Here is a 57,311-nt window from a genome sequence, read left to right as displayed (position 1 = left end):
ACGCTGCCCTCGCCGGAAGTGCGGCTCGCGATCCTGCGTCGCGTGGTCGAGCGTCTGACCGGTGCGGGATACGTGTACATCGGCATGGATCACTTCGCGCTGCCCTCCGATGAACTCGCACGCGCGCAGGCGCAGCGCACGCTGCATCGCAATTTCCAGGGCTACAGCACGCGGGCGGAATGCGATCTGATCGGCTTCGGCGCATCGTCGATCGGCAAGGTCGGCGATGTGTACGCGCAGAACGAAAAAGAACTGCCCGCATGGGCCGAAGCGATCGATGCGGATCGCCTCGCGATCACGCGAGGCGTGCGTCTGACGCACGACGACCGCCTGCGTCGCGATGTCATCACGCAATTGATGTGCAATCTCGAACTGCGTTTCGACGAATTCGACGCGACGTACGGCATCGGTTTCACCGAGACGTTCGCGCCGGAACTCGCCCACCTGCAATCGTTCGCGGACGACGGGCTCGTGTCGATCGGCGCGCGACGTCTGGATGTGCTGCCCGCGGGCCGGATGCTGGTGCGCAATATCGCAATGGTGTTCGACCGCTATCTCGGCCAGCAGACGCTGGAGCGGTTTTCGCGCACGCTTTGAGGGCCGTCGCGGCCGTGGCGGGCCGCCCGGCAACTTGCCCGGAGACGCGTTTTCAGCCATAATCCGCGTTTCCCGCAGCGCTGGGTTACTTCCGCGCGAGGAAATATCAAGGCAACATCGACGTATTACCCATAAGCACCCACAAGCCCAGGTGGTGAAACAGGTAGACGCAGGGGACTCAAAATCCCCCGCCGCAAGGCGTGCCGGTTCGAGTCCGGCCCTGGGCACCAGAACATCGCTTCATTCAGTAAAAAAAGCAGTAGCAAAAACCCGCGCCCATCATGACGATGCCGCGGGTTTTGTTTTTTACGCCTGAAAGTTCCGCCCGGCGTCACTGCTCAGCCCACGCGTGCATCGCCCGCCGCGCCCGCGTCCCACCGGCCGAAAAGCCCCGCCAGCCAGTCCACGAACACGCGCACCCGCGGCGACAGCTGCCGGTGATGCGGATACATCGCCGATACCGGCATCGTCGGCAGTGGACAGTTTTTCAGCACTTCGCGCACCGTGCCGTTCGCGATGGCCTGCATCGCGTGATATCGCGGCACCTGCACGAGCCCCATTCCCGCGACACAGCACGAGAAGTACGCATCCGCGTTCGATACCGAAATGCGCCCCTTCATCTCGATCTCGCGCCGCACGCCGTCGATCACAAATTCGAACGGCCACGCACGCCCCGTCGCGGCCAGCGTGTAATTCACCGCCCAGTGGTCTTTCAGGTCCTCAAGTGTTCGCGGTTCGCCGTGACGGTCGAGATAAGCGCTGCTCGCGCACGTCACCTGCGCCATGTCGGCAAGCCGGCGCGCCACCATCGTCGAATCCTTCGGCGTGCCGGCCCGCAGCACGCAGTCGAAGCCCTCGCGCACCATGTCGACGGTGCGATCGCCAAAGCCGATATCCAGATCCAGCTCCGGGTACCGTTCGCAGAACGCAGCCAGCTCGGGCAGCACGATCTCGTGAGCGAGCGTGGCCTGCATGTCGACCCGCAGCTTGCCCTTCGGCTTCAGCGAAGCCTCCGTGAATACCGACTCCGTCTCCTCCAGATCGGCCAGTAGCCGCACGCAGCGCCGGTAGTAGGCGTCGCCGTCGAGCGTCGCGCTGACACTGCGCGTCGTGCGCTGAAGCAGACGCACGCCAAGCCGCGCTTCGAGCTGCTTGATCGCGTGCGTGACAGTGGCGCGCGGCAGGTTCAGCGCATCGGCCGCAGCCGTGAAGCTGCCCAGCTCGACGATCCGCGTGAATACCTGCATCGAATGAAAGCGGTCCATACGATTGTTGATCCAGATTGCACAGTTATGGCAATCCTACCGTATTTATCCAATTCGATAGCGCGTGCAGAATGCATTCACAGCATCACTGAACCCCTTTCGAACCCATTCAAGGAGCAGCATCATGAGCAAGATCGCACTTGTTACCGGAGCATCCCGCGGCATCGGCGCCAGCATCGCGAAACGTCTGGCGCACGACGGCATGACCGTCGTCGTGAATTACTCGAATCGCGTCGAGGAAGCTGACGCAGTCGTTGCGGAAATCGCCGCGGCGGGCGGCAAGGCGTTCGCCATGAAGGCGGATGTGTCGAGCGCGAAGTCGGTGCGCGAGATGTTCGACGCGGTCGAAACGCAACTCGGCAAGATCGACGTTCTCGTGAACAACGCCGGCATCATGCCCGCTGTGAAACCGCTCGCCGAACACGACGACGACACGTTCGACCGCGTTTTCGCGATCAACCTGAAGGGCAGCTTCAACACGATGCGCGAGGCCGCAACGCGCCTGAACGACGGCGGCCGGATCGTCAACTTTTCGACCAGCGTCATCGGTCTCGCCTTTCCGGGCTACGCGGTCTATGCGGCCACGAAGTCCGCAATTGAAACGATGACGAACATCCTCGCCAAGGAAATGCGCGGTCGCAGCATCACCGTCAACGCGGTCGCGCCGGGACCGACGGCCACGGACCTATTCCTCACGGGCAAGTCGCAGGAAACGATCGACAAACTTGCCAAGGCCGCGCCGCTCGAACGCCTCGGCACGCCGGATGACATCGCTGCCGCCGTCGCCTTTCTCGTCGGTCCGGATGGCGCGTGGATCAACGGCCAGACGCTGCGCGCCAACGGCGGAATCGTCTGAAGCGAAAGCATGCGCGAACGGCGAGCGCACCACGTCTCGTGCGTCCGCCTGCGAATGCGCCGGCACGCCGATCGACAAATCTGCGGCGCAGCCGCACGCCCCACTCATACGCAAGAGAAGGAGCAGAAACATGAAACAGGTCATTCTCGTCACCGGCGCGTCGACCGGGATCGGCAACCTTACGGTTCGCGCGCTCGCCGTGCACGGTCATACGGTGTACGCCAGCATGCGCGACGTCGCCGGCCGCAACGCCAGCCGTGTGCGCGAACTTCGCGATTATGCGTTTGCCGGCGGCTTCGATATCCGTGCTTTAGAACTCGATGTGCTGTCGCAGGAATCGGCCGATAGTGCTGTCGCTGAAATCATGAAGGCCAGCGGCCGGCTCGACGTGATCGTGCATAACGCCGGTCACCTCGTGATCGGCCCGACCGAAGCGTTCTCGCCGGAAGAGATCGTCCGCGTGTTCGATACCAACGTGCTCGGCGCGCAACGCGTCAACCGTGCCGCGCTGCCGCATCTTCGGGCACAGCAGTCGGGTTTGCTGGTGTGGGTAAGCAGCACGACGACGCGCGGCGGCTACCCTCCGTTCATGGGCCCGTATGCCGCCGCGAAGGCCGCGATGGATTCGTTTGCCGTGACGATGTCGTATGAACTCGCGCGCTTCGGCGTGGAGACGTCGATCGTCGTGCCCGGCGCGTTCACGAGCGGCACCGCGCACTTTCCGAATGCCGGCAAACCGGCCGACACGGCAACCGCCGCCCAATACGCCCGCTACGACGGCCTGCTCGACCAGGTGGGCGCGCGACTCTCGGCGTTGTCGCCGGCAGATGCAGACCCCGTTGCGGTCGCAGAAGAAATTGCGCGCGTCGTCGACCTGCCGGCTGGCGCGCGGCCCGCGCGCACCGTGATCGACTTTATCGATGATGGCGCCGCCGATGTCATCGCGCCTGGTGAATCAAAGCGTATCGAATTCGCGGGCCGCATCGGCATCGCCGATCTGCTGACGCCGAGCGTGCGGACGTGAGCATCGCTGCTGCTGAACGCGACGTCACGGTCGAAGCGCTATCGCGCTTTCTTGCTGAACGGCTGTCCGGTCCAGCGTGGCAATGGCCGCGTTGAACCCGCGAGCCGTGACGTCATCGCACGATGGCACGCTTACGCGTTGCCGGCCCGTGCGAGCTTAGCCGCGGAGCGCCGCTTCGTGATATAACCCGCCCACATCAGGATCAGCCACACGGGCACGAGCAGCACTGAAACGGCGAGCCCGGGCGTCATGACGAGAATCACGAGGATCATCGCCATGAACGCGAGACAGATCCAGTTGCTGACCGGATACCAGAGCGACTTGAAGACGAGCGTTTCGCCTGCCTGCACCATCGCCCTGCGCGACTTCAGATGGGTCAGGCTGATCAGCGACCAGTTGATCACGAGTGCAGCGACGACGAGCGCCATCAGCACGCCGAGCGCCTCTGCCGGAATCAGATAGTTGATGATCACGCACGCGAACGTCGCGAGCGCGGAGAGCCCGATCGCCATATAGGGCACGCCGCGGCGGTCGACCTTCAGCAGCGCGCGCGGCGCGTTGCCCTGCTCCGCGAGGCCGTACAGCATGCGGCTGTTCGCATACACGCCGCTGTTGTACACCGACAGCGCCGCCGTCAGCACGACGATGTTGAGGATGTTCGCCGTCAGACCCGCGCCGATCTGCGAGAAGATCATCACGAACGGGCTGCCGCCGGACGCCACCTGGTTCCACGGATACAACGAAAGCAGCACCGCAAGCGAGCAGATGTAGAAAATCAGGATCCGGTAGATCACCTGATTCACGGCTTTGGGAATGCTCTTTTGCGGGTTGTCAGCTTCCGCGGCGGTGATACCGATCAACTCCAGCCCGCCGAACGAAAACATGATGACCGCGAGCATCATGAAGAGCCCATGAAAGCCATGCGGGAAAAAGCCGCCGTCGCGCCACAGGTTCGTGACCGACGCCTGCGGACCGCCATGACCGCTCACGAGCAGATAGCCGCCGAACAGGATCATACCGATCACCGCCACGACCTTGACGATCGCGAACCAGAACTCGGTCTCGCCGTACGCCTTCACGTTCGCCAGATTGATCGCGTTGATGACGACAAAGCACACGAGCGCCGAAACCCACGACGGCACACCGGGCCACCAGTAATGCACGTACGTGCCGACAGCCGTGAGCTCGGCCATGCTGACGAGCACATACAGCACCCAGTAATTCCAGCCTGACAGGAAGCCCGGAAAGTCGCCCCAGTATTTGCAGGCGAAGTGGCTGAACGATCCGGCGACCGGTTCCTGCGCGACCATTTCGCCGAGTTGGCGCATGATGAAAAACGCGATGATGCCGCCGATCGCGTAACCGAGAATCATCGACGGACCCGCCGCCTTCAATACGCTCGCCGAGCCGAGAAAGAGGCCGGTGCCGATCGCGCCGCCCAGCGCGATCAGCTGGATATGACGATTCTTCAGGCCGCGTTTCAGGCCGTCGTGATGCTGTGGATTCTTCAAAGTGTTGCGCCTTGCTGTCAGGAAACCGGATGCCGGGGCACTTCGCTACGCGGGCCTGGCTAAACCCGTGATTTTAACTCGCCCGCGTCTCACGTCTCGCTGGTGGCGCGAGCCGGCGCGTGCCTTCGCCGCGATTGAGCGTGTGGTTGAAGACGTCGCTTGCGCAGCCCCACTTCCGGTGGACAAGTAACGTGAGCCCGGCCTGAACGGCCCGCCGGGTAAAATGCACGCGATGCGACGGGCTGCAGTCCGTCACCCGGTGCACACGGATGCGCCCACTCACCCGTTCACTGCGCGCGACACCACCGCCACTCCGTCTTTCTGCTCCCCGATGAATCTTGAACGCGTGCTGTTTTCCCAGGGTTTCGGCTCACGACGCCAGTGCCGCGCACTCGTCACTGGCGGTCATGTATCGATCGACGGCGTGGTCTGCGCCGACGCAGATGCCGACTTCCCCACCGACACGCTGACGTTCGTCATCGACGAAATCGCGTGGCGTTATCACGAGCATGCGTACATCCTGCTGAACAAGCCCGCGGGTTATGAATGCTCGCGCGATCCGCAGCATCATCCGAGCGTGTTCAACCTGCTGCCGCCGCAGTTCGCGATGCGTGGCGTGCAATGCGTCGGACGCCTCGATCAGGACACGACGGGTCTGCTGCTGCTCTCCGACGACGGCCAGTTCGTTCACGCGCTCACGTCGCCCAAACGCAAGGTGCCGAAGGTTTATCTGGCCACCACCCGTCACCCGCTCGACGACGCGCAACTCGACGCATTGCGAGTCGGCGTGCTCCTGCATGGCGAGTCCGCGCCGGTCGCCGCGGTCGCAGCCAGCGCGCGCGACGGACACGCGCTCGAACTCACCGTGCTGGAAGGCAAATATCACCAGGTGAAGCGGATGGTCGCGGCGGCGGGCAACCGCGTGGAGGCGCTGCATCGGGAGCGCATCGGCGGCCTCGCGCTTCCCGCGGCGCTCGCCGAAGGTGAATGGCAATGGCTCGACGAAGCCAGTCTCGCCGCGCTTCGGGCGGGGTAAACACCGAAGGCCGCGACTTGAGGACTGCCGTCGCCGGACATCTGCGTTACCCATCTCACACTGCCGCGCAAAAAGGTATCCGTTGCGCTGCGCCGCAGCATGCCCTTCGTTACGTCCCGCCCTATACTCAATTAAACAACGATTAAAAAGTATTCAAGGAGGGGCGCCATGATCATCCACGATGGTTATGAAATTTCAACAATGACGATTGCGTTCGTGTGTTTCGGGATCGTTCTCATCGCCGGTGCGCTGGCGATGATGCGTCTGCGACACCGCTATCCTCCGAGCCTCATCGGTGCGCTGGTCGGCGCACTCCTGTGCTTCGTGCTGCTGGAAGCGCTACCCGCGATTACGTGAGTCGGGATCGCATCACGTAGGTGATGAGCGACGCCGCATCGCTTCGCGCCGAAGCGATGCGCGGTGATGTGCGCAGTGTGCGTGATGAAGAGCAGTGCCTTCTATTCGATGTACGAAGTTGGCTGCAACCACCTCGTGGCGCGTTATGCGCCCACGTTCGCCCGCAGAAAATCCTGCACCGCCGGATAGCGCAAACGCATCCGCAATTCGCGCTTCATCCTCGTGTTCAAAAGACGTCGCGATTCGCGCATGAACGACAGCAGCATCGGCTCGAGCTGAGTCTCGGCTTCCTCACGCGTGACGCGCGGAGGACGCGGCAAACCATACGCATCGGCAACCGTGTCGAACCAGGCCGCCATTTTCAGCGTCGAATCGTCCGAGGCGTGGACGACGCGCCCCGGTCTGCCATGCGTCGACATCCGTACGAGGATCGCCGCGAGATCGTCGGCGTGAATGTGACTCGTGTACACATCGTCGGCGTCGGTCAGTGCGGGCGTGCCCTTCTCCAGCCGCGCAAGCGGCAGCCTGTTGCCCGCATAAATGCCCGGAATCCGCGCGACCGTGGCGCTCACCGTCCCGCGCGCTGTCGCCCGGCGCAACTGCTGCTCCGCCGACACCCGGCGCTTCGCGCGGTCGCTGGCAGGCTGCACGCTACGTGTCTCGTCGATCAGCGCGCCCCCGCAGTCGCCATAGACACCCGTCGTGCTCGCGTAGACGACGCGCAGCGGCGCGGCTGACCGGGCGAGCCGGGCACCCCGCTCGGGTACAATATTGGCTGTTTCGCGATCCATCCATGCGAGGCGCGAACGCCGCATCCGCGCGACTGGCGTGAACGCGGTGCGCGCCGGCTGCATGCGGCGCGAAGTGAGCGCGGCGAGCAGCGCACGTGTACGGCGATCGTCGTCGCCGGTCTTCTGCGGCGGGGCAAGATGCAGCACCACGGGCGCGAGGCCCGCAAGGCGCTTCAGGCTGCGACGCACGTCCAGGTCGCCGACCAGCGGCGAGGTGCCAGCCGCGCGCAGTTCGGCGCGGCGCGCTTCGTGGCTCGTCAGGGCAAAGACGTGGGCGCGCGGATGCAGCAGTTCGACGCAGCGCATGCCGACATCGCCGCAACCGACGATCAGCAGGCGCGGCCGGCGCAAGGTTCGTGTCGCTTTCATGGTGGACGCATTGTAGCCGTCAGGCACGGCAGGCACCGATTCCCGACTTTTCGTTTTCGATCGATATATGGCATTTAACGTAACGCTCCGGCAAAGCGGCCGGCAGTTTCAGGTAGAACCCGACGAACCCGTGCTGATCGCGGCCCTGCGCCAGGGCGTGGGCCTGCCTTATGGCTGCAAGAACGGCGCATGTGGCTCGTGCAAGGGCACGGTCCTCGCCGGCGAAGTCGAGCAGCGTCCGCATTCGTCGTCGGCGCTGTCGAACGATGAAAAGACCCGTGGCATGGCACTGCTGTGCTGCGCGACCGCGTGCTCGGATCTCGAAGTCGATATCCGCGAAGTGGCGGGTGTCGGCGACGTGCAGGTCAAGAAGCTGCCGTGCCGCGTCAACGCGGTCGAGCGCAAGGCCGACGACGTCGTCGTGCTGAAGCTTCAGCTGCCGGCCAACGAACGCCTGCAGTATCTCGCCGGCCAGTACCTCGAATTCATCCTGAAGGACGGCAAGCGCCGCAGCTATTCGATGGCGAGTGCGCCGCATGCCGAAGGCCCGATCGAGCTGCACATCCGTCACATGCCCGGTGGCGTCTTCACGGATCACGTGTTCAACACGCTGAAGGAGCGCGACATCCTGCGCTTCGAGGCGCCGCTCGGCACGTTCTTCCTGCGCGAGGATTCGGACAAGCCGATTGTGCTGCTCGCATCGGGCACGGGCTTCGCGCCGCTCAAGGCAATCGTCGAACACGCGATTTTCAAGAACATCGACCGGCCGATGACACTGTACTGGGGTGCGCGCCGCAAGAAGGATCTGTATCTGCTCGAACAGGCGGAGCAATGGGCGAAGGACGTGCCGAACTTCCGCTTCGTGCCGGTGCTCTCCGAGCCCGACGCGAACGATGCATGGACGGGTCGAACAGGCTTCGTTCACCGTGCGGTGATCGAAGATCTGCCGGATCTGTCGGGTTATCAGGTGTACGCGTGTGGCGCGCCGGTGATGGTCGAATCGGCGCAGCGCGATTTCACCGCGCACCACAAGCTGCCGGAAGATGAGTTTTATGCGGATTCGTTCACTAGCGCCGCGGATCTCGCCAATCCGGTTTGATCCGCTGGCAGGCCGCCGATACGGTCATGGCATCAGTCGCGCGGACAAAAAATCGCTCGTCCGCGCGATTGGCGGTTTACACCGCCCGCCTCGTTGTCGTATTCTTTCGCGCATGAACCGCATCCAGTCCGAACTTCGACGTCGCCGCTCGCCGCTCCCTTAGGGGCGCCGCTGGCTTCGTCACGGATTCGCGCCTTTACAGGGCGCACGCTGTTCGAATCATGAAAGCCACGGACCTCCGTGGCTTTTTTGTTTTTCCGGTCCCTTCTTCAACCCCCTGCTTCGGATGGAGCCCCGCCGTCATGAAATTCACTGAGTATCCGATCGAGTCGCTGATGTACATCACCAACCGGCCCGAAATCGTTTTCACGCACGGCAAGGGTTCGTGGATCTACGACAACGAAGGCAAGCGTTACCTCGATTTCATCCAGGGCTGGGCGGTCAACAGTCTCGGTCACTGCAACGAGGGCATGATCGAGGCGCTCGAAAAGCAGGCGCGCACGCTGATCAATCCGTCGCCGGCGTTCTACAACGAGCCGATGGCGAAGCTCGCGGGCCTGCTCACGCAGCACAGCTGCTTCGACAAGGTCTTCTTCGCGAACAGCGGCGCCGAAGCGAACGAAGGCGCGATCAAGCTCGCGCGCAAGTGGGGCAGGAAACACAAGGACGGCGCGTACGAAATCATCACGTTCGACCACAGCTTCCACGGCCGCACGCTCGCGACGATGTCCGCGAGCGGCAAGCCGGGCTGGGACACGATCTACGCGCCGCAGGTGCCGGGTTTTCCGAAGGCCGATCTGAACGACATCGCTTCGGTGGAGAGGCTGATCACGAAGAAGACCGTCGCCGTGATGCTCGAGCCAGTCCAGGGCGAAGGCGGCGTGATTCCGGCCACGCGTGAATTCATGCAGCAACTGCGCGCGCTCACGAAGCAGCACAACCTGCTCCTGATCGTCGATGAAGTACAGAGCGGCTGCGGCCGTGCCGGGACGCTCTTCGCGTACGAGCTGTCGGGCATCGAGCCGGACGTGATGACGCTCGGCAAGGGCATCGGCGGCGGCGTGCCGCTCGCGGCGCTCCTCGCGAAAGCCGACGTGCAGGTGTTCGAGGCCGGCGATCAGGGTGGCACGTACAACGGCAACCCGCTGATGACGGCCGTCGGTTATTCGGTGATCTCGCAACTGACGGCGCCGGGCTTTCTCGAAGGCGTGCGGGCACGTGGCGAGTATCTGCGCGCGCAGCTGCTGGCGCTGTCGGAAGAGCGCGGCTTTCTCGGCGAACGCGGCGAAGGCCTGCTGCGCGCGCTGCTGCTCGGCAAGGACGTCGGCAACCAGATCGTCGAGAAGGCGCGTCAGATGCAGCCCGACGGCCTGCTGCTGAACGCGGCACGCCCGAACCTGCTGCGCTTCATGCCGGCGCTCAACGTCACGAACGAAGAGATCGACCAGATGATGTCGATGCTGCGTTCGATTCTCGACTCGCTGTGAGCGTCGACACGCGCCGTCACATGACATCACACACCATGCCGTCGACCCGCTGCTTCGATGCAGCCGATACCGATGCCGTCGTCACGCTGTGGCAGGACGCGTTCCCTGAGTATCGGGACGTGACCCGGCTGCACCGCAATCCTCATCTGTCGATCGCGAACAAGCTCACGATGCAGCCGGAGCTATTCTTCGTCGCGGAAATGGACGGGCGTATCGTCGGCACGATCATGGCCGGCTACGACGGACATCGCGGATGGCTCTACTCGCTCGCCGTCGATACGTCGCTGCGACGGCGCGGCATCGGCAAGCAACTCGTCGTGCACGCGGAACACGCGCTGACCGCGCTCGGCTGTCCGAAGGTGAACCTGCAGGTGCTATCTGCAAAAGCCGGGGTGCGCGGCTTCTACGAAGCGCTGGGCTATCGGGCGGACGAAGTGGTCAGTCTCGGCAAGCGTCTGGGTGAAACCGCGGAAACGGCGGTGAACCATACCGCCGCGTAATAAAAAAGCCGCATGCGTTCATCTCACGCATGCGGCTTCTTCAGCTTCACATCAAATGACGCAGCCGGCTTACTCGCCGAGATAAGCTGCGCGCACCTTCGGATCGTCCAGCATCTGCTTCGCGTCACCCGACATCGTGACGAGACCGGAGTCCATCACGTAGCCGCGGTTCGCGGCCTGCAACGCCAGACGTGCGTTCTGCTCGACCAGCATCACCGTGATGCCTTCCTTCGAGATTTCGCGCACCACTTCGAAGATCTTCTCGACCATGATCGGCGACAGACCCATCGAAGGTTCGTCCAGCAACAGCAGCTTCGGCTTGCTGATGATCGCGCGTGCCATCGCCAGCATCTGCTGCTCGCCGCCCGAGAGCGTGCCCGCATACTGCGTCGCGCGTTCCTTCAGGCGCGGGAAGAAGCCGAACATGCGCTCGACGTCCTTCTTGATGCCTTCGGTGTCGTCGCGCAGATACGCGCCCATCTGCATGTTCTCGATAATCGACATGCGCGCGAAGATGCCACGGCCTTCCGGCACCATTGCCAGACCGCGCTTGAGCAATTCGTGCGCCGGCAGCCCCTTGATCGACTGGCCCATGTACTCGATGTCGCCGGACGAATACGACTTCAGGCCCGTGATCGCCTTCATCGTCGTCGTCTTGCCCGCGCCGTTCGCGCCGATCAGCGTGACCAGTTCGCCCTGCGCGATTTCGAGATCGATGCCCTTGACCGCCTGGATGCCGCCGTAATTGACCTGCAGGCCCTTGATTTTCAACATTGCCGTAGCCATCAGTGGACCCCCGCGCCCAGGTAAGCCTCGATCACTTTCGGATCCTTCTGCACGTCGTGCGGCAGACCCTCAGCAATCACCTTGCCGTAATCGAGCACTGTCATGCGGTTGCACAGGCCCATCACCAGCTTCACATCGTGTTCGATCAGCAGAATCGTCTTGCCGTCCGCGCGGATCTTGTCGAGCAGCCTCGTCAGCTCGACCTTTTCCGTCGCGTTCATGCCGGCGGCCGGTTCGTCCAGCGCGAGCAGCTTCGGATCCGTTGCCAGCGCGCGGGCGATTTCCAGACGCCGCTGGTGACCGTACGACAGGTTGCGCGACGTGTAGTCCGCGTACTGCAACACGCCGACGTATTCCAGCAGTTCCAGCGCGCGCTCCTTGATCTCGCGCTCTTCCTTGCGCTCGGCGGGCGTTTGCAGCACCGCGCCGATCAGGCCGTGCTTCGTGCGCACGTGCCGGCCGACCATCACGTTTTCCAGCGCGGTCATGCCGCCGAACAGACGGATGTTCTGGAACGTACGTGCAATGCCCGCCTTCGCAACCTGATACACGGCGGTCGGCGTGTAGTTCGTGCCGTCGAGCTTGAAGTCGCCCGAATCCGGCGTGTACAGACCCGTGATCACGTTGAAGAACGTCGTCTTGCCGGCGCCATTCGGGCCGATCAGGCCGTAGATCGTGCCTTCCTCGATCTGCAGACCGACGTCGGAGAGGGCCTGCAGGCCGCCAAAGCGCTTGTTCACGCCCTGGACGGACAAACGGATTTTTTTATCGCTCATATGATTTCTCCGGCAGGGCCTCAGGCGCGCACCGGCTTCTTGCCGTTACGCTTCGCCAGTTTCGCAATCTTGTCCTCATGTTTCGGCGACGGCCACAGGCCTTCCGAGCGGTACAGCATGATGAGCACCATCGCGAGACCGTACAGCAACTGACGGATCACTTCCGTGTCGACGATTTCGTGACCGAAGATCCAGTTCTGCAGCGGACCCATCGTCGAGCGCAGGAATTCCGGGAACACGGCGAGCAGCACCGCGCCGAGAATCACGCCGGGAATGTGGCCCATACCGCCCAGCACCACGCACGCCAGCACCACCACCGATTCCCAGAACGTGAACGATTCCGGCGACACGAAGCCCTGGAACGAGCCGAACATCGCGCCCGACAGGCCGCCGAACGACGCACCCATCGCGAATGCCAGCAGCTTCACGTTACGGGTGTTGATGCCCATTGCCTTGGCAGCGATTTCGTCTTCGCGGATCGCGGCCCATGCGCGGCCGATGCGCGAGTGCTGCAGACGCGTACACACCCAGATCACCAGCAGCGAACACAGCACGAACAGGTAGTAATACATGTACACGCTCGGGAACGAAAACCCGAGGAACGTGTGGGTCTGCGCGAGACTGAAGCCGGCGACGTTGACCGGATCGATGCCGGTAATCCCCTTCGGACCGTTGGTGATATTCACCGGACGGTCGAGGTTGTTCATGAAAATCCGCACGATTTCCCCGAAGCCCAACGTCACGATCGCGAGATAGTCGCCTCGCAGACGCAGCGTCGGGGCACCGAGCAGAATCCCGAAGATCGCCGCCAGCGCCATTGCCACCGGCGCAATAATCCAGATCGGGGTATGCAGGCCGTTCGGGAACAGATGCGCGATCCATGCGAACTGGGAGGTCAGGTGCGGCGAGCTCAGCAGCGCCGCGGTGTACGCGCCGATCGCGTAGAACGCGATGTAGCCCAGGTCGAGCAGGCCGGCAAAGCCGACCACCACGTTAAGGCCAAGCGCCAGCATCACGTACAGCATCGCGAAGTCGAGCACGCGGACCCAGTAGTTGCCGCCTGCCGCGCCGATGACCATCGGCGCCGCGATCACGAAGATCGCGGTGATGATGCCGACGGTCAGCGTCTTCGTCAGATTCTTCTCGGGAATGAGCGTCGTGGACGGCTCGATCGGTTGAATTGAGGTCATGTTCTTCTACTCCTTATGCTCGATCCGCGACACGTTCGCCCAGGAGGCCCGACGGACGGAACACCAGCACGATGATCAGCACAATGAATGCGAACACGTCCTGGTAGTTACTGCCGAACACACCACCGGTCAGGTTGCCGATGTAGCCCGCGCCGAGCTGTTCGATCAGCCCGAGCAGCACGCCGCCGACCATCGCGCCACCGAGATTCCCGATACCGCCCAGCACCGCCGCGGTAAAGGCCTTGAGACCCGGGATGAAGCCCATGTAGAAGTGCGCGTTGCCGTATTCCGACGCGATCATCACGCCGGCGAGCGCAGCAAGCGCCGAGCCGATCATGAACGTCGCCGAGATCACGAAGTTCGGATTCACGCCCATCAGCGACGCATTGCCGGGATTCTCGGCAATGGCCCGCATCGCGCGGCCGAGCTTCGTCTTGTGCACGAGCAGCAGCAGGGCCGCCATCACGACGAACGCCACCACGATGATCACGATTTCAGTCACCGATATCACGGCGCCCGGCGTCGTGTCCGTGGCCCTGATCACATTGATCGGATCGGTCGGCAGCAGTTGCGGGAACGGCAGCGGATTGCGCGACCAGATCATCATTGCGAGCGTCTCCAGCAGGATCGATACGCCGATCGCGGTGATGAGCGGTGCAAGACGAGGCGCTTTGCGCAACGGCCGGTACGCGACCCGCTCGATCGCATAGCCGACGACCGCGCAGACAACCGCGGCGATGACCAGCGCGATACAAAGCGTGGCCACGTTGCCGAGGCCAGGAAAGTGGTTCTGCAGCACGCCTATGGCTGAGAGCGCAACCATCGCGCCCACCATCAACACATCGCCGTGGGCGAAGTTGATGATGCCCAGAATGCCGTAAACCATCGTATAGCCCAGTGCGATGATGGCGTAGACGCTGCCAAGCACCAGTCCGTTGAGGATCTGCTGGATGAAGATATCCATTTAATGCTCCTTAGCCCGTGCGACTGGATTCGCGCTCGTCATCCGGCGGGTAGACCGGGATGAATCACGGAATCGCAACGGCACTGCGGGTACTGATAAAAGACCGGTAAGGGTTACCCGCTCCGGATTCGCGTGGCTGCTGTGTTGCAGCAGCCGGCTTGTCCGATGCGGATGCAAAAACGGCACCGTCAGGTGGTTCGGTGCCGTCAGGCCAGACTGTTCCGTCATCACATCTTTACGACGTCGAGAACCGCTTTCTTGCCGTCCTTGAAGTCGTACAGCGTAATGGCGCCTTCTTTCAAATCACCCTTGTCGTCGAATGCGATGTGGCCGGTTACACCGTTGTAGTCGGTGGAGGGCATCGCAGCCAGCACTTTGGGCGCATCGATCGAATTGGCGCGCTTCATTGCATCGACGATCACGTACACAGCGTCATACGTGAACGGTGCGTAAATCTGCACCGGCGTGTGGAAACGGTCGTCGTACTTCTTCTCGAAGTCCGCTCCCTTGTCCATTTTCGAAAGCGCCAGTCCCGCTTCCGAACAGACCAGGTTCTGCACGGCGGTTCCCGCCAGCTCCCCTACCTTGTCGGTACACACACCATCGCCGCCAAGGATTTTTGCCCTGATTCCGAGCGCTGCCGCCTGCTTCGTGAACGGCCCGCCCGTTGCGTCCATGCCGCCGTACATAATGACGTCCGGCTGAACACTCTTGATCTTCGTGAGAATGGCCCGGAAATCCGTGGCCTTGTCGGTCGTCGCCTCACGCGCCACGACCTTTGCACCGCTCGCCTCGACCGTCTTCGCGAACTCGTCGGCGAGACCCTTGCCGTAGGCCGTCGCGTCGTCCACCACGGCGACGCGCTTCGCGTGCAGCGCGCCGGTCGCGTAGTTGGCGAGCGCCGGACCCTGCTGGGCGTCGGTCGCGACGACGCGATACGTCGTCTTGAAACCCTGCTGCGTATACGACGGATTCGTCGAGGACGGCGAAATCTGCACGATCCCCGCATCGCTATAGATCTTCGACGCCGGAATCGAGACACCCGAATTCAGGTGACCCACCACGCCGACCACATGGTCATCGACCAGTTTCTGCGCGACCTGCGTGCCCGTTTTGGGGTCGGCAGCGTCGTCCTGCGCGTCGAGTTCGAGCTGGATACGATGCCCGTCGATGGTCAGACCCTGTGCGTCGATCTCTTCGACGGCGAGGCGTGCTCCGTTCTCATTGTCCTTGCCGAGGTGCGCAATACCCCCCGTCAACGGCGCGGCATGGCCGATCCGGACGACAGTCGCGCTGGCCGGCGCAGCCGCTGCCGGAGCAGCCGATGCACCATTGCTCGCCTCGCCATCATTTTTCCTGCTGCACGCGGCCAGCATCGCAACCGCGGCCGCGATGGTCACGGCGTGAGCAAACTTGACTCGCATTAAACAGGTCTCCTGCGCCTTGCAAAATCTGATGTCCCGAGGCCCTCTGGCCTTGAGAACGCGCGCATTGTAACTCCAATTATGCGATAGGCAATATTGTTGAACCGGCAGGGTTTTCCTGCATTGCAACCGCATTTTTGGATCAATTGTGGTGAATTGGCGCAACCTGGTTGCGATCGCCACGCGTGCATCAGTTGCACCAGCATCGATGCCCCGGGCACCAAGTGTTGCAGCAATCTTTTTTGACGCCTGATGGCAGCGCCGTTCCGTTGATTTTGTGATTCACCTGTAAGGCAATTTCCGATGCCCATTTTTAGTGCAAATAATCTGACGTTTTATTGCGTATTACACAATAAAAGGGGTCCAATCACTAAAAGCGGCTAAAAAATTTATCGAAAATTATGTGGAAATTTACGTGCGATGGCATTGGAATGACTCCTTTCACATGATGTGGCACTTATTTTCGGCAACGACAGGTTATCGGCAGGCGAAAAAAAACGCGCCCTTGCGGGCGCGTTGCGTTTCGTGTGCGTGCTGCCTTGTGAAATTCGGGTTCAGGCGGGCAAACCCAACCCGCGAGGCAATGGAAACGCGATGTTTTCCTCGATGCCCTCGAGCGCACGCACGTTGCGCACACCCAGTTCGTGCAGACGCGCGATAACGGCCTGCGCCAGCGCTTCAGGCGCCGAAGCGCCCGCGGTCACGCCAATGCGGCGTTTGCCTTCGATCCACTTCGGATCGATCTGCGTTGGCGAATCGACCATATAGGAAGGGATGCCGCGCTTTTCGGCTACTTCGCGCAGCCGGTTCGAGTTCGAACTGTTCGGGCTGCCGACCACGATCACCACGTCGCATTGCGGCGCCATGAACTTGACCGCGTCCTGACGGTTCTGCGTCGCGTAGCAGATGTCCTGCTTCTTCGGCTCGCGGATAGCGGGGTACTTCGCCTTCAGCGCCGCGATGATTTCGGCCGCGTCGTCGACCGACAGCGTGGTCTGCGTGACGAACGCAATGCGCTCAGGGTCCGGCAGCGCGAGCGCCTGCACGTCTTCGATGTCCTCGATCAAATGCATGCCTTCGCCGGCCTGCCCCATCGTGCCCTCGACTTCCGGATGGCCCTTGTGGCCGATCATCACGATGTCGAATCCATCGGCGCGCATCTTCGCGACTTCAATATGCACTTTGGTGACGAGCGGGCAGGTTGCGTCGTACACGCGCAGGCCACGCGATTCGGCTTCCGTGCGCACCGCCTTCGAGACGCCGTGCGCGCTGAAGATCACCGTGTTGCCGGCCGGCACTTCCTCGAGCTGCTCGATGAATATTGCGCCCTTCTTGCGAAGATCCTCAACGACATAGGCGTTGTGGACAATTTCGTGGCGCACGTAGATCGGCGAGCCGTGCAACTTGATGGCGCGCTCGACGATCTCGATCGCGCGATCGACACCTGCGCAAAACCCGCGCGGCTGCGCCAGCAGGATTTCGGCTTCGGCCAGAGTCGTATCCGTGATGCTCATGTTTACAGGATTCCGATAATTTTCACTTCGAACGCCAGCGGCTGGCCGGCGAGCGGGTGATTGAAATCGAACAGGGCGGACGTTTCGCCAACTTCCTTCAGCACGCCCGCGTAGCGTCCGCCGCCAGGTGCATTGAATTCGACGAGATCGCCGGGAGAAAAATCCTCGCCGATCATGCTGTTTTCGCGCAGGGTGGCGAGCGACACGCGCTGGATCAGCTCCGGATTGCGCGGCCCGAAGGCCTGGCCAGCCGCTAGCTGAAAGGTCGAATGGTGGCCGACCTTCAATCCCAGCAGAATATCTTCCAGTGGCGGCGCCAGCTGACCGGCGCCCAGCAGCAGCGTGGCGGGCTTTTCGGTAAAGGTATTGATGATATCGGCGCCATCGGCGAGCGAAAGCCGGTAGTGAAGCGTGACGTGCGAACCCGGCTTCACTTCGAAAATGTCGATGATGCTCATGCAGTACTCGTTCGGTCGACGCGCTGCGCGTGCGCCCTGGGCGCAATACGCGCGGTGGCAACGGAAGTGCCGTGCGCAAAGGCCCTATTGTAAGCCACATATCCAGTCGCGGTCGCGCGCTTCCCCGCACGCTGCTGCCCTGGCCGTACCGACGACCTCTCATGAAGGACGACATCATGCATGACACCGATTTGCTCGCGCTGCCCGACGACATCACGATCCAGGCTCCACGCGGTGCGCCGCCTGCGTCCGTGCGCTGTCGCGACTGGCCGTCGCACGATATGCCCCGGGAACGTCTTCTCGAAGCGGGTCCCGGCGCGCTATCCGATACGGAACTGATTGTGCTCATGCTCGGCTCGGGGCTACCTGGCCACAACGTTTTCGACGTGGCGCGGGCGCTCCTCGCCCGCTTCGGTTCGTTACGCGCCATGCTCGACGCCACGCCCGCCGACTTCGACGGACTGCGCGGCATCGGCCCGGCGCGCACCGCGCAACTACTCGCCATCGTCGAAATGGCGCGCCGCGGGCTGGCGGAAAAGATGCGCGAACGGCCGCTGATCGATTCGCCCGGAGCGGTCGAGGACTACCTGCGCCTGCTGATCGGCGCGCGCCCGTACGAGGTGTTCGTCTGTCTGTTCATGGATGCACGACACCGGTTGATCCGCTCCGAGGAAAGTTCGCGCGGCACGCTCACGCGCATGGCGGTCTATCCACGGGAAATTGTGCGGCAGGCGCTCACTTTGAATGCAGCGAGCCTGATCGTGGCGCATAATCACCCGTCTGGCGCAGTCAAACCAAGCGCCAGCGACCGGCGCCTTACACGGGTGCTACGCGACACGCTGACTCTCGTCGACGTCCAACTGATCGACCATCTCGTGATCGGTGCGCACGAAACGTTCTCGTTCGCCCGCGCCGGGTGGACCTGAAGGCCAGTTTGCAACGTGTTCAGGGTGTCGCAAACCGGTGTTATGCCGAGCCGCCAACCGCAAATAACGTTTGATTTATCGGGTTTTTTCCTGCTAGAATCACGGTTTGCCTGTTTCCAACCCTGTTCCGAAGCCACCAAGGCCTTCAGGGAAATATCGAACGATCTCAAGCATCGCTCTTCTTTCCTGGATACTTTCACGGCGTTCGAACTCAGAATTAGCGTATTAGGAGTGCTCTCATGGCACGCGTATGCCAAGTAACTGGGAAAGCGCCGATGAGCGGCAACAACGTTTCCCACGCGAACAACAAGACCAAGCGTCGTTTTCTCCCGAATCTGCAAAACCGTCGTTTCTGGGTCGAAAGCGAAAACCGTTGGGTGCGTCTGCGCGTCTCGAACGCCGGTCTGCGCCTGATTGACAAGAACGGTATCGACACCGTGCTCGCAGATCTGCGCGCACGCGGCGAAGCCTAAGGAGTAGATCATGGCAAAAGGCGCACGCGACAAGATCAAGCTGGAATCGACCGCTGGTACGGGTCATTTCTACACCACCACGAAGAACAAGCGCAACATGCCGGAAAAGATGGCGATCATGAAGTTCGATCCCGTCGTCCGCAAGCACGTTGAGTACAAGGAAACCAAGATCAAGTAATCCTGGTTTTCGTTGTTCGACGAAAGTTTGACGACAAAAAGCCCCGCATCCGTGCGGGGCTTTTTGTTTTTCCGCCCCGGTTCCACCCCGCCTGGTTCCACATTAGCCATCCGGCCAGGTTTCCCTCCTGCCATCAGCGCGGTATCCTCTACCGCCTGAACGACGTACACGTAGTGCGTCCAGTTGATAGAAGCCAGAGACAGGAAACACGGAGAAGCAGGAACATGAATTTCGATGTAGCGATTGTCGGCAGCGGGTTGGCCGGTTTGAGCGTCGCGCTGAATCTGGCGCAGACGCGGCGCGTTGCGGTTATCGCCAAACGTTCGATGACCGAGGGCGCCAGCGACTGGGCGCAAGGCGGCATCGCCGCAGTGCTCGATTCCGCGGACAGCATCGAGAATCACGTCCGTGACACCCTGATCGCCGGCGGCGGTCTATGCGACGAAGCGGCCACCCGCCATATCGTTGAACACGGACGGGCTGCCATCGAGTGGCTGATAGCCCAGGGCGTGCCATTCACCCGGGACGATGCAGCAGAACTGGGCTTTCACCTGACACGCGAAGGCGGCCACAGCCATCGCCGCATTATTCACGCTGCCGACGCCACCGGCCACGCGGTGGTCACTACGCTGAGCGAGCGCGTGCGTCACCACCCGAATATCACGCTGCTCGAAGACCACTGCGCGATCGACCTGATCACATCGGACCGGCTCGGCCTGCCCGGGCGGCGCTGCCATGGTCTCTATGCCCTGGATATCACCACCGGCCGCACTGTGACCATCGAGGCGCCCCATACGGTCCTCGCAACGGGCGGCGCAGGCAAGGTCTACCTGTATACGACGAACCCCGACACGGCTACAGGAGACGGCACGGCGATGGCCTGGCGCGCGGGATGTCGCGTGTCGAACATGGAATTCATCCAGTTCCATCCCACGTGTCTGTTCCACCCGTACGCGAAATCGTTTCTGATATCCGAAGCCGTGCGCGGCGAAGGCGGTGTCCTGAGGCTGCCCGATGGCACGCGCTTCATGCCGAATCACGACTCGCGGGCCGAACTCGCGCCACGCGACATCGTCGCACGTGCAATCGACTTCGAAATCAAGAAGCGCGGCATCGATTGCGTCTATCTCGACATCAGCCATCAACCCGCCGCTTTTCTGCACGAACACTTCCCGACCATCCTCGCGCGGTGCCTCGAATTCGGCATCGACATCACGAAAGAGCCCATTCCGGTTGTGCCGGCTGCGCATTACACGTGCGGCGGCGTCGTTACGGACCTGGCGGGGCGCACCGATCTGGCCGGCCTGTACGCGGTCGGCGAGACGTCCTGCACCGGTCTGCACGGCGCGAACCGGCTCGCCAGCAACTCATTGCTGGAATGCCTCGTCGTGGGAAGGTCCACGGCCGCTGCGATCGAAGAGGAAGGATTCGGCGCGGCCGTCCATGCGCCACTGCCTGACTGGGACGAGAGCCGCGTCTCCGATCCGGACGAGGAAGTTGTCGTCGCGCACAACTGGGACGAGTTGCGCCGGCTCATGTGGAACTACGTCGGCATTGTCCGCACCGACAAACGGCTCGCGCGCGCGAAGCATCGGCTCGCCCTCTTGCGTGACGAAATCCACGAGTACTACGCCAACTTCAAGGTCAGTCGCGATCTGCTCGAATTGCGCAATCTGGTCGACGTGGCTTCGCTGATTGTCGAAAGCGCCCGCTCGCGTCGCGAAAGCCGCGGGCTGCATTTCAGCCGCGACTGGCCCGCGGCACTGCCGAAGGCGCTTCCCACCGTGCTCTCATCGGAGCGCGTGTCCAATCGCACGATCTGAGATGCAAAAAAACCCGCGGCGATGCGGGTTTTCTACTACCAGGTGAACCGCGCCCAGTCAGAGCAATCGCATCGAGTAGTCCGTCGCGCGTACGTCCTTTGTAAGCGAGCCGATCGAAATGCGATCGACACCCGTTTCCGCGATCGTCCGTACCGTGTCGAAATTCACGCCGCCCGACACTTCGAGCACCGCTCTTCCCGCAGTGATGCGAACGGCGTCGCGCATTGCGTCGAACGTGAAGTTGTCGAGCAGGATCGACTGCGCGCGATGCGCGAGCGCGGCTTCGAGCTGCGCAAGTGTCTCGACCTCGATCTGGATCGACACGTCCGCATTGAGCGCCAGCGCCGCGTCCATCGCCGCGCCAACGCCGCCAGCGGCTGCAATATGGTTTTCCTTGATGAGAATGCCGTCGTACAACGCGATCCGCTGATTGACGCCGCCGCCAACGCGCACCGCGTATTTCTGCGCAAGCCGCAGACCGGGCAGCGTCTTGCGTGTGTCCAGGATACGCGCCTGCGTATGCGCGATCGCGTCGACGTAACGCCGCGTCACGGTAGCCACGCCCGATAGCAGTTGCAGGAAGTTCATCGCGTTGCGCTCGGCGGTCAGCAGTGCGCGCGCCGGGCCGCGCAGCTCGCACACTGTCGTGTCGGCAGTCATGCGCTCGCCCTCGCGGTAACGCCACTTCACGTCGATACGCGGATCGACGCAACGCATTACCTCGTCGAACCACGACACGCCGCACAACACGGCATCTTCCCGCACGATGATGCGCGCATCGCGCAGATCGTCCGCCGGCACGAGTCGGCCGGTGAGGTCGCCGCTGCCGATATCTTCAGCAAGCGCGTCCGCTACGTTGCGCGCGATCGCGGCGTCGAAAGCGCCGCCGTATTGCGCGCGGATTTCCGCGTAGAGCGGCGAAACTGCTTCCGCGCGGACAAATTCAGACGCTCCCATCATGCTGCCCCCACGTTCTGGAACAACGTCGTATCCCGTGCGAGATCGCCGCTCGCCTGCACGCGTTTCCTGTGTTGCGCGGCAAACGCCAGCATCCGGTCGATCGGCAGACGCGCGCGCTCGCCAATCGCGCGATCGACGGTAATTTCATTGTGCCCGCGTTCCAGCACGTCGGCGAGATTGGCGAGACCGTTCATCGCCATCCATGGGCAGTGCGCGCAACTCTTGCACGTGGCACTGTTGCCGGCCGTCGGTGCTTCGATGAACGTCTTGCCCGGCGCGGCCAGACGCATCTTGTGCAGAATCCCGAGATCGGTTGCCACGATGAAGTGCGTTGCGTCGAGACGCTGGGCGGCGTCGATCAACTGCGTCGTCGAGCCGACGACATCGGCCTGCGCGACCACGCCTTCCGGCGATTCCGGATGTACCAGCACCCTGGCGCCGGGATATTCCGCGCGCAGCAGATCGAGTTCGATGCCTTTGAATTCGTCGTGAACGAGACAGGAGCCCTGCCACAGCAGCATGTCCGCGCCGGTCTTCTTCTGAATGTAGCCGCCGAGGTGACGGTCCGGCGCCCAGATGATCTTTTCGCCGCGCGCATGAAGATCGGCGACGATCTCGAGCCCGATCGACGATGTCACCATCCAGTCCGCACGCGCCTTCACGGCCGCGCTGGTGTTGGCGTAGACGACCACGGTGCGATCCGGATGCGCATCGCAGAACGCGGAAAACTCATCGACTGGGCAGCCAAGGTCCAGCGAACAGGTCGCGTCGAGATCCGGCATCAGAATGCGCTTGTCCGGACTCAGAATTTTTGCCGTCTCGCCCATGAAACGCACACCGGCAACGACAAGCGTCCGGGCGTCATGATCGCGGCCGAAACGCGCCATCTCCAGCGAATCGGCAACACAGCCGCCGGTCTCGTCGGCCAGTTCCTGCAACTCGGCGTCGACATAATAATGCGCGACGAGCACCGCCTTTTCGCGCGCAAGCAGCGCACGTATACGCGTTTTCAACGCCACCTTCTCCTGCGCCGACGGCACGTCGGGCACCTTCGCCCACGCCTGACCCACGCCGCACGTCAAACCCTGTGTCTGCGGCCGGTCGTATTCGACGCTCCTGATCGCCTGATTCATGATCTCCTCTGCCCTGCTGATCTGCCATCGCGCACTTCGCGCACGTTTCGCCAGCCCAAAAAGCAAAACCCCGCCAACGCGGGGTTTTGTGACGTTCCGAAATTTTAAAGTATTTCGGGATCAGCCGGGATCAGGCATAACGACGAAGTCGCAGCGCAAATTCCTGCAGCGCCTTGATACCGCTTTGTTCGGCACGATGGCACCAGTCCTGCAATTGCACCAGAAGCTGTTCGCGCGATGCGTTGGAGCGCTCCCACATCGCTGCCAGCTCGCTACGCAGTTCGATGTACGTGCGCAACTTCTGGCTGTTAGCGAAAAGCTGCGGAAGTTGACGCTTCTGCGGTTCGTCGAGACCGTCTTCTTCCTTGTGAACCCACTTGCGTGCGCCACGCATCAGTTGATACTTCTCACGCGCGCCACCTTCTTTCAGGTGGGCCAGTTCCTGGCGATACGCGCGCTTGAGCGCCTTGCCGTAACGCGCCATCACTTCGTAGCGGTTCGCGAGCACGGCTTGCAGCGTGTCCTGATCGAGCACCAGCTTGCCCGACGTGAGGCGCGGCGTCGGCGCGATCTTCTTCACCTTGGCCAGCCTGAACGCGGACATGATGCGGATGTACATCCAGCCGATGTCGAACTCATACCACTTGTTCGACAGCTTTGCCGACGTGGCATACGTGTGATGATTGTTGTGCAGTTCCTCGCCGCCGATCAGGATGCCCCACGGGAAGATGTTCGTGCTCGCATCCGCCGAGTTGAAGTTGCGGTAACCCCACCAGTGTGCGAGGCCGTTCACGACGCCGGCCGCCCAGAACGGAATCCAGATCATCTGCACGGCCCACACGCTCAGGCCGACGATGCCGAACAGCGCGACGTTAATGACCATCATCACGCTGATGCCGAGAATCGGATACTTCGTGTAGACGTTGCGTTCGAGCCAGTCGTTCGGCGTGCCGTGGCTGAACTTGCGCAGCGTTTCCTCGTTTTTCGCTTCAGTGCGATACAGTTCCGCGCCTTCGAGCAGCACCTTCCAGATGCCCCGTGTTTGCGGGCTGTGCGGATCTTCTTCGGTCTCGCACTTCGCGTGGTGCTTGCGGTGAATCGCAGCCCACTGCGCCGTCAGCATGCCCGTGGTCATCCACAGCCAGAAACGGAAAAAGTGGCTGGCGACAGGGTGCAAATCAAGCGCGCGGTGCGCCTGGCAGCGATGGAGATAGACCGTCACGCCGATGATGGTGACGTGCGTCACCGCGAGCGTATAAAGCACGAGTTGCCACCACGAGAGACGAAGCAGGCCGTGGGCAAGAAAGTCGAGCAGGGAGTTCAGCAAGTCAGTTTACCTGTGTGACGTGCGACATCTGCCGAGAAGACGGATGTCAAGAAAGTGAAAGCATGCATCAAGATTCGACGGCATTTTACTAGAACCGTTCCAAGTGTATGTAACAAATGAGGATTTTTTTGTAGCATCGCAAAAAATATGCGATCTGGAAGCCCTAAATCCGGGCAAATCGTGCTGCGAATTGGGGGTGGCAACACCGTCCCGCCAAGTCAGGCGCCGTTGTCGGCTTTGCCGGTGGTTTGACCGGTCAGAGTTACTGCCTGCGACAGAATGTCGCCGCCACCGACGATCCGCACTTCGCGTTGCGCGAACGGAATGGAAATACCGTTGGCCGCGAACAGCCGCCAGATATTCAGGTTGATCGCCGAGCGCACGCCTGAAGTGCCCTGTGCGGCGTTCTCGATCCAGAAACCGAGCTCAAGGTTGACGCCATCGGTGCCGAAGCTGACGAGATACGGCGTCGGCGCTGGCTCCTGCAGCACACGGGGCACATCTTTCGCGGCTTCGACGAGCAACGTCATCGCCTGATCGAGATCGGAGGTGTAGGCGATCTGCACCGCCGCCTTCGCGTAACCGCGCGTCAGATACGACGACTGGTTCTGCACGACGTCGGTGATGAGCTTCTCGTTCGGGATCAGCGTTTCGATGCCGTCGAGTCCGCGCACAACCGTATAGCGCGTGCGGATCTGCGTCACCATGCCCTGCAGGCCGGTCACGTTGATCGTGTCGCCGATGCGCAGCGACCGGTCGATCAGGATGATGAAGCCCGACACGTAGTTGCTCGCGATCTTCTGCAGGCCAAACCCCAGCCCGACACCAAGCGCGCCGCCAAACACGCCGAGCACGGTCACATCGATGCCCACCAGCGACAGGCTGATCAGGATCGCGGCCAGCATCAGCAGCGCACGTCCGACGCGTGCGAGCACGACCTTCAGGTTCGCATCGAGCGTGGTCGAGCGCGTCAGGCGGTCTTCGAACGCTGAGCCAAGCCACATCGCGACGATCATCGTGACGCAGACCCACAGGAGGCCCGTCGACAGCGACAGCAGCGTCATATGCGCGCTCGCGACCCGGAATCTGACGCTTCCCATCCACGCGAGCACGGCGTCCTGGATGCCCATCACCGTCAGCACCATGCCGATCCAGACGACCACCGAGATAACCTTCTCGAAGAGGAACAGCAGGCCGTGCGCCTCGCCATCGGTGCTGAAGACGCGGCGCGCGAAATAGAACGCGATGTAGATCAGGCCGATACCGAAGAGCGGCACGAGCGCGAGATCGAGCAGCGCCGTATGCATGAAATGCGCGGTGATCGTGCTCGCGAGCCACACGAACACGCCGCCGACGAGCGGAAAGAACGCCTTGTTGAGGCTTTCCGCGCCGAAGCGCAGCTTCTCGTAGCGCGTCTGGCGCCGCAGGTCGAGCGTGCGGCGCAACAGGCGCGCGACGATCCATGCGACAGCCAGCGTGGCAACCAGGATCGCCGCCTGCCACAGGATCACCGGCTGACCGAAGTCGCGCGCGATGTCGCCCAGCATGTGAGAAAAAAGACGTTCTTCCATGATTGTCCATGCCCTTCCAGCGCCCGGCCGCGCGTACCGCGGCGGCGGGCGCTTTTGGGGTTACCCGGCGGCGTCTGCCGTACCGGTCGCTTCGGTCGCTTCGGTCGCTTCGGTCCCGGCAGGTGCAGCAGCCGCCACGGGCGTCCTGCGCTCCATCACGGCCGCAAAGAAACCGTCTGTCGCGTGAAGATGCGGCCACAGCGACAGGTAGTCGCCCATCGCCAGGTCGATGCGCTGCTCGGCGAGCACCTCGCCGGCCGGAATCAGCACGAAATCCGGATGAGCGGCGAGGAACTGCTTCACGACCGCTTCATTCTCGGCGTCGAGAATGCTGCAGGTCGCATACACCAGCCGGCCGCCCTTCTTCACGAGACGCGCCGCGCTCGCCAGGATCGACAGCTGTTTCGGCGCCAGTTCGGCGACCGATTCCGGCGACTGGCGCCACTTCAGATCCGGATTGCGACGCAGCGTGCCGAGGCCGCTGCACGGCGCATCCACCAGCACACGGTCGATCTTGCCCGCGAGGCGCTTGATCTTCGCGTCGTGTTCGCTGTCGATCAGCACCGGGTTCACGTTCGACAGACCGCTGCGCGCAAGGCGCGGCTTCAGCTTCGCGAGACGCCGCTCGGAAATATCGAATGCATAGAGACGGCCCGTCGAGCGCATCGCGGCGCCGAGTGCGAGCGTCTTGCCGCCCGCGCCCGCGCAGAAATCGACGATCATCTCGCCGCGTTTCGGCGCGACCAGCGAGCACAGCAGCTGGCTGCCTTCGTCCTGCACTTCGACCCAGCCGTTCTGGAACGCGTCGAGTTTCGTGAGCGGCGGCTTGCCGACCACGCGTACGCCGAACGGCGCGAACGGCGTCCCACCGGCTTCGATGCCGGCCGTGCCGAGCGCTTCGAGCAGGTCGTCGCGGCTCGCCTTGATCGGGTTGGCGCGCAGGTCGAGCGGCGCCGGGTAATTCAGCGCCGCGGCGAGTTGCGCCAGCTCCGCCGGCTCGAACCGGCTCGACAGCGCCTGGTAGAGCCAGTCGGGGAGATTCAGCCGGATGCGCAGCGGCAGGCTTTCCGGATCGATCTTCGAGACGTGTTCGAGCCAGGTCGATTCGGCTTCCGAGACAAACGGCCTGATCGCCGAGCGCCCCGCCGTCTGCATCAGCCCGAGCAGCGCGAGACGCCGCGCCGGGCTGCCGGTGCCGCTTTCCGCCAGATGCGCGAACTCCATCCGGCGACGCAGCACCGCGAACACCGCTTCGGCGATCACACCGCGCTCGCTGTGGCCGAGCTTCGGATGCGCGCGGAAAAAGCGGCTCGTGGCTGCGTCCGCGGGACCCGCGAACTTCAGAACGTCCGCAAGCAGTGTCTCAGTTTGTCCAATCAGAAAACCATGCAGCCTCATACGCCCTCCCCGGCGGTTTGACCGGCGAAGAGCCATTGGGGCTCTTCCGGCGGCGTAAGCGTGACGCGCAGGCCGTCGAGCGCAAGACGCCCTTCGACGAACCAGCGCACGGCACGCGGATAAATGACATGTTCGGTGACAAGCACGCGCGCGGCCAGCGCCGCGGCGTTGTCGCCGGCCAGCACGGGCACCGCCGACTGGATGACGATCGGCCCATGATCCAGTTGCGACGTGACAAAATGCACGGACGCGCCGTGCAGCCGGACGCCCGCGTCGAGCGCCTGCTGATGCGTTTTCAGGCCGGCGAAGCTCGGCAGCAGCGACGGATGCACGTTGAGCATCCGGCCGGCGTAACGGTCGACGAAACCCGGCGTGAGCACGCGCATGAAGCCGGCAAGCGCCAGCAGATCGGGCGAGAAGCGGTCGATTTCAGCGGCGAGCGCGGCGTCGAACGCCTCGCGGTCTGGAAACTGGCGGTAGTCGACGACCACCGTGGCAATGCCTTGCGACGCCGCGAAAGCAAGACCCGCGGCGCCTGGACGGCTGGCAATCACGGCGGCGACCTCGGCCGGCCATTGTTCGCGCGAACACGCGCGAACAATGGCTTCCATGTTGCTTCCCCGTCCGGAAATCAGGATGACGAGTTTTTTCATCCGCGGATTTTAACATTCAGGGGCCCCGCAAACCGGGCCGCGCCGCCGTGCTGACGCCTGAGCGTTTATAATCGTTTGTTTTGCGGCATCTGGCCCACTCTACTCAAACTCGCCACACCCGCTATCGTGAGAGTCTTCCGCGGTCTTCCCAATGCTGAAAGCCGTGCGCCGTGCGCACTGACCATCGGCAACTTCGACGGTGTCCACCGCGGCCATCAGGCTTTGCTCGCGCACGTCCGCGCGGCCGCCGATGCACGCGGCCTGCCCGTCTGCGTGATGACCTTCGAGCCCCACCCGCGCGAATTCTTCAACCCGGCCGCAGCCCCTCCGCGCATCGCGATGCTGCGTGACAAGCTCGAGGCGCTTCGCATGAACGGCGTCGATCGCGTCGTCGTCGAGCATTTCAACCAGACGTTTGCCAGCCAGTCGCCGGATGCGTTCGTCGAGCGGATCATCGTGAACGGCCTGCACGCGCGCTGGGTCATGATCGGCGACGACTTCCGCTACGGCGCGAAGCGCGCGGGCGACTTCAATTCGCTGAAGGCGGCGGGCGGGCAGCACGGCTTCGAAGTCGAGCAGATGGCGACTGTCGCCGATCCCTCCGGCGCGCGGATTTCCAGCTCCGGCGTGCGCGCGGCGCTGGTCGCGGGCGACCTCGATTCGGCGCGTGCCGCGCTCGGCCGCGATTACCTGATCAGCGGGCACGTCGTGCACGGCATGAAGCTCGGCCGCGACCTCGGCTTTCCCACCCTGAATCTGCCGATCGCGCACAGGCGGCCGGCACTCGCGGGCATCTTCGTCGTGCGCGTGCATGGCGTCGAGGCGGAACCGCTGCCGGGCGTCGCGAGCCTCGGCCTGCGTCCGACCGTCGACGATTCCGGGCGCGTGCTGCTCGAAGTGCACCTGCTCGACTGGCATGGCGACGCGTATGGCAAACTCGTGCGCGTCGAATTCCTGAAGAAACTGCGCGACGAGGAGAAATACGTCGACCTCGAAACGCTGACCGCTGCGATCTCGCGCGACGTCGCCAATGCGCGCGCGTGGTTTGCGGCCGTCGGCGCGCGTGTGCCGGGCAGCCGCTCGACCGGCTTCGCCACCTCGGCCACCGACCGAATTAGATAACCGCCGCGGTACGTGTCTGGCCGCAAGCCGCACGTGCCCTCGCCGCGCGCACCGGACAGCGCCAGTCGCCCACGCGACCAGCCTGCCTGACGCGCACCATGCCCCGCGTACTCCGCGACACACAGCATTCACCGCGACCTGATCATGAGCAACAAGAAAGCCGATTCGAAACCGCAGTCCCGCTACCCGGTCAACCTGCTCGACACGCCGTTCCCGATGCGCGGCGACCTGCCCAAACGCGAACCGCAATGGGTGAAGGAATGGCAGGAGCGCAAGATCTACGAAAAGATCCGCGCCGCCAGCCGTGGCCGCAAGAAGTTCATCCTGCACGACGGCCCGCCGTATGCGAACGGCGACATCCACCTCGGCCACGCGGTGAACAAGATCCTGAAGGACATGATCGTCAAGGCGCGCAATCTCGCGGGCTTCGACGCGGTCTACGTGCCGGGCTGGGACTGCCACGGCATGCCGATCGAAATCCAGATCGAAAAGCAGTTCGGCAAGTCGCTTCCCGCCATCGAAGTGATGCAGAAGGCGCGCGCCTACGCGAGCGAGCAGATCGAAAAGCAGAAGGTCGGGTTCCGCCGTCTCGGTGTGCTGGGCGACTGGGACAACCCGTACAAAACCATGAACTTCGCGAATGAAGCCGGCGAAATCCGCGCTCTCGCGAAGATCATCGAAAAAGGCTACGTGTTCCGCGGCCTGAAGCCGGTGAACTGGTGCTTCGACTGCGGTTCGGCGCTCGCCGAGGCGGAAGTCGAATACAAGGACAAGACCGATCCGACGATCGACGTGCTGTTCAGCTTCGCCGAGCCGGAAAAGACCGCGCAGGCGTTCGGCCTCGCGGCGCTGCCGCGCAGCGAGGGCGGCATCGTCATCTGGACGACGACGCCGTGGACGATCCCCGCCAACCAGGCGCTGAACGTCCATCCAGAGATCACGTACGCGCTCGTCGATACGCCGCGCGGCTTGCTGATTCTGGCTGAGGAGCGCGTCGAGGCGTGCCTGAAGCAGTACGGTCTGGAAGGTCACGTGATCGCGACGGCACCTGGCGCGAACCTCGCGAACGTGCGCTTTCATCATCCGCTGGCGTCCGCGCATCCGGACTATCGCCGCACATCGCCGGTCTATCCCGGCGACTACGTGACGACCGAAACGGGTACGGGCATCGTGCACTCGTCGCCGGCGTACGGCGTGGAAGACTTCGTGTCGTGCAAGGCGCATGGCATGGCGGACTCCGACATCATCGGCCCGGTCATGGGCGATGGCCGCTATATCGAATCGCTTGCGCTCTTCGGCGGGCTGTCGATCTGGGCGGCGAATCCGAAAATCGTCGAGGCGCTCGAAGCCGCCGGCTCACTCCTGCGCACCGAAAAATACACGCACAGCTACATGCATTGCTGGCGCCACAAGACGCCCATCATCTACCGCGCGACTTCGCAGTGGTTCGCCGGCATGGACGTCAAACCGAACGACACGAACAGGACGCTGCGCGAAACCGCGCTCGAAGGCATCGAAAACACGGCGTTCTATCCGTCGTGGGGCAAGCAGCGCCTCTTCAGCATGATCGCGAACCGCCCTGACTGGACGCTGTCGCGTCAACGTCAGTGGGGCGTGCCGATGGCGTTCTTCGTGCACAAGGAAACGGGCGAACTGCATCCGCGCACGCTGGAACTGCTCGAAGAAGTCGCGAAGCGCGTCGAGCAGGGCGGCATCGAAACGTGGCAGTCGCTCGATCCGCGCGAACTGCTCGGCGACGACGCCAACATGTACGAAAAGAACCGCGACACGCTCGACGTCTGGTTCGATTCCGGCACGACGCACTGGCACGTGCTGCGCGGCTCGCACAAGGATGAACTGCAGTTCCCGGCGGACCTGTACCTCGAAGGGTCGGACCAGCATCGCGGCTGGTTCCACTCGTCGCTGCTCACCGCTTCGATGCTCGATGGCCGCCCGCCGTACAACGCGCTGCTGACACACGGCTTCACCGTCGACGGCGAAGGCCGCAAGATGAGCAAGTCGCTCGGCAACGGTATCGACCCGCATGAAGTGGCGAACCGCCTCGGCGCGGAAATCATCCGCCTGTGGATCGCCTCGACCGACTATTCGGGCGAACTCGCTATCTCCGAGGAAATCCTGAAGCGCGTGACGGAAGGCTACCGGCGCATCCGCAACACGCTGCGCTTCCTGCTCGCGAACCTGTCGGACTTCGACTTCGCGAAGGACGCGCGTCCGGTCGGCGACTGGCTCGAAATCGACCGCTATGCGGTCGCGCTGTCGGCCGGTCTGCAGGCGGACATCCTCGCGCACTATGAGAAGTACGAGTTCCATCCGGTCGTCGCAAAGCTGCAGACGTTCTGCTCGGAAGACCTCGGCGGTTTCTATCTCGACGTGCTGAAGGATCGCCTGTACACCACGGCGGCCGGTTCGGTCGCGCGCCGCTCCGCCCAGACCGCGCTGTATCACATCGCACACGGCCTGCTGCGTCTGATGGCGCCGTTCCTGTCGTTCACCGCCGAAGAAGCATGGAAAATCTTCCAGCCGTCGGGCGAAACGATTTTCACGGAAACGTATCACGCGTGGCCGGACGTGCCGCAATCCGCCGCGCTCGTCGACAAGTGGACGCTGCTGCGCGAGGTGCGCGGCAACGTGACGAAGGCGCTGGAAGAAGCGCGCGTCGCGAATATGATCGGTTCGTCGTTGCAGGCGGAAGTCGAAATCCGCGCGAGCGGCGCGCGTTACGACGCGCTGACGAGTCTCGGCGACGACCTCAAGTTCGTGCTGATCACCTCGGCGGCCACGGTCGTGAAGGTCGAAACCGCCGAAGAAGAAGGCGTCGAAGTCATCGCCTCGAAATATCTGAAGTGCGAACGCTGCTGGCACTATCGCGCGGACGTCGGCACGCACGCCGACCACCCGTCGCTGTGCGGCCGCTGCTTCAGCAACCTCTTCGGCAGCGGTGAAGCAAGGAGCGCGGCATAATGGCCAGAACGGTGTCGAAACCTGCCGGCGGATCGCTGGCGCCGTGGCTGGGCGTCGCGCTGATCGTCATCCTGTTCGACCAGTTGTCGAAGATCGCGATTGCGAAGGTGTTCGCGTACGGCCAGTCGGTCGCGCTGACACCGTTCTTCAACCTCGTGCTCGTCTATAACCGCGGCGCGGCGTTCAGCTTTCTCGCAGCGGCGGGCGGCTGGCAGCGCTGGGCGTTCACGGCGCTCGGCGTCATCGCGGCGCTGGTGATCTGCTATCTGCTCAAGCGCCACGGCAGCCAGCGGATGTTCTGCACGGCGCTGTCGCTGATTCTGGGTGGCGCGCTCGGTAACGTGATCGACCGGCTGGCCTACGGCCACGTGATCGACTTCCTCGATTTTCACGTGCGCACGTGGCACTGGCCGGCGTTCAACATCGCCGACAGCGCGATCACGATCGGTGCCGTGCTGCTCGTGTTCGACGAACTGCGGCGCGTGCGCGGCGCGCGCTGATCCGGCGCGCTTTTTACGCCTGATTTTGCGGGCTTGATCGTCAGTACCCAGGCCGGCGGCCGGCACCCGAGAGCGCGCCGGCCGTCATGCTTTGTCGGAGGCTCGCGTTGGCAACCGCTGAACTCGCTGGAAAACATCTCGTCCTCGGCATGTCGGGCGGCATCGCCTGTTACAAGATCGCTGAACTCACGCGCCTGCTGACCAGGGCGGGCGCGACCGTACAGGTCGCGATGACCGAAGCGGCGACGCAGTTCATCACGCCTGTCACGATGCAGGCGCTGTCGGGCCGGCCCGTCTATACGAGCCAGTGGGACGCGCGCATCGACAACAACATGCCGCACATCGATCTGTCGCGCGAAGCGGACGCGATCGTGATCGCGCCGGCATCGACGGATTTCCTCGCGAAGCTCGCCCACGGCATGGCCGACGACCTGCTGTCCACGCTATGCGTGGCGCGCGACTGTCCGCTTCTCGTCGTACCGGCAATGAACCGCCAGATGTGGCTGAATCCGGCGACGCAACGCAACGTCGCGCAACTGCGCGCCGACGGCGTCGAAGTGCTCGGGCCGGACTCGGGCGCGCAGGCATGTGGCGAAACGGGCGATGGACGCATGCTCGAACCCGAAGCCACGTACGAAGCCATCGCATCGTTTTTCACGCCGAAAATTCTCGCGGGTCGCCGCGTGCTGCTGACGGCCGGCCCGACGTTCGAACCGCTCGACCCGGTGCGCGGCATCACGAACCGTTCGAGCGGCAAGATGGCCTTCGCGCTCGCACGCGCCGCGCAGCAGGCGGGCGCGGACGTCCATCTCGTCGCCGGTCCGGTTTCGCTGGAAACGCCGTGGGGCGTGTACCGCGAAGATGTGCAGACCGCGCAGCAGATGCACGACGCCGTGATGCGCGCCGTGGTCAATTACGACATCTTCATCGGCGTCGCGGCCGTGGCCGACTGGCGCATCGATCACGTCGCGGAACACAAGATCAAGAAGAACGCGGACAGGTCTTTGCCGACGTTCACGTTCGTCGAAAATCCGGACATTCTGGCATCGGTGGCGAAGCTGCCGCATCCGCCCTTTTGCGTCGGCTTCGCGGCGGAGAGCGACAATCTCGACGTACACGGCGAAGAAAAGCGCGTGCGCAAGAACGTGCCGTTGCTGATCGGCAATCTCGGCCCGCAGACCTTCGGCCTCGACGACAACGAAGTCGTGCTCTTCGAAGCCAAAGGCGCGACGAAGCTGCCGCGCGCCGACAAAAAGACGCTCGCGCGCGCACTGGTCGCCGAAATCGCGAAGCGTCTGCCGGACACGCGCCCCATCTCCTGACTTGACGTGACGCGGCGCGCGCTACATTCATCCTGACCCGGAGCGGAACCATGACACTACTTTCCGTGCTCGATCAAACCCCGGTCATCGACGGGCATTCGGTCGCGGACGCCGTGGCCGCCACCGTCGAACTCGCGCAACTCGCCGACGATCTCGGCTACACGCGCTACTGGTGCGCGGAGCATCACGGTCTGCGCGGCGTGTCGAACCCGTGCCCGGAAGTCATGCTCGCGCGACTCGGCAGCGTGACGAAGCGCATCCGGCTCGGTTCCGGCGGCGTCATGCTGCCGTACTACAGCCCGTTCAAGCTCGCCGAGCAGTTCATGATGCTCGAGGCGCTCTTTCCGGACCGGATCGATCTGGGCGTCGGACGCGCGCCGGGCGGCGACATGCGCACCGCGCAGGCCGTCGCCGCGGGCACGTACAACCGCGGCGACATTTTTCCGCAGCAGGTCGCCGATCTCGTCGGGCTGATGAACGGCACGCTGCCGCCCGAACACGTCGCGCACGGCGTGCTGCTGCAACCGGCCGTCGAAACCCGTCCGCAGCTCTGGGTGCTCGGCTCGAGCGACTTCGGCGGCATGCTTGCCGCGCAGCTTGGCCTGCGTTTCTCGTTCGCGCATTTCATCAACGCGCACTTCGGCCATCAGGTCGCGCAGACGTATCGCGAGCGTTTCACGGCGGGCAACGAAGCAGAGCCGTATCTTGCGGCCGCCGTCTTCGTGATCTGTGCGGATACGGAACAGGAAGCCGCCGACCTCGAAAAAGCCGTCGACCTGCGGCGCGTGCAGATGGCGTACGGTCTGAACGCACCGATTCCGTCGACCGAACAGGGCGTCGCGCAGGAATACGGCGAGCGCGAACAACTGGTGATCGACCGTGAGAAGCCGCGCAGCATCGTCGGCACACCCGAAAGCGTCACGGCAAGAATGCTCGCCATTCAGGAGCAGTTCCAGGCCGACGAACTGATCGTCCTGACGGTGGCCGGCAGTTACCGTGCGCGGCTTCGCTCTTACGAACTTCTCGCCGAAGCGTTCCAGCTGGCACGCTGAGGTTTTTCTCAATTCACAACGAACCTGCATGAAACTCGACCTGAAGATTCTCGACGCGCGCATGCGCGACCAGTTGCCCGCCTACGCGACAACCGGCAGCGCGGGCCTCGACCTGCGCGCCTGCCTCGATGAACCGTTGACGCTGAAACCCGGCGAAACCGCGCTGGTGCCGACAGGTCTCGCGATTCACGTCGGCGATCCAGGTTACGCGGCGCTGATCCTGCCGCGCTCGGGCCTCGGTCACAAGCATGGCATCGTGCTCGGCAACCTGGTCGGCCTGATCGATTCGGATTACCAGGGGCAACTGATGATTTCGACGTGGAATCGCGGCCAGACAGCGTTCATGCTGAATCCAATGGAGCGCCTCGCGCAGCTCGTGATCGTGCCGGTCGTGCAGGCCGAATTCAACATCGTCGACGACTTCGAGGAAAGCACGCGCGGCGCCGGCGGTTTTGGCAGCACGGGCAAGCATTAAACGCTTTCGTTTTTCAAAAGCAAAAAGCAGAACGGCGCGGGGTTTAACCCGCGCCGTTCTGCCTTGACGTACAGCTTAAGCGAAAGCTTTACTCGACTTCGATCGCTTCCGGATTCGGATTGCGCGGCGCCGGCTGCTCGTCGAAGGTCAACTGCACCTTGTCTTCAGCATCGACGTCGACCGTCACGCGGCCGCCGCTCATCAGCTTGCCGAACAGCAACTCGTCTGCCAGCGCACGACGGATCGTGTCCTGGATCAGACGCTGCATCGGACGCGCGCCCATCAGCGGATCGAAACCGTGCTTCGCAAGGTGCGCGCGCAGCGCGTCGGTGAAGAGCGCGTCGACCTTCTTCTCGTGCAACTGGTCTTCGAGCTGCATCAGGAACTTGTCGACCACGCGCATGATGATTTCCTCATCGAGCGAGCGGAAGCTGATCGTCGCGTCCAGACGGTTACGGAACTCCGGCGTGAACATGCGCTTGATGTCGACCATTTCGTCGCCGGTTTCGCGGCGCGTCGTGAAGCCGATCGTCGACTTGTTCATCGACTCAGCGCCCGCATTCGTCGTCATGATGATGATGACGTTACGGAAATCCGCCTTGCGGCCGTTGTTGTCCGTCAGCGTGCCGTGGTCCATCACCTGCAGCAGCACGTTGTAGATGTCCGGATGCGCCTTCTCGATTTCGTCGAGCAGCAGCACGCAATGCGGCTTCTTCGTGACAGCTTCGGTCAGCAGACCGCCCTGGTCGAACCCGACGTATCCCGGCGGCGCGCCGATCAGACGGCTCACCGCGTGACGCTCCATATACTCCGACATGTCGAAGCGGATCAGCTCGATGCCGAGCGTGAACGCGAGCTGCCGCGCCACTTCGGTCTTGCCGACGCCCGTCGGGCCGGAGAACAGGAACGCGCCGATCGGCTTGTCGAGTTTGCCAAGGCCAGCCCGCGCCATCTTGATCGCGGCCGACAGCGCATCGATCGCCGGGTCTTGCCCGAACACGACGCTCTTCAGATCGCGGTCCAGCGTTTGCAGCTTGCTGCGATCGTCCTGCGACACACTTTGCGGCGGCACGCGCGCGATCTTCGAGATGATTTCCTCGATCTCGCCCTTGCCGATCGTCTTCTTCTGCTTCGACTTCGGCAGGATGCGTTGCGCTGCGCCCGCTTCGTCGATCACGTCGATCGCCTTGTCCGGCAGATGACGATCCGTGATGAAGCGTGCCGACAGTTCAGCGGCCGCGTTCAGTGCGCCCGACGAATACTTCACGCCGTGGTGCTCCTCGAAACGCGACTTGAGGCCACGCAGGATCGCCACCGTCTGCTCGACGGTCGGCTCGGTCACGTCGATCTTCTGGAAACGACGCGACAGCGCCGCGTCTTTTTCGAAGATGCCGCGATATTCGGTGAACGTCGTCGCGCCGATGCACTTGAGCGTGCCCGACGAGAGCGCCGGCTTCAGCAGGTTCGACGCGTCCAGCGTGCCGCCCGATGCAGCGCCTGCGCCGATCAGCGTATGGATTTCGTCGATGAAGAGAATCGCGTGCGGACGTTCCTTCAATTCCTTCAGGACCGTCTTCAGACGCTGCTCGAAATCGCCGCGATACTTGGTGCCCGCGAGCAACGCGCCCATGTCGAGCGAATACACCTGCGCATCCGCAAGAATATCGGGCACTTCGCCGCGCGTGATGCGCCAGGCGAGACCTTCGGCGATCGCCGTCTTGCCGACGCCGGCCTCGCCGACCAGCAGCGGATTGTTCTTGCGACGACGGCATAGCACCTGCACCACACGCTCGACTTCCAGCTCGCGCCCGATCAGCGGATCGATGCGGCCGTCTTTCGCCATCTGGTTCAGGTTCTGCGTGAACTGGGCAAGCGGGGTTTCCTTCTGCGCGGCGGCTTCGTCGGACTCGGCGCTGGCGTCGCTCGCTTTCGCGGCGTCGGTGCTGCTCGTCTTCGCGATGCCGTGCGAGATGAAGTTCACCACGTCCAGACGCGTCACGCCCTGCTGCTGCAGGTAGTAGACCGCGTGCGAATCCTTCTCGCCGAAAATCGCGACGAGAACGTTCGCGCCGGTGACTTCCTTCTTGCCGTTCGATGTCGACTGAACATGCATGATCGCGCGCTGGATGACGCGCTGGAAGCCGAGTGTCGGCTGCGTATCGACGTCGTCCGTGCCTGGCACGGTCGGCGTGTTGTCATGAATGAAGTTGCGCAGGTTCTGGCGCAGATCTTCGATGTTGGCTGCACACGCGCGCAACACTTCTGCTGCCGTCGGATTGTCCAACAGGGCCAGTAAAAGATGTTCGACCGTTATGAACTCGTGCCGCGCCTGGCGTGCTTCCATGAACGCCATGTGCAGGCTGACTTCCAGTTCCTGGGCAATCATGCTTCCTCCATCACACACTGCAGCGGATGCCCGGCCTGCCGTGCGTGGGTAACGACTTGCTCGACTTTGGTCGACGCGATGTCCCGCGTGTAGACCCCACAAACCCCCCGACCTTCGCGATGCACCTTCAACATCACCTGTGTTGCGGTCTCACGATCTTTACTGAAATACTCCTGCACGATCATCACGACGAATTCCATCGGCGTGAAGTCGTCATTCAACAGCACCACCTTGTACATGGCCGGCGGTTTCAGCTTCTGTTCCTGCCGCTCCAGTACGGTGCCATCCTGCTTGTCCGGGATAATCGCCATACATCCAATTCTAAACAACCCGGGCAGGCCCGCAATCCTGCCAAAACCCGACCGGCTGGTCGGCGATCGGTTCGCCACCGCCTGACCGTACAGCCTTGTCACGCGTGAGTTCTGCACCGAGCCGATTGCGGATCCGGCTCACGGGATTGACGTAAAACTCATCCCGAAAAACTGCAGTCGAAACGAGTATCGCACAACCCGTCTGATCAGGCTGGAGACGACAGCGATGCCCGTCTGGTCTGAACCTCATGTGAGTCGATTATGCGTCTTTTCAAGATGCGCCGCTTGTGCCACCGCACATAAGAGAAGAAGGAAAAACCCTGGAAATTGGGTCTTTACAACGCGCCCACGGCTGTCTCAAAATTTTCTTGACAGTCGGATTAAGAGCCTCAACAATCAAGCTGGCACTTTTTTCCACCCAGCCGGAATAACGGAAAAATGCCGTGGTGAGCTTGTAACGAGGAGCGGCAGCAACTGCGGTCGTTAAGCTTTTCGAGGGGCTCGTGGTAGGGACATGAGTTACAGGGGAAGTTGGCATGGCAACTGGTACGGTCAAATGGTTCAATGACGCGAAAGGTTTCGGATTCATTACGCCCGACGAAGGCGGTGAGGATCTGTTTGCACACTTTTCGGCTATCCAGATGAACGGTTTCAAAACGCTCAAGGAAGGCCAGAAAGTAAGCTTCGAGGTCGTGCAAGGCCCCAAAGGCAAACAGGCATCGAACATCCAGGCTGCCGCCTGATTCCGTTCGATACCCGAACCCTGAAAACCCGGCTTCGTGCCGGGTTTTTTCATTTCGGGCCGCTGTATTGACCGTCTGTCGCCGGAATCCCGAGGTCGCGCTCAGATCACCCTGAGCGTGCCCATCATGCCGAGGTCTTCGTGTTCGAGGATGTGGCAATGGAACATCCGCTCGCCCGCCATCTTCTGAACCGTGGCGATGCGCACGGTCTCGCCGGGCTGGACGTTCACCGTATCGCGCCACGCGAGCAACGGCTCCGGCGTGACCACCCCGCCGCGCTCCCGCCCGACGACCTGAAACTGCGTGCCATGCAGATGGAACGGATGATCCATGTCAGTGCGGTTCTCGACCGCCCATTCCTCGACTGCGTCGCGCCGGCTCGTCAGCGTGATCCGCTTTGGATCAAACGAAGTGCCGTTGATCATGAACCGCATTCCCGCCGGCATGCCGTGGACCGATGCGCCAGAATGGTGCATTGCGGTCATGTCCATCGCTTCTGAAAAGACCACCGACTTCCGCGCGACGGGTGCAGGCAGCGGCACGATGGTCCGCAACGTGGCGGGTATCGCGCGCAACGCGGCGCCAGCCTCGCCGATCGGTTGCGGCTGGAACGCGACGTCGGCGAGCACGTGCGCCGGGTCCGGCGGCAGGCTGCCCTCCGGCATCGCCATCTTGCGACGGTCGTAGACGTCGGCGGTAAGTGTTGCCTGCGACGGCACGCTGCCGGCGCGCACGATCACTTCAGCCCGCTCGCCGGGCGCGAGCAGCAGTTCGGTCAGACCTTCGCGCGGCGTTTCCAGCAAACCGCCGTCCGTGCCGACCTGAACAAAACGCTGCCCGGCTCCGAGCGAAAATCTCAGATAGCGGGCACTGCACGCATTCCACAGACGCCAGCGCTCATCTTCCTTAACATTGATGCGCGGACGGCGTGCGCCATTCACCAGCACGAACTGCCCTTCGCGACCGTTCATCCAGTCCATCATGTCGTTGGCGGGAATCGAACCGTCGGCGGCCAGTTTCAGGTCGGAGAAAAACAGGTGGCGCTCGGGGAAGCCGGCCAGCGGATCGTCGGCGGCGCGAACGATGACCGGCCCGGCGAGGCCGCGAAACACCTGTTCCGCCGACATCATGTGCGGATGCGGGTGGTACCAGTACGTGCCGGCGCTGCCGGCCGGCAATGTGAAGCGGTAGACGCGTGTGGCGCCGGGCGCGACCACGTTCCCGGGATTGCCGTCCTGATCGGGCGGCACGGGCATGCCGTGCCAGTGAATCGTCGACGGTTGCGGCAGGCGGTTGATGAAGCGGATTTCGACGGTATCGCCTTCGCGGACGTCGATCAGCGGACCGGTGACCGGGCCCTGCGTGCTGTCCGCGCCCGCTCCGTTGTATTGCCAGAAGGTCGTCGGCCGGCTCTCGAGTAATGGATGTTGCGCGGGCTCGGCAACGAGTGTCGCGCGGAACAGGCCGGGTTCCCGGCTTTCGTTGCGAAGTACGCGCAATGCCGGCAAGGGCGCGCCTGAAGGGAGCGCATCGGCAGGCGCGAGCGCGGCAGCGGCGGATTCTGGCTGCGCCGCGACCGGTTTTGCGGGATGCATGCCGGGCATGTCCGGCATGTCGTCCATCCCCTCCATGCCGTGCATCGAATGGCCAGCGTGCTGCGCGAGGACGCCGCGCGCTAATAGCGACGCGACGGCGGCGCTCAGCGTGCGGGCGAGAAATTGCCTGCGAATCATGATGGTTCCTTGTTGCGAGCGAACGGGGCGTACAGACGTACGATGCGTTCGCGCCTGATCGGGTGATGACCCTCGGGCATGGACACGGCCGGTCGGGTCATCATCTGGGTGAGCGGCATGCGTCACACATCGGCGATGTGCGCGCACTGCCCGGCGTGATCAGACTATCGGCGGACGCAGCAGCGGCGCGTGCGCGACGCTGTCACGCGAGGGCTCGGAGACCGGCAGCGGTAGCGACCCACCCGATGCCCGCGTTTCGAAATGGAACGCGGTGAAAAACGCCCCGCAATGCACGCCGCACGCGGTCGTGCAGCAGATCGAATGATCGTGGTGGCACAGCGAGCCGGCCCCGACCACGTCGGGGCAAGAAGATGGCGCTCGCGAAACCTGATGTGATGCGTGCACCATCCCGCCGGTGCTCACCGGCTGTCCGGAATGCGCGGACGCGCCCTGCGTGAAGAACAGCGCAAGCGATAACGCGACAAGGATGCGCCACATCGAGATCATTGCAGAACGAGAGAACAGGAATCGCGGGGAACGGGAAACATGCGAGAGATGATATCGCAGGCTTCGGCGCGGTCGTTCGATACGCGTGCAGTCATCGCCCCTCGACAGGGGATTGGAGATAAATTCACGGCCCCTCCCCACGGAATTACGCTCATCGAATCCCGGATTCCATTACATCGAGCGGACATAGACAAACAAAACCCCGGTCACAAATATTGCGCACCGGGGTTCGCCGGATTTCTCCGGATGACGCTGGACCTGCTTACATATTCTCGATCAGCACCTGACCAAAGCCCGAGCACGACACCTGCGTCGCGCCTTCCATCAGACGCGCGAAGTCGTACGTCACGCGCTTTTGCAGAATCGACTTTTCCATCGCGGAGATGATCACGTCCGCCGCCTCGGTCCAGCCGAGGTGCCGCAGCATCATTTCAGCCGACAGGATTTCCGAACCCGGGTTCACGTAATCCTTGCCGGCATACTTCGGCGCAGTGCCATGCGTCGCTTCGAACATCGCGACCGAATCCGACATGTTCGCGCCCGGCGCGATACCGATACCGCCGACCTGCGCAGCCAGCGCGTCCGATACATAGTCGCCGTTCAGGTTCAGCGTGGCGATCACGTCGTATTCAGCCGGGCGCAGCAGGATCTGCTGCAGGAACGCATCCGCGATGACGTCCTTCACGACGACGTCGCCGCCCGTCTTCGTGTTCTTCACTTTCATCCACGGGCCGCCATCGATCAGCTCCGCGCCGAATTCCTTCTGCGCGAGCGCGTAGCCGTAGTCACGGAATGCGCCTTCCGTGAACTTCATGATGTTGCCCTTGTGAACCAGCGTGACCGAGCGACGATCGTTGTCGATCGCATACTGGATCGCCTTGCGCACCAGACGTTCCGTGCCTTCGCGCGACACCGGCTTTACACCGATACCGGACGTATCCGGGAAGCGGATCTTCTTCACGCCCATTTCTTCGCGCAGGAACTTGATGACCTTCTTCGCTTCCGCCGATTCCGCAGGCCATTCGATACCGGCGTAAATGTCCTCCGAGTTCTCGCGGAAGATCACCATATTGGTCTTCTCCGGCTCACGCACGGGCGAAGGCACGCCCTTGAAGTACTGCACCGGACGCAGGCACACGTACAGGTCGAGCTCCTGGCGCAACGCGACGTTCAGCGAACGGATGCCGCCGCCAACCGGCGTCGTCAACGGTCCCTTGATCGACACCACGTATTCCTTCAGCACTTCGAGCGTTTCTTCCGGCAGCCACACGTCCGGGCCGTACACCCTCGTCGCCTTTTCGCCCGCGTAGATTTCCATCCAGTGGATCTTCCTCTTGCCCGCATACGCTTTCTCGAGCGCGGCGTCGACGACCTTGATCATCACCGGCGTGATGTCGAGGCCCGTACCATCGCCTTCGATGTAAGGAATGATCGGATTGTCGGACACGTTGAGCGAGTAATCCGCGTTGACGGTGATCTTGTCACCGCCCGTCGGGACCTTGATGTGTTGATACGGCATGATCGGACTCCGTGATAGCTGTGCTGGTAGAAGCAGCGATATGGAAGCTGATGGGGGACTGTGAAACCGGACGCTCCTCGATACGCGCAATGCCGGACGCCCGCGAGCGGTCAGGCCGCTATTCTAGCCCACGCTACCGTGCATGCACGGGCAAGGACCAGGCGGGAAAAATCACAAAAACCGGGCAACGCGAACGGATGAGTGCAGCACTCTTCTCTTATGTCTTATATAAGACATAAGACGTGCCGTTCCGTATTATGCATTAATATCCCGCCATCTGCTACACAGCGTAACGCCTGTGTGCGCTGCCCGCACCGCACTACGCGGCGCGGCTCGCGCGCGTTTCATTGAAGGCGCGGCAGGTCCACCGGAATTTATTGCATGCGTCTTATCGCGCTCAACAAGCCGTTCGGCACAATCTGCCAGTTCTCGCCGCACGAAACGCGCGCGTCACTCGCGGACTGGGTCAAGACGCCTGGCGTCTATCCCGCGGGCCGTCTCGACTCGGACAGCGAAGGCCTGCTGCTGCTCACCGACGATGGCGCGCTGCAGGCGCGCATCGCCGAGCCGCGCCACAAACTCATCAAACGTTACTGGGCACAGGTAGAAGGCGCTCCTTCAGCCGACGATCTGGCGAAGCTCGCGCGCGGCGTCGATCTCGGCGATTACGTGACGCGTCCGTGTCGCGCGGAGTTTGTCGAGCCGCCTGGATCGCTCTGGCCGCGCACGCCACCGATCCGCTTTCGCGCGGCCATTCCCACTACGTGGATCGAACTCTCGATTACGGAAGGCAAGAACCGCCAGGTTCGACGTATGACAGCAGCGGCTGGATTTCCCACGCTGCGGCTCGTGCGGGTTGGGGTCGGCGCACTCGATATTTTTGCGCTGGGGCTCGCGCCTGGCGAGCATATCGATGTGTCATCGCAAGCGCCATGGAATGGCATCGTGTGATTCGCGGCCTGTTCGCAACGCGCGCACGTCAAGCGCGTTTTCGAGCTAAGCCGTTGTACTGCCGGTCATTTCTCTTCCCGATGCGAAGCGCGGCAACCATCGTTGTTCGCGCATTCGCAGTCACGCAAGAACTTTCGCGAAAATTCGCGTCAACCGCCTCGTAACCTCACACGTTATTCGACGCAGATGCCGTCCGAAGCTATCCGGCATTCAGCCTTAAGACCTTTGTGCACGCCACTCTCGCGGTGAACACAGCAGGTCCGGACGCTGACAGACGTCATCGCAAATTTGTTCGATGCGACTGTCAACCGAAAGGTGGATGGCACGTTTACCGATCTGACTCAAGAACCGGGTCATTGGTTAATTAACTGCAACTCATGCTGAGGATTTACAAAATGAACAAACTGATCGCCGCTCTGGTCGCTGGTCTCTTCGCAACGGCAGCATTCGCACAGGCTTCGGCACCGGAAGCATCGGCTCCGGCAGCTGCTACGTCGGCAAAGAAGGCCACGAAGACAACGAAGAAGTCGACGCACAAGAAGTCGCACAAGAAGGCGGCAGCTGCTGCTGCAGCTTCGGGCGCTTCGGAATAAGTTTGTTGTAAAAAACGCAGTCAAGAACCAGCAGTACTGCCGTTCTTACGGCGTTGAAAGGCAGAAGGCCGCAAGGCACTCTGCCTTTTTCTTTTTTGACGCGCTCGCGTAACATGCGCGGGTTAATTTCCAGCCAGGAGTCCCGCCGTGCGAATCACCTTGCGCTCACTCGTCACGCGTTTCGCGTTCGCGATCGTCTTGCCCGTCGCGGCTCTTTCGTTCATCGCCACCGGTTCGAATAATGCATACGCGCAGCAGATGCCGCCAGGCGCGAAGCAGCCCGGAGACTTTCCGCGCGTGAAGCTCACCGCCGGCATGTTCGTGATCGACGCCGCCGTCGCCGCGAACGATGCGGACCGCGAACAGGGCCTCATGTATCGCACGAAGCTCGCGCCGAACGACGGCATGATTTTCGTCTTCAACGAAAACGCCGTGCACTGCTTCTGGATGAAAAACACGTTGATTCCGCTTTCGGTCGCATTCATCCGCGCCGACGGCACGATCACCGACATCGACGAAATGCAGGCCGAAACCACCAACAATCACTGCCCGAAGAACAACGGCGTGTATGTGCTCGAAATGAGCAAGGGCTGGTTCACGGAGAAAGGCATCAAGCCGGGCATGAAGATCCAGGGTCTGCCCACACCGCAATAAAGCAGAGCGGTCTTCGACAGACCGTGCACGCGCATCGGCCAGGGCTGGCGACACCCCGCGGGGTCGCCGGCCCTGCTGCTTTGCGCGCCGCGGTTGTCGTCCGAAACCGGCAGATGCCGCATGAACGCGCTGCTTGCGCCCCGGCGCCGGCCACGCCCGGGCACCGCTTGCGGCCCCTGCTGCCCTATCTGGCAAGATTCCTGCAAAAGCCTGACGGTAGCGCTATGCTTATGGTCTTTACACCGCAGCACCGCGGTCGTCCGGCCGGCGCAAGCCGAAGCCCGACGCCTCCCACCGGCGCGCCTTTCCAAGGAGATTCACGTGCCCAGAAAGACTCCCATTGAACGCTACCGGAACATTGGCATCAGCGCTCACATCGATGCCGGCAAGACCACCACCACGGAACGCATCCTGTTCTACACCGGCGTGACCCACAAGATCGGCGAGGTTCACGACGGTGCGGCGACGATGGACTGGATGGAACAGGAGCAGGAGCGCGGCATCACGATCACGTCGGCCGCGACCACGGCGTTCTGGAAAGGCATGGCCGGCAACTATCCGGAACACCGGATCAACATCATCGACACCCCGGGGCACGTCGACTTCACGATCGAAGTCGAGCGCTCGATGCGCGTGCTCGACGGCGCGTGCATGGTGTACGACTCGGTCGGCGGTGTGCAGCCGCAGTCCGAAACCGTGTGGCGCCAGGCGAACAAGTACAAGGTGCCGCGCATTGCGTTCGTCAACAAGATGGACCGCGTCGGCGCCGATTTCTTCCGCGTGCAGCGGCAGATCGGCGATCGCCTGAAAGGCGTCGCGGTGCCGATCCAGATTCCGGTTGGCGCAGAAGATCATTTCCAGGGCGTGGTCGACCTCGTCAAGATGAAAGCGATCTTCTGGGACGAAGAGAACCAGGGCATCAAGTTCGAGTACCGCGATATCCCGCCGGAACTCGCGGATACCGCGAAGGAATGGCACGACAAGATGGTCGAGGCCGCCGCCGAAGCGAACGAGGAACTGCTCGACAAGTACCTGCATGGCGGCACGTTGACCGAAGAGGAAATCAAACACGGTATTCGCGTGCGCTGCATTGCCAACGAAATCGTGCCGATGCTGTGCGGCAGCGCGTTCAAGAACAAGGGCGTGCAGGCCATGCTCGACGCGGTGATCGACTACCTGCCCTCGCCGGTCGATGTGCCCGCCATCACCGGCCACGACGAATACGACAAGGAAATCGAGCGCCACCCTACTGACACCGATCCGTTCTCGGCACTCGCGTTCAAGATCATGACCGACCCGTTCGTCGGCCAGCTGATTTTCTTCCGCGTCTATTCGGGCGTGGTGAATTCGGGCGACACCGTCTACAACGCGGTCAAGGAGAAGAAAGAGCGCCTTGGCCGGATCCTGCAGATGCATGCGAACGAGCGCAAGGAAATCAAGGAGGTCTACGCGGGCGACATCGCCGCGGCAGTCGGCCTGAAGGAAGCGACCACCGGCGACACGCTGTGCGATCCGAACAACGTGATCATTCTCGAACGGATGATCTTCCCGGAACCGGTGATCTCGCAGGCCGTCGAGCCGAAGACCAAGGTCGACCAGGAAAAGATGGGCATCGCGCTCAACCGTCTCGCGCAGGAAGACCCGTCGTTCCGCGTGCAGACGGATGAAGAATCCGGCCAGACGATCATCTCCGGCATGGGCGAGCTTCACCTGGAAATTCTCGTCGACCGGATGAAGCGCGAGTTCGGCGTGGAAGCGACAGTCGGCAAACCGCAGGTGGCATACCGTGAAACGGTGCGCATCAAGGTCGAGGACGTCGAGGGCAAGTTCGTCAAGCAGTCGGGCGGGCGCGGCCAGTACGGCCACGCGGTGATCACGCTGGAGCCGGCACCGCAGGGCAAGGGATACGAGTTCGTCGATGCGATCAAGGGCGGTGTGATTCCGCGCGAATTCATCCCGGCGGTCGACAAGGGCATCATCGAAACGCTGAAGGCCGGCGTGCTGGCGGGCTACCCGGTGGTCGACGTGAAGGTCACGCTCACATTCGGTTCGTACCACGACGTCGACTCGAACGAAAACGCGTTCCGCATGGCCGGTTCGATCGCATTCAAGGAAGCGATGCGCAAGGCGAAGCCGGTGCTGCTCGAACCGATGATGGCGGTCGAAGTGGAAACGCCCGAGGACTTCATGGGTAACGTGATGGGCGATCTGTCGAGCCGTCGCGGCATGGTACAAGGGATGGAAGACATCGCCGGCGGCGGCGGCAAGCTGGTGCGCGCCGAAGTGCCGCTCGCGGAAATGTTCGGCTACTCAACGTCGCTGCGTTCGGCGACCCAGGGCCGCGCGACGTACACGATGGAGTTCAAGCACTACGCCGAGACGCCGAACAACGTCGCCGAAGCCGTGATCAACGCGAAGCACAAGTAAGCCGGCGGTTGCAACACGTTTTGTGCTGCGATTGCAGAAGGTGCTCGAAGCCCGTCCCGCAAGGACGGGCTTTTTTACATCACGACGTCGTGTGGTGCGAGCGGTTCAATTCACTTCCCAGACATCGCGCCCGTTAAGCGGCTGCGCCGGGCGTTGGTTCCCGTGGTAGAAGCGCGCCATTGCGTCGAATTGCTGCTGGGTGATCGCGACGGGCTCCTTGAACTCTATCCACGTCACGCCTTCCGAGCAGGGCGGCGTGGTCAGGGAACCGCTGTAGGTGTAGTAGCCGGGGTTCGCCGGCAGCAGATCGAGCGGGTTGATCATGACACCATTCGCCTTGAATTCAGCGCCCTTCTCGTGGGGGATTCGATCCAGCAAGGCCTGAATGACCGGATTCGGCTGCTCGCCGATCCTGAACTGGACAGCGAGCACGAGAAGCCTGTCGTCGTCGGAATGATGAACGAAGTGCGCGTCCATCACGCTTACCTTGCCGGCGAAGCGTTCTTCACCCGGCGCATGGAAATGAAACTGCACAAGCTGGTAAGGACGGTCGCCGAGCGAGATGCTATCCGTGCCCGGTGCCGCGTTGAACTGCACGGCGTGCCCGGTATTGGTGACATCGATGGGAAGGGGCCGGTAGTTGATTTTCAGCCTGGGCATATCGGCGGGCGCTTTCCTTGCACCTTCGATGTTGATCGGCGATTCGGCGCGGCCACTTTCGCACAGGCGAAAGTCCTTGCTGATTTCGCCCCAGTGATCGGGGCCGTGTTCACCGCTGTACGTCCAGTCGTGGCCCGGGTCGGCCGAAGCGTTGAGCGTGGCGAAGGCCATGAGCAGGAACGCACCACCCGACAGTCGTTTGACCTTGTTCATTGTGTTACCCCATGAAGTTGGAAGGGCATAAGCCTGGACAGGGATACGCCGCAGAACTATCGGAAAAGTCGCAATAGCGGAAAAGTGGGTCATGAAACGCGAGCGAGTGTGTTGTGCGGGCGAGTTCGAACGTGGAAGTACGCACACCGGCAAGCCACACACACGTTTTTGAACGTGCAAGAATGTGGAACAGCGCCGTCGCGCGAGGCCAGTGAGGAGAGACACGCCATGAGCCAGGATCACGACCATCCGCATCACCACGACACCCCGCCGTCAAAGCCAGTGGACTGGCGCGAGCACGGTGTGAAGGTCATCAAGGGCGACCAGCTGGACAGCAACACGGCGCAGACGCCCGGCATGAACCGCGCCGCCGCGATCAACGCGGCGCGCGTCGGCGCGCAGAAAATCTGGGCGGGTACCGTCACGATTCATCCGAACGCGAGGACGGGCGCCCATCATCACGGCGCGCTCGAAAGCGTGATCTACGTGGTGCGCGGCCAGGCACGCATGCGTTGGGGCGAACACCTCGAATTCACCGCCGAAGCCGGCCCGGGCGACTTCATCTTCGTCCCGCCTTATGTGCCGCATCAGGAAATCAACGCGAGCACCGACGATCCGCTCGAATGCGTGCTCGTGCGCAGCGATAACGAAGCAGTCGTCGTGAATCTGAACATCGACGCGGTCGAGGCGCCCGAAGCGGTGTACTGGGTCGATCCGATCCACAAGCATCCGCACGATCATTGAACCGGATCCCGGACTTCGACAGCAAGCGCCCTTCATGACGCCTACCGCTACTGTGTTACGCCCTCGCCTTTGCGCGCTCTACGCCGTGCTGATCGCGGCCAATCTCGGTGCGTGGGCATGGGCGCTGATCGCGTTTCGCCACTATCCGCTGCTGCTCGGCACGGCGCTGCTCGCGTACGGCTTCGGTCTGCGCCATGCGGTCGACGCCGACCACATCGCCGCCATCGACGCCGTCACGCGCAAGCTGATGCAGGAAGGCAAACGACCACTGACGGTCGGTCTCTCGTTCTCGCTCGGCCATTCGACGATCGTGATCGCGGCGACGGTCGGCATCGCGTTGACGGCGCTTTCGATGCACGATCAGTTCGAGCGTTTCAGGGCCGTGGGCGGCACGATCGGCACGGCCGTTTCGGCGGTGTTTCTGCTCGTGCTCGCGGCGGTGAATCTCGTGATCCTGCGCGACGTGTGGCGCCGCTACCGGCACGTTCAGCGCGGCGGCGAACTGCCCGCCGATGCTGCAACGCCCGCGCCCGCCGGCTTGCTGTCGCGCGCGTTGCGCCCGCTTTTCGGGCTCGTGTCGAAGAGCTGGCACATGTATCCGGTCGGCGTGCTGTTCGGTCTCGGCTTCGACACGGCCACTGAAATCGGTCTGCTCGCGATCGCCGCGGCCGAAGCGGGCAAAGGTCTGCCGATGTATTCGATTCTCGTGTTTCCCGCGCTGTTCACGGCCGGCATGACGCTCGTCGACTCCACCGACAACGTGCTCATGGTCCACGCGTACGGCTGGGCGATGGACGACCCGCGCCGCAAGCTCTACTACAACGCGAGCATCACGTTCGTGTCGGCGGTGGTCGCCATTGTGATCGGCGGTGTCGAGGCGCTTGGCCTCCTGTCGGACAGACTCGGCTTCACGGGCGGCTTGTGGGACGCGGTCGCGGCGGTCAACGAACGCTTCGGCATGCTCGGCTATGGAATCGTCGCGATGTTCATCGCGTGCTGGATCGGCTCCGTGCTGTTTCACCGCTGGCGTCGTCCCGCCGTGAGCGCGCGTTAGTCACGCGATGGAGCAAGCGCTGTGCCCGTCCTTCACGGTTCATGCCACCACGTACGCCCGTTTTGTCCGCCCGGGCGGAATTTGCGCGCTGCGTGGCGTTCCGATTCCGCGGGCAATCGCTTACACTGAACCCGCCCCGTCGTCGCGCGCCATCGCGTCCAGTCGCGCCGGATTACACCGGTAGCGCCAGAGCCCGCTCAAAATGGCGCGCGTAGCCCGATAGAACCCAACGGAACACCATTCGATGAAGAATTCCGCGGATCGCCATTCAGCCCGCCTCGCCCTCGAAGCCGCACGAAACACCGCCGGCGAACTCGGCCAGCACGCCCTCGATGAGTTCGCAGCCGGCCGCCTCACGCGCCGCGAACTGCTGCGCTACGCAGGCGTGATCGGACTTTCGCTGGCGGGCGGCGGCCTCTTCGCATCGCCGCGCGCGCACGCCCAGGGCACGCCCAGGGGCGCGAACGCGACGATCCGCGTCGCGCACCTGATGCCGGGCGGCGCTGTCGATCCGCTGACCGTGACGGACGCCGGGGGCCTCGCGCTCCTGAACCAGACCGGCGAATTCCTCATCAACGACGACGAACATTCGCAGTTGCAACCCGCGCTGGCGCTGTCGTGGCAGCCGAACGCGAAGGGCGACGTGTGGACGTTCAAGCTCCGTCAGAACGTGAAATTCCACGACGGCCAGACGTTCGGCGCAAAAGATGTGGTCGCCACGTTCGACCGGCTCGCCGATCCCGCAACCGGCTCGGCCGCGCTCTCGGTGCTGAAGGGCGTGCTGTCGAAAGGCGGCGCGAAGGTCGTCGACGAACACACCGTCACGTTCCATCTCGACGCGCCGAACGGCAACTTCCCGTATTACGTCTCGTCGGACAATTACAACGCCGTGATGCTGCCCGCGAACTACGCGGGCAACTACGAGAAAACGTTCATCGGCACGGGGGCGTTCAAGCTCGAATCGTATCAACCGAAGGTGAGCGCTTCGTTCGTGCGCAATCCCGATTACTGGGGTGAAAAGGCGCTGCCGCAACGCGTGCAGTTTTCGTTTTACGCCGACGAACAGGCGCAGATTCTCGCGCTGCAGGGCCGTCAGGCCGACGTGATGGGCACGTTCACCGTGCAGGGCGGCTCGGGCATTCTCAACAATCCCGGGTTCAAGGTGATTGGCGTGCGCTCGAGCGCGCATCGTCAGATGCACATGCGCAACGACAATCCGCTCTTCAAGGACAAGCGCGTGCGCCAGGCGCTCGCGCTGTCGCTCGATCGCGAGGTGATGGTGCGCGGGCTCTTCAAGGGCCGCGCGATGGTCGCCAACGACAACCCGTTCGCGTCCGTCTTTCCTTCGTCGGACATGAGTGTGCCGCAGCGCAAGCTCGATGTCGCGAAGGCGAAACAACTGCTCGCGCAGGCTGGCGTTCCGAACGGTTTCGACGTCACGCTCACGACCGAGAAATACATGGAGATCCCCGATCTCGCCGTCGTCATACAGAATGCGGCGAAGGCGATCGGCGTGCGGATCAACCTGAAGGTGGAAAGCCAGTCGCTGTATTACGGCGCGGGCACACCGGGCAAATCGGACTGGCTCGACTCGCCGCTCGGCATCACCGATTACGGTCACCGGGGCGTGCCGAACGTGTTCCTGAACGCACCGCTCACGAGCGGCGGCACGTGGAACGCGGCGCACTTCAGGAACCCGCAGTACGACAGGCTCGTCGCGGATTTCGTCGGCGCGCTCGACGTCGCATCGCAGAAGAAAATCGCCGGACAGATCGAAACCCTGCTGCTGGATGAGACGCCGATCATCATCCCGTACTTCTACGACCAGTTGATCGCAACGCGCCGCGAGCTCAGCGGCGTGCGTTTCACCGCGCTCGCGCAACTGTATTTCGACCGCGCGGTGCTGGCCGCTTAAGCGCCCGACGGTCGCGCGGCCAGTCCATCCGCACATCGCATCCGGCGCGAGTCCCCCAAGCCCATCAGCGAGCATTCGATGTCGACAACGGCTACTCCTCCCACATCGCGCGCGACGAGCGGCAACGCGGGCCGCGTCGCGCGCTTCGTGGCGACGCGCGTCGCGCTCTCGCTGGTGACACTGTGGCTGCTCTCCGTGCTCGTGTTCGCGGGCGGCCAGTTGCTGCCGGGCGATATCGGCCGTGCGGTGCTCGGGCCGCTCGCCGATGCGCGTGCGGTCGCCGCGCTCAATCATCAGCTCGGTGCGGACCGGCCGCTGCTCACGCAATACGTCGACTGGATCACGCATTTCGTGCGTGGCGACATGGGCACGTCGTACATTTTTCGCACGCCGGTCGCGCCGTTTATCACCACCGCGCTCGGCCTTTCCGCGAAGCTCGGCCTGCTTGCGTTCGTCGTCGTGGTGCCGCTCGGTATCGCGGGCGGCGTGTGGGCGGCCATGCACGCGGGGCGCTGGATCGATCGCACCATCAGCATCACCGGGCTTTCGGCGACGGTCGTGCCGGAATTCGTGTCGTCGATCGTGTTGATCCTGATCTTTGGTATCTGGCTGCAATGGCTGCCGATCGAGGCGTCGTACCCAGCCGGCGCCGGCGTGCTCGAACAGCTCAGGCATCTGGTCCTGCCGGTACTGCCGCTCGTATTCGTGTTCTTCGGCTACATCGCGCGGATGGCACGCGCCGGCACCGTCGAGGCGCTCGACGCCGACTACACGCGCACCGCCATTCTCAAAGGCCTGCCGCAGCACGTCGTGATCTGGCGGCACGTGCTGCGCAACGCGCTGCTGCCGACGATCACCGTGGCCGCCACGCAGCTCGGCTACATGATCGGCGGGCTCGTTGTCGTGGAGACGCTGTTTCACTATCAGGGCATCGGCTCGCTGATCTACAACGCCGCAAAAGCGAAGGACTTCCCGATGCTCGAAGCCGGCGTGCTGACCGTCGGCGTCGTGTACACGGTGGCGAATCTCGCCGCCGATGCGCTGCACGTGCTGCTCAATCCGCGTCTGCGTGTGGAGGGAGCCGAATGAACGCCGTCGTTTCGCCGGAAGCCGCGCACCACGAGGCGCAGCGTTACGACCGCCTGCTCGCGCTGCTGCGTTCGCCGACGTTCGTCGTCGGTGCGCTGATCGTGCTCGGCTGGGTGGTATGCGCGATTGCCGGGCACTGGATCGCGCCGCTCGACCCCTACGCGTCCGACCCGATCAATTCGCTCGCGCCGCCCGATCACACACACTGGTTCGGCACCGATCAGCTCGGCCGCGACGTGTTCTCGCGCGTCATCACCGGCGCGCGCGACATCCTGACGATCGCGCCGCTCGCGACGCTGCTCGGCACGCTGGCCGGGGCGGCGCTCGGTCTTGTCGTCGGTTATTTCGACGGCTGGATCGACAACGTGACCGGCCGCGCCATCGACGCCGTGCTCGCGCTGCCGCTCGTGATCGTCGCGCTGCTCGCGCTGGCGGCTGTCGGCACGTCGAACTTCACGGTGATCCTCGTGATCGGCATCACGTTCACGCCGATTACCGCGCGCACGGTGCGCGCCGCCGTACTGGCCGAGCGCCACCTCGACTACGTCGCCGCCGCGCAACTGCGCGGCGAAAACGCGCTGTACATCATGTTCGCGGAGATCCTGCCGAACGTGCTGCCGCCGATCGTCGTCGAAGCGAGCGTGCGGCTCGGCTACGCCATTTTCGCGGTGGCGACGCTGTCGTTTCTCGGCTTCGGCATCCAGCCGCCTTCGGCCGACTGGGGACTCGCGTTATCGGAGTCGTACACATTGATGGCAGGCGGCGCGTGGTGGACCGTGGTGTTCGACGCAGCGGCGATTGCGTCGCTCGTCGTCGGCGTCAATCTGATCGCGGATAGCATCGAAGGCGTGCTCGACCGATGAACGCGCCGCCGCCCTCCGCTTTCCCTGCCTTCGACGTCTCGAAGAGCGAACACACCGATGCGCTGACGATCGTCGGTCTCACGGTCAGCTACCGTTCGCGCGGACGCGATCGCGAGGTCCTGCAGGACGTATCGTTTCGCGTGAAGCGCGGCGAGGCATATGGCCTTGTCGGCGAATCCGGATGCGGCAAGTCGACGGTCGCGATGGCCGTGCTGCGCTATCTGCCGCGTAACGGCAAGGTGAAGGCCGGCCGTATCCTGATTGCCGGCCAGGACCCCAACACGCTCGATCCCGACGCGTTGCGCACGATGCGCGCGAAGTCGATCTCGATGGTGTACCAGGACCCGGCGCGCGCGCTCAATCCTTCGCTCACCGTCGCGCGTCAGGTGTCGGAAGCGTTCGAGGCCGCGGGCGCAACGCCTAAGGAAGCGCTGGAACGCACGGTCGAGATGCTGCGTCGCGTGCAGATCGCGACGCCCGCGCGCGTGATGGGCAGCTATCCGCATCAGCTGTCGGGCGGCATGCAGCAGCGCGTCGTGATCGCGATGGCGCTCGCGTCCAATCCCGCGCTGCTGATTCTCGACGAGCCGACGACCGGTCTCGACGCCACCGTCGAAGCCGAGGTGCTCGATCTCGTCGCGCGACTGCGCGCGGAGTTCGGCACGGCGGTGCTCTTCATCAGCCACAACCTCGCGGTAATCGGGCGGATGTGCGAGCGCGTCGGCGTGCTGTATGCGGGCAAGCTCGTCGAGGAAGGCGCGACACGCGATGTGTTCGCGCGACCGCGTCATCCGTACACGGTCGGGCTGCTGCGCTGCCTGCCGGTCACGGGGCGCAGCAAGGACACCGACCGGCTCGATACGATCGCCGGTCATCTGCCGCTCGCCGGCCCGGTGACGCACGGCTGCATTTACGCCGAACGCTGCCGTCTCGCCGACGACCGTTGCCGCCGCGAAACACCGCCGCCGTATCGCGTGAGCGCGAAGCACGGCGACCAGATGTCGCGCTGCCACTATCACGAGCGCGCCATCGATCTGCCGCGCAATGCCGGTGAAGCGCCGGACGCCGCCGCGCAGTCCGCGCGCGGCGATGCGAAACAACCCGTGCTCGTACTGCGCGCCGAACACGTATCGAAGACGTTCCACATACCCGGCGGCACGTTACGCGCGGTCGACGACGTCTCGCTCGATCTGATGAAAGGCGAGACGCTCGGCCTCGTCGGCGAATCGGGCAGCGGCAAGACAACGCTCGCGCGTCTGCTGCTCGGTCTCGTTTCGCCCGATGCGGGCAGTATCATCGAACTCGACGGCGCGCGGCTGCCCGCGCGCGTGACACACCGCAACGACGCGCAGGTGAAGTCGCTGCAGATCGTGTTCCAGAATCCGGATTCGGCGCTCAACCGCTCACATTCGGTGAGGCGGCTGATCGGCCGCGCGCTGTCGCGCCTGGGCGCGCTGCGCGGCCAGGCGCACGACGCACGGCTTGCCGCGCTTGCCGCCGCCGTGCGTCTGCCCGACCGCTATCTGGGCGTGCGCACACGCCAGCTGTCGGGCGGCCTCAAGCAGCGCGTCGCGATTGCCCGCGCGTTTGCGGGCGATCCACGCGTCGTCGTCTGCGATGAGCCCACGTCCGCGCTCGACGTCTCCGTGCAGGCCGCGATTCTCAACCTGCTCGCCGACCTGCAACGCGAGCGCGGCGTGAGCTATGTGTTCATCTCGCACGACCTGAACGTCGTGCGCTATCTGTCCGATCGCATCGCCGTGCTCTATCTCGGCCGTCTGATGGAAATCGGACCGGCCGCCGCGGTGTTCGACGGGCCACATCATCCGTATACCGAGGCGTTGATCTCGTCGATTCCAGCGCTCGATTCGCTCGATTCCGGCCGCGACGCGCAACGCGTCCGTCTGTCCGGCGAACTGCCATCGGCATCCGCGCCGCCTTCGGGTTGCGTCTTTCATACGCGCTGCCCACGCAAACTCGGCGCGATCTGCGAACAGCAGGACCCACCGATGCACATGGCCGGCGACGCGCATCGGATCCGCTGCCACATCCCCGTCGACGAACTGCGTGTGCTTCAACGCGACACCGCGCACAGCACGACGTAACGTGAGATCAGGCGTGCCACACGGCGCGCCCCGTCACTCCGCGGCATACCGGTTTGCTGAATGCAGACGATTTCATCGATGACACGTCACGCGGGGCGAATCGCACCCGCGTTTCAGCGTCGAAACGTTTTCACGCGATTTGTCAGCACCGGCGTCCGTTTCCGTTCGCGCGAACAAGGCATGACGCGGGTTTGCGGACGGTGGCATGGTTGTCGCTATGGAAGGTTCGTGCAACCGGCACGTGAACAGCGAAAACAGGGGTGAGATTTCCGATCCGGTTGACCGGTTTAGATAACTGCTTCGTGCTTCGCTGAAAGTCCGCGAAGCGCGCAACGTGCGGATCTGACACGGGGAGCGACAAGGCTCGCGCGATGACGAGCCCTCCGCATGCGAGGTGGCCAATAAGAGACGGCGGCAGACGAGGCGTCGCCTTCTCGTCGGGAGAGTTGTGATGAATAACACAAGAAATAAGTACTACTACTGGCTACGGGGTGCGACAGCGATTGTCGCTGGCGCGGGGACTTTTATGACGGCGCATGCCGTGCACGCCGCATCGACGAACGAGGTGATCCCGCATTGGATTCTCGTCGCCGATGCGCCGTTGCCGGCCAGCGGCGGACAGGCCGGTACGACACAGGCGGCGTCCACTGCGGGTGGCGTGGCAGTGCTCGCGCAGGAGGGCTCGTTGTCGACGGGCCAGCCTTCCGACGCAGGCGCCACGGCAGCCGACGATGCAGCGGCCGTCTTCCGGGTTTCACGGGATTGTGACGGCAATATGGACAGCGACTGCGATCCGAAAGTGTCCAACGGCGCACGCGGCGGAAGCGGCGGCGCGGCTTCGAGCGGCTCGAATGGCGGCGGTAGTGGCAGCAGCGCGGGCGCGGCGGGATCGTCGGCTGGTGGCAGTGGCACTGGCCGTGGTGGTGGTGGTGGCGGTGGTGGTGG

51 protein-coding genes, 1 tRNA gene and 1 pseudogene (1 of these 53 running past the window's edge) are annotated in these 57,311 nt (G+C 63.1%); 31 read left to right on the top strand and 22 right to left on the bottom strand.

The genetic code is table 11. The features are described from left to right. A protein-coding gene (gene hemN, locus LPA37_RS20240; RefSeq protein ID WP_229013489.1) for an oxygen-independent coproporphyrinogen III oxidase crosses the window boundary here: on the top strand, nt 1-597 show its end. It extends 795 nt beyond the left edge of the window; 597 of the gene's 1,392 nt are visible here — the last part of the coding sequence; its start codon lies off the left edge, out of view; it ends in the stop codon at nt 595-597. Nucleotides 598-742: 145 nt separating this feature from the next. Then, a tRNA-Leu gene (locus LPA37_RS20235) sits at nt 743-827 on the top strand. A 108-nt stretch (nt 828-935) separates the two neighbouring features. Here the strand turns inward: LPA37_RS20235 and LPA37_RS20230 are convergent. Beyond that, nucleotides 936-1,862 carry a LysR family transcriptional regulator gene (locus LPA37_RS20230; protein ID WP_228977006.1) on the bottom strand — a complete coding sequence of 309 codons (927 nt, stop codon included), beginning with the start codon at nt 1,860-1,862 and terminating at the stop codon, nt 936-938. 124 nt (nt 1,863-1,986) lie between these two features. Here LPA37_RS20230 and LPA37_RS20225 point away from each other — a divergent pair, with 124 nt between their 5' ends. Together LPA37_RS20225 and LPA37_RS20220 are read left to right on the top strand one after the other, a co-directional pair. Beyond that, nucleotides 1,987-2,718 (top strand): SDR family oxidoreductase, encoded by a 732-nt coding sequence (locus tag LPA37_RS20225; RefSeq protein ID WP_228977004.1) that lies wholly within the window; start codon nt 1,987-1,989, stop codon nt 2,716-2,718. A 130-nt stretch (nt 2,719-2,848) separates the two neighbouring features. After that, nucleotides 2,849-3,742: an SDR family oxidoreductase gene (locus LPA37_RS20220; protein WP_229013488.1), complete on the top strand. Its 894-nt coding sequence runs from the start codon at nt 2,849-2,851 to the stop codon at nt 3,740-3,742. A gap of 131 nt (nt 3,743-3,873) precedes the next feature. Here the strand turns inward: LPA37_RS20220 and LPA37_RS20215 are convergent, their stop codons facing one another. Then, a complete protein-coding gene (locus LPA37_RS20215; RefSeq protein ID WP_228977000.1) occupies nt 3,874-5,253 on the bottom strand; it encodes an amino acid permease in 1,380 nt (459 codons plus the stop codon). Nucleotides 5,254-5,584: 331 nt separating this feature from the next. Here LPA37_RS20215 and LPA37_RS20210 point away from each other — a divergent pair, with 331 nt between their 5' ends. Together LPA37_RS20210 and LPA37_RS20205 are read left to right on the top strand one after the other, a co-directional pair. Next, a complete protein-coding gene (locus LPA37_RS20210) occupies nt 5,585-6,289 on the top strand; it encodes a pseudouridine synthase (RefSeq protein WP_228976998.1) in 705 nt (234 codons plus the stop codon). 168 nt (nt 6,290-6,457) lie between these two features. Continuing rightward, a complete protein-coding gene (locus tag LPA37_RS20205) occupies nt 6,458-6,646 on the top strand; it encodes a hypothetical protein (RefSeq protein ID WP_228976996.1) in 189 nt (62 codons plus the stop codon). 143 nt (nt 6,647-6,789) lie between these two features. Here LPA37_RS20205 and LPA37_RS20200 read toward each other — a convergent pair whose 3' ends face one another. Further along, on the bottom strand, nt 6,790-7,806 hold the full coding sequence (locus LPA37_RS20200; protein ID WP_229013487.1) for an NAD-dependent epimerase/dehydratase family protein: 1,017 nt from the start codon (nt 7,804-7,806) through the stop codon (nt 6,790-6,792). Between the two features lie 67 nt (nt 7,807-7,873). On the opposite strand from LPA37_RS20200, the gene LPA37_RS20195 reads away from it, so the two are divergent. The 3 genes from LPA37_RS20195 to LPA37_RS20185 all read left to right on the top strand — a co-directional run bounded on the left by LPA37_RS20195 (nt 7,874) and on the right by LPA37_RS20185 (nt 10,892). Next, nucleotides 7,874-8,905 carry a CDP-6-deoxy-delta-3,4-glucoseen reductase gene (locus tag LPA37_RS20195; protein ID WP_229013485.1) on the top strand — a complete coding sequence of 344 codons (1,032 nt, stop codon included), beginning with the start codon at nt 7,874-7,876 and terminating at the stop codon, nt 8,903-8,905. Between the two features lie 302 nt (nt 8,906-9,207). Next, nucleotides 9,208-10,392, top strand: coding sequence for an acetylornithine transaminase (locus tag LPA37_RS20190; protein WP_229013484.1), 1,185 nt, complete (start codon nt 9,208-9,210; stop codon nt 10,390-10,392). A 20-nt stretch (nt 10,393-10,412) separates the two neighbouring features. Then, nucleotides 10,413-10,892 carry a GNAT family acetyltransferase gene (locus LPA37_RS20185; protein ID WP_229013483.1) on the top strand — a complete coding sequence of 160 codons (480 nt, stop codon included), beginning with the start codon at nt 10,413-10,415 and terminating at the stop codon, nt 10,890-10,892. A 69-nt stretch (nt 10,893-10,961) separates the two neighbouring features. On the opposite strand, the gene LPA37_RS20180 is transcribed toward LPA37_RS20185, so the two are convergent. The 7 genes from LPA37_RS20180 to LPA37_RS20150 all read right to left on the bottom strand — a co-directional run bounded on the left by LPA37_RS20180 (nt 10,962) and on the right by LPA37_RS20150 (nt 18,004). Beyond that, nucleotides 10,962-11,678 carry an ABC transporter ATP-binding protein gene (locus LPA37_RS20180; protein WP_228976987.1) on the bottom strand — a complete coding sequence of 239 codons (717 nt, stop codon included), beginning with the start codon at nt 11,676-11,678 and terminating at the stop codon, nt 10,962-10,964. Next, entirely contained in the window at nt 11,678-12,454 is a 777-nt protein-coding gene (locus LPA37_RS20175) for an ABC transporter ATP-binding protein (RefSeq protein WP_228976985.1), read from the bottom strand. Before LPA37_RS20175 ends, LPA37_RS20180 begins: the two co-directional genes overlap by 1 nt. A 20-nt stretch (nt 12,455-12,474) precedes the next feature. Then, on the bottom strand, nt 12,475-13,644 hold the full coding sequence (locus LPA37_RS20170; RefSeq protein ID WP_228976983.1) for an ABC transporter permease subunit: 1,170 nt from the start codon (nt 13,642-13,644) through the stop codon (nt 12,475-12,477). A gap of 13 nt (nt 13,645-13,657) precedes the next feature. After that, the gene (locus LPA37_RS20165; protein ID WP_228976981.1) at nt 13,658-14,608 is read right to left on the bottom strand and encodes a branched-chain amino acid ABC transporter permease; all 951 of its coding nucleotides are present in this window, start codon (nt 14,606-14,608) and stop codon (nt 13,658-13,660) included. A 227-nt stretch (nt 14,609-14,835) separates the two neighbouring features. Further along, the gene (locus LPA37_RS20160; RefSeq protein WP_228976979.1) at nt 14,836-16,032 is read right to left on the bottom strand and encodes a branched-chain amino acid ABC transporter substrate-binding protein; all 1,197 of its coding nucleotides are present in this window, start codon (nt 16,030-16,032) and stop codon (nt 14,836-14,838) included. A 554-nt stretch (nt 16,033-16,586) separates the two neighbouring features. After that, nucleotides 16,587-17,546, bottom strand: coding sequence for a 4-hydroxy-3-methylbut-2-enyl diphosphate reductase (ispH, locus tag LPA37_RS20155; protein WP_228976977.1), 960 nt, complete (start codon nt 17,544-17,546; stop codon nt 16,587-16,589). A gap of 2 nt (nt 17,547-17,548) precedes the next feature. Continuing rightward, nucleotides 17,549-18,004, bottom strand: a complete 456-nt coding sequence (locus tag LPA37_RS20150; protein WP_229013481.1) for an FKBP-type peptidyl-prolyl cis-trans isomerase — start codon at nt 18,002-18,004, stop codon at nt 17,549-17,551. A gap of 176 nt (nt 18,005-18,180) precedes the next feature. Between LPA37_RS20150 and radC the strand changes: the two genes are divergently transcribed. The 4 genes from radC (at nt 18,181) to nadB (ending at nt 21,404) form a co-directional block, all read left to right on the top strand. Beyond that, nucleotides 18,181-18,930 carry a RadC family protein gene (gene radC, locus LPA37_RS20145; RefSeq protein WP_229013479.1) on the top strand — a complete coding sequence of 250 codons (750 nt, stop codon included), beginning with the start codon at nt 18,181-18,183 and terminating at the stop codon, nt 18,928-18,930. Nucleotides 18,931-19,169: 239 nt separating this feature from the next. Continuing rightward, nucleotides 19,170-19,403 (top strand): 50S ribosomal protein L28, encoded by a 234-nt coding sequence (gene rpmB, locus LPA37_RS20140; RefSeq protein ID WP_007586227.1) that lies wholly within the window; start codon nt 19,170-19,172, stop codon nt 19,401-19,403. Nucleotides 19,404-19,413: 10 nt separating this feature from the next. Then, a complete protein-coding gene (rpmG, locus tag LPA37_RS20135) occupies nt 19,414-19,581 on the top strand; it encodes a 50S ribosomal protein L33 (RefSeq protein ID WP_121281636.1) in 168 nt (55 codons plus the stop codon). 224 nt (nt 19,582-19,805) lie between these two features. Further along, complete coding sequence (gene nadB, locus LPA37_RS20130; RefSeq protein WP_228976973.1) at nt 19,806-21,404, top strand: L-aspartate oxidase; 1,599 nt, start codon at nt 19,806-19,808, stop codon at nt 21,402-21,404. A 57-nt stretch (nt 21,405-21,461) separates the two neighbouring features. On the opposite strand, the gene nadC is transcribed toward nadB, so the two are convergent. The 6 genes from nadC to purN form a co-directional block, all read right to left on the bottom strand. Next, entirely contained in the window at nt 21,462-22,361 is a 900-nt protein-coding gene (gene nadC / locus LPA37_RS20125; RefSeq protein ID WP_228977165.1) for a carboxylating nicotinate-nucleotide diphosphorylase, read from the bottom strand. Further along, entirely contained in the window at nt 22,361-23,497 is a 1,137-nt protein-coding gene (gene nadA / locus LPA37_RS20120) for a quinolinate synthase NadA (protein WP_228976972.1), read from the bottom strand. Before nadA ends, nadC begins: the two co-directional genes overlap by 1 nt. Before the next feature lie 130 nt (nt 23,498-23,627). Further along, nucleotides 23,628-24,824 (bottom strand): DesA family fatty acid desaturase, encoded by a 1,197-nt coding sequence (locus LPA37_RS20115; protein WP_228976970.1) that lies wholly within the window; start codon nt 24,822-24,824, stop codon nt 23,628-23,630. A gap of 218 nt (nt 24,825-25,042) precedes the next feature. Continuing rightward, the gene (locus LPA37_RS20110) at nt 25,043-26,395 is read right to left on the bottom strand and encodes a mechanosensitive ion channel family protein (protein ID WP_229013478.1); all 1,353 of its coding nucleotides are present in this window, start codon (nt 26,393-26,395) and stop codon (nt 25,043-25,045) included. 60 nt (nt 26,396-26,455) lie between these two features. Then, the gene (locus LPA37_RS20105) at nt 26,456-27,793 is read right to left on the bottom strand and encodes an RsmB/NOP family class I SAM-dependent RNA methyltransferase (protein ID WP_229013477.1); all 1,338 of its coding nucleotides are present in this window, start codon (nt 27,791-27,793) and stop codon (nt 26,456-26,458) included. After that, a complete protein-coding gene (gene purN / locus LPA37_RS20100; RefSeq protein WP_229013476.1) occupies nt 27,790-28,446 on the bottom strand; it encodes a phosphoribosylglycinamide formyltransferase in 657 nt (218 codons plus the stop codon). The genes LPA37_RS20105 and purN overlap by 4 nt, the downstream gene beginning before the upstream one ends. 126 nt (nt 28,447-28,572) lie before the next feature. Here purN and LPA37_RS20095 point away from each other — a divergent pair, with 126 nt between their 5' ends. The 6 genes from LPA37_RS20095 to dut all read left to right on the top strand — a co-directional run bounded on the left by LPA37_RS20095 (nt 28,573) and on the right by dut (nt 35,899). After that, nucleotides 28,573-29,568, top strand: coding sequence for a bifunctional riboflavin kinase/FAD synthetase (locus LPA37_RS20095; RefSeq protein ID WP_228976962.1), 996 nt, complete (start codon nt 28,573-28,575; stop codon nt 29,566-29,568). Nucleotides 29,569-29,712: 144 nt separating this feature from the next. Next, complete coding sequence (ileS, locus tag LPA37_RS20090; protein ID WP_229013475.1) at nt 29,713-32,550, top strand: isoleucine--tRNA ligase; 2,838 nt, start codon at nt 29,713-29,715, stop codon at nt 32,548-32,550. Continuing rightward, nucleotides 32,550-33,050, top strand: coding sequence for a signal peptidase II (lspA, locus tag LPA37_RS20085; RefSeq protein ID WP_228976958.1), 501 nt, complete (start codon nt 32,550-32,552; stop codon nt 33,048-33,050). The genes ileS and lspA overlap by 1 nt, the downstream gene beginning before the upstream one ends. A 107-nt stretch (nt 33,051-33,157) precedes the next feature. Further along, entirely contained in the window at nt 33,158-34,372 is a 1,215-nt protein-coding gene (gene coaBC, locus LPA37_RS20080; RefSeq protein ID WP_228976956.1) for a bifunctional phosphopantothenoylcysteine decarboxylase/phosphopantothenate--cysteine ligase CoaBC, read from the top strand. 50 nt (nt 34,373-34,422) lie between these two features. Continuing rightward, complete coding sequence (locus LPA37_RS20075; protein WP_228976953.1) at nt 34,423-35,424, top strand: LLM class flavin-dependent oxidoreductase; 1,002 nt, start codon at nt 34,423-34,425, stop codon at nt 35,422-35,424. A gap of 28 nt (nt 35,425-35,452) precedes the next feature. Beyond that, nucleotides 35,453-35,899, top strand: a complete 447-nt coding sequence (gene dut, locus LPA37_RS20070; protein WP_229013474.1) for a dUTP diphosphatase — start codon at nt 35,453-35,455, stop codon at nt 35,897-35,899. 88 nt (nt 35,900-35,987) lie between these two features. Here the strand turns inward: dut and clpA are convergent, their stop codons facing one another. Next, nucleotides 35,988-38,285, bottom strand: a complete 2,298-nt coding sequence (gene clpA, locus LPA37_RS20065) for an ATP-dependent Clp protease ATP-binding subunit ClpA (RefSeq protein WP_228976949.1) — start codon at nt 38,283-38,285, stop codon at nt 35,988-35,990. Next, nucleotides 38,282-38,596 (bottom strand): ATP-dependent Clp protease adapter ClpS, encoded by a 315-nt coding sequence (gene clpS / locus LPA37_RS20060; protein WP_228976947.1) that lies wholly within the window; start codon nt 38,594-38,596, stop codon nt 38,282-38,284. The genes clpA and clpS overlap by 4 nt, the downstream gene beginning before the upstream one ends. Before the next feature lie 536 nt (nt 38,597-39,132). On the opposite strand from clpS, the gene cspD reads away from it, so the two are divergent. Beyond that, complete coding sequence (gene cspD, locus LPA37_RS20055; protein WP_017776809.1) at nt 39,133-39,339, top strand: cold shock domain-containing protein CspD; 207 nt, start codon at nt 39,133-39,135, stop codon at nt 39,337-39,339. 101 nt (nt 39,340-39,440) lie between these two features. Here cspD and LPA37_RS20050 read toward each other — a convergent pair whose 3' ends face one another. From LPA37_RS20050 to icd, 3 genes are all read right to left on the bottom strand, one after another. Beyond that, complete coding sequence (locus tag LPA37_RS20050; protein ID WP_229013473.1) at nt 39,441-41,072, bottom strand: multicopper oxidase family protein; 1,632 nt, start codon at nt 41,070-41,072, stop codon at nt 39,441-39,443. 159 nt (nt 41,073-41,231) lie between these two features. After that, nucleotides 41,232-41,570 (bottom strand): hypothetical protein, encoded by a 339-nt coding sequence (locus LPA37_RS20045; RefSeq protein ID WP_228976943.1) that lies wholly within the window; start codon nt 41,568-41,570, stop codon nt 41,232-41,234. Between the two features lie 271 nt (nt 41,571-41,841). Then, nucleotides 41,842-43,098: an NADP-dependent isocitrate dehydrogenase gene (gene icd, locus LPA37_RS20040; RefSeq protein ID WP_228976942.1), complete on the bottom strand. Its 1,257-nt coding sequence runs from the start codon at nt 43,096-43,098 to the stop codon at nt 41,842-41,844. A 381-nt stretch (nt 43,099-43,479) separates the two neighbouring features. On the opposite strand from icd, the gene LPA37_RS20035 reads away from it, so the two are divergent. The 4 genes from LPA37_RS20035 to fusA all read left to right on the top strand — a co-directional run bounded on the left by LPA37_RS20035 (nt 43,480) and on the right by fusA (nt 47,723). After that, nucleotides 43,480-44,049 (top strand): pseudouridine synthase, encoded by a 570-nt coding sequence (locus LPA37_RS20035; RefSeq protein WP_229013472.1) that lies wholly within the window; start codon nt 43,480-43,482, stop codon nt 44,047-44,049. Nucleotides 44,050-44,444: 395 nt separating this feature from the next. Next, nucleotides 44,445-44,642 (top strand): hypothetical protein, encoded by a 198-nt coding sequence (locus tag LPA37_RS20030; protein ID WP_228976938.1) that lies wholly within the window; start codon nt 44,445-44,447, stop codon nt 44,640-44,642. Nucleotides 44,643-44,789: 147 nt separating this feature from the next. Then, nucleotides 44,790-45,296, top strand: a complete 507-nt coding sequence (locus LPA37_RS20025) for a DUF192 domain-containing protein (protein WP_229013470.1) — start codon at nt 44,790-44,792, stop codon at nt 45,294-45,296. A 321-nt stretch (nt 45,297-45,617) separates the two neighbouring features. Continuing rightward, nucleotides 45,618-47,723 (top strand): elongation factor G, encoded by a 2,106-nt coding sequence (gene fusA, locus LPA37_RS20020; protein ID WP_228976930.1) that lies wholly within the window; start codon nt 45,618-45,620, stop codon nt 47,721-47,723. Between the two features lie 105 nt (nt 47,724-47,828). On the opposite strand, the gene LPA37_RS20015 is transcribed toward fusA, so the two are convergent. Further along, the gene (locus tag LPA37_RS20015) at nt 47,829-48,596 is read right to left on the bottom strand and encodes a carbonic anhydrase (RefSeq protein ID WP_229013469.1); all 768 of its coding nucleotides are present in this window, start codon (nt 48,594-48,596) and stop codon (nt 47,829-47,831) included. Nucleotides 48,597-48,824: 228 nt separating this feature from the next. Between LPA37_RS20015 and LPA37_RS20010 the strand changes: the two genes are divergently transcribed. From LPA37_RS20010 to LPA37_RS19980, 7 genes and pseudogenes are all read left to right on the top strand, one after another. Further along, nucleotides 48,825-49,340 carry a cupin domain-containing protein gene (locus LPA37_RS20010; RefSeq protein ID WP_229013467.1) on the top strand — a complete coding sequence of 172 codons (516 nt, stop codon included), beginning with the start codon at nt 48,825-48,827 and terminating at the stop codon, nt 49,338-49,340. Nucleotides 49,341-49,374: 34 nt separating this feature from the next. Further along, nucleotides 49,375-50,394 carry a HoxN/HupN/NixA family nickel/cobalt transporter gene (locus tag LPA37_RS20005; protein ID WP_228976925.1) on the top strand — a complete coding sequence of 340 codons (1,020 nt, stop codon included), beginning with the start codon at nt 49,375-49,377 and terminating at the stop codon, nt 50,392-50,394. 244 nt (nt 50,395-50,638) lie between these two features. Continuing rightward, nucleotides 50,639-52,309 (top strand): ABC transporter substrate-binding protein, encoded by a 1,671-nt coding sequence (locus LPA37_RS20000; RefSeq protein ID WP_229013466.1) that lies wholly within the window; start codon nt 50,639-50,641, stop codon nt 52,307-52,309. Nucleotides 52,310-52,387: 78 nt separating this feature from the next. Further along, complete coding sequence (locus LPA37_RS19995; protein WP_229013465.1) at nt 52,388-53,398, top strand: ABC transporter permease; 1,011 nt, start codon at nt 52,388-52,390, stop codon at nt 53,396-53,398. Then, entirely contained in the window at nt 53,395-54,261 is an 867-nt protein-coding gene (locus tag LPA37_RS19990; RefSeq protein WP_228976920.1) for an ABC transporter permease, read from the top strand. The genes LPA37_RS19995 and LPA37_RS19990 overlap by 4 nt, the downstream gene beginning before the upstream one ends. Continuing rightward, on the top strand, nt 54,258-56,366 hold the full coding sequence (locus LPA37_RS19985) for an ABC transporter ATP-binding protein (RefSeq protein ID WP_229013464.1): 2,109 nt from the start codon (nt 54,258-54,260) through the stop codon (nt 56,364-56,366). The genes LPA37_RS19990 and LPA37_RS19985 overlap by 4 nt, the downstream gene beginning before the upstream one ends. A 451-nt stretch (nt 56,367-56,817) precedes the next feature. Then, nucleotides 56,818-57,311, top strand: a pseudogene (locus LPA37_RS19980) (hypothetical protein); the annotation flags it as partial.

It is taken from the genome of Paraburkholderia gardini (assembly GCF_907164545.1).
In the GTDB taxonomy this organism is placed as follows: domain Bacteria; phylum Pseudomonadota; class Gammaproteobacteria; order Burkholderiales; family Burkholderiaceae; genus Paraburkholderia; species Paraburkholderia gardini.
This window is presented reverse-complemented; position numbering and strand designations above follow the sequence as displayed.

What these genes read in the sequence shown, in the direction of transcription:
- LPA37_RS19990 (WP_228976920.1), top strand. Translation starts at nt 53,395, where the DNA reads ATGAACGCCGTCGTTTCGCCGGAAGCCGCGCACCACGAGGCGCAGCGT.
- LPA37_RS20035 (WP_229013472.1), top strand. Translation starts at nt 43,480, where the DNA reads ATGCGTCTTATCGCGCTCAACAAGCCGTTCGGCACAATCTGCCAGTTC.
- LPA37_RS20150 (WP_229013481.1), bottom strand. Translation starts at nt 18,004, where the DNA reads ATGAGCATCATCGACATTTTCGAAGTGAAGCCGGGTTCGCACGTCACG.
- LPA37_RS20015 (WP_229013469.1), bottom strand. Translation starts at nt 48,596, where the DNA reads ATGAACAAGGTCAAACGACTGTCGGGTGGTGCGTTCCTGCTCATGGCC.
- LPA37_RS20000 (WP_229013466.1), top strand. Translation starts at nt 50,639, where the DNA reads ATGAAGAATTCCGCGGATCGCCATTCAGCCCGCCTCGCCCTCGAAGCC.
- rpmB (WP_007586227.1), top strand. Translation starts at nt 19,170, where the DNA reads ATGGCACGCGTATGCCAAGTAACTGGGAAAGCGCCGATGAGCGGCAAC.
- nadB (WP_228976973.1), top strand. Translation starts at nt 19,806, where the DNA reads ATGAATTTCGATGTAGCGATTGTCGGCAGCGGGTTGGCCGGTTTGAGC.
- LPA37_RS20195 (WP_229013485.1), top strand. Translation starts at nt 7,874, where the DNA reads ATGGCATTTAACGTAACGCTCCGGCAAAGCGGCCGGCAGTTTCAGGTA.
- purN (WP_229013476.1), bottom strand. Translation starts at nt 28,446, where the DNA reads ATGAAAAAACTCGTCATCCTGATTTCCGGACGGGGAAGCAACATGGAA.
- nadA (WP_228976972.1), bottom strand. Translation starts at nt 23,497, where the DNA reads ATGAATCAGGCGATCAGGAGCGTCGAATACGACCGGCCGCAGACACAG.
- dut (WP_229013474.1), top strand. Translation starts at nt 35,453, where the DNA reads ATGAAACTCGACCTGAAGATTCTCGACGCGCGCATGCGCGACCAGTTG.
- LPA37_RS20005 (WP_228976925.1), top strand. Translation starts at nt 49,375, where the DNA reads ATGACGCCTACCGCTACTGTGTTACGCCCTCGCCTTTGCGCGCTCTAC.
- icd (WP_228976942.1), bottom strand. Translation starts at nt 43,098, where the DNA reads ATGCCGTATCAACACATCAAGGTCCCGACGGGCGGTGACAAGATCACC.
- LPA37_RS20075 (WP_228976953.1), top strand. Translation starts at nt 34,423, where the DNA reads ATGACACTACTTTCCGTGCTCGATCAAACCCCGGTCATCGACGGGCAT.
- LPA37_RS20030 (WP_228976938.1), top strand. Translation starts at nt 44,445, where the DNA reads ATGAACAAACTGATCGCCGCTCTGGTCGCTGGTCTCTTCGCAACGGCA.
- LPA37_RS20185 (WP_229013483.1), top strand. Translation starts at nt 10,413, where the DNA reads ATGACATCACACACCATGCCGTCGACCCGCTGCTTCGATGCAGCCGAT.
- LPA37_RS20165 (WP_228976981.1), bottom strand. Translation starts at nt 14,608, where the DNA reads ATGGATATCTTCATCCAGCAGATCCTCAACGGACTGGTGCTTGGCAGC.
- lspA (WP_228976958.1), top strand. Translation starts at nt 32,550, where the DNA reads ATGGCCAGAACGGTGTCGAAACCTGCCGGCGGATCGCTGGCGCCGTGG.
- clpA (WP_228976949.1), bottom strand. Translation starts at nt 38,285, where the DNA reads ATGATTGCCCAGGAACTGGAAGTCAGCCTGCACATGGCGTTCATGGAA.
- rpmG (WP_121281636.1), top strand. Translation starts at nt 19,414, where the DNA reads ATGGCAAAAGGCGCACGCGACAAGATCAAGCTGGAATCGACCGCTGGT.
- LPA37_RS20105 (WP_229013477.1), bottom strand. Translation starts at nt 27,793, where the DNA reads ATGAGGCTGCATGGTTTTCTGATTGGACAAACTGAGACACTGCTTGCG.
- clpS (WP_228976947.1), bottom strand. Translation starts at nt 38,596, where the DNA reads ATGGCGATTATCCCGGACAAGCAGGATGGCACCGTACTGGAGCGGCAG.
- LPA37_RS20045 (WP_228976943.1), bottom strand. Translation starts at nt 41,570, where the DNA reads ATGTGGCGCATCCTTGTCGCGTTATCGCTTGCGCTGTTCTTCACGCAG.
- LPA37_RS19985 (WP_229013464.1), top strand. Translation starts at nt 54,258, where the DNA reads ATGAACGCGCCGCCGCCCTCCGCTTTCCCTGCCTTCGACGTCTCGAAG.
- LPA37_RS20050 (WP_229013473.1), bottom strand. Translation starts at nt 41,072, where the DNA reads ATGATTCGCAGGCAATTTCTCGCCCGCACGCTGAGCGCCGCCGTCGCG.
- LPA37_RS20110 (WP_229013478.1), bottom strand. Translation starts at nt 26,395, where the DNA reads ATGGAAGAACGTCTTTTTTCTCACATGCTGGGCGACATCGCGCGCGAC.
- LPA37_RS20210 (WP_228976998.1), top strand. Translation starts at nt 5,585, where the DNA reads ATGAATCTTGAACGCGTGCTGTTTTCCCAGGGTTTCGGCTCACGACGC.
- LPA37_RS20160 (WP_228976979.1), bottom strand. Translation starts at nt 16,032, where the DNA reads ATGCGAGTCAAGTTTGCTCACGCCGTGACCATCGCGGCCGCGGTTGCG.
- LPA37_RS20205 (WP_228976996.1), top strand. Translation starts at nt 6,458, where the DNA reads ATGATCATCCACGATGGTTATGAAATTTCAACAATGACGATTGCGTTC.
- ispH (WP_228976977.1), bottom strand. Translation starts at nt 17,546, where the DNA reads ATGAGCATCACGGATACGACTCTGGCCGAAGCCGAAATCCTGCTGGCG.
- LPA37_RS20190 (WP_229013484.1), top strand. Translation starts at nt 9,208, where the DNA reads ATGAAATTCACTGAGTATCCGATCGAGTCGCTGATGTACATCACCAAC.
- nadC (WP_228977165.1), bottom strand. Translation starts at nt 22,361, where the DNA reads ATGGGAGCGTCTGAATTTGTCCGCGCGGAAGCAGTTTCGCCGCTCTAC.
- LPA37_RS20170 (WP_228976983.1), bottom strand. Translation starts at nt 13,644, where the DNA reads ATGACCTCAATTCAACCGATCGAGCCGTCCACGACGCTCATTCCCGAG.
- LPA37_RS20230 (WP_228977006.1), bottom strand. Translation starts at nt 1,862, where the DNA reads ATGGACCGCTTTCATTCGATGCAGGTATTCACGCGGATCGTCGAGCTG.
- LPA37_RS20010 (WP_229013467.1), top strand. Translation starts at nt 48,825, where the DNA reads ATGAGCCAGGATCACGACCATCCGCATCACCACGACACCCCGCCGTCA.
- ileS (WP_229013475.1), top strand. Translation starts at nt 29,713, where the DNA reads ATGAGCAACAAGAAAGCCGATTCGAAACCGCAGTCCCGCTACCCGGTC.
- LPA37_RS20225 (WP_228977004.1), top strand. Translation starts at nt 1,987, where the DNA reads ATGAGCAAGATCGCACTTGTTACCGGAGCATCCCGCGGCATCGGCGCC.
- LPA37_RS20200 (WP_229013487.1), bottom strand. Translation starts at nt 7,806, where the DNA reads ATGAAAGCGACACGAACCTTGCGCCGGCCGCGCCTGCTGATCGTCGGT.
- cspD (WP_017776809.1), top strand. Translation starts at nt 39,133, where the DNA reads ATGGCAACTGGTACGGTCAAATGGTTCAATGACGCGAAAGGTTTCGGA.
- LPA37_RS19995 (WP_229013465.1), top strand. Translation starts at nt 52,388, where the DNA reads ATGTCGACAACGGCTACTCCTCCCACATCGCGCGCGACGAGCGGCAAC.
- LPA37_RS20220 (WP_229013488.1), top strand. Translation starts at nt 2,849, where the DNA reads ATGAAACAGGTCATTCTCGTCACCGGCGCGTCGACCGGGATCGGCAAC.
- LPA37_RS20175 (WP_228976985.1), bottom strand. Translation starts at nt 12,454, where the DNA reads ATGAGCGATAAAAAAATCCGTTTGTCCGTCCAGGGCGTGAACAAGCGC.
- radC (WP_229013479.1), top strand. Translation starts at nt 18,181, where the DNA reads ATGCATGACACCGATTTGCTCGCGCTGCCCGACGACATCACGATCCAG.
- LPA37_RS20180 (WP_228976987.1), bottom strand. Translation starts at nt 11,678, where the DNA reads ATGGCTACGGCAATGTTGAAAATCAAGGGCCTGCAGGTCAATTACGGC.